We start from the raw sequence: 57671 nt of genomic DNA on the forward strand, positions 1-57671 counted from the left end.
ATCGCCGACAGGCTGGCGGCGATCCCCGACATCCGCTCGTTCTACGTCAACGACCGCGGCGAGCGGGAATTGTCGGTCGGCATCCTCGGCGCCGACGGCGCGAAGGTGGCGGCGGTGGCGGCGGAACTCGAAAGCCAGATGCGGCGCGAGCCGATCTTCGCCAACCCCTCGGCCATGGCCTCCTTCGCCCGGCCGGAAATCCGCATCCGCCCCCGCCTCGACGAGGCGGCGGACCTTGCCATCGCGCCGGAGACCATCTCGGAGACGGTCCGCGTCGCGACGATCGGCGACGTCGGGGCGAATCTTGCCAAGTTCAATGTCGGCACGCGGCAGGTGCCGATCCGGGTGCAACTGCGCGAGGATGCGCGTGAGGATCTGTCGACCATCCGCAGCCTGCGTGTGACCACCGGCAGCGGCGCCTCGGTGCCGCTCGAGAGCGTCGCCGACATCAGCTTCGGCCAGGGCCCGTCGACGATCGACCGCTACGACCGCGACCGTCTGGTCAAGGTCGGCACCTCGATGATGCCGGGCTACGAGATCGGCCAGGGCAGCGAGGTCATCATGGCCCTGCCGGCGGTCACGGACATGCCGCCGGGCGTGCGGATCCAGGAAGTCGGCGACGCGGAAATCCAGGCCGAGGTCTTCGCCGGCTTCGCCTCGGCGATGGGCGCCGGCATCATGATGGTGCTGGTCGTGCTGATCCTGCTGTTCGGCAGCTTCTTCCTGCCGATCACCATCCTTGCCTCGCTGCCGCTGTCGGTGGGCGGCGTCGTCGGCGCGCTGCTGCTGACCCATACGGCGATCTCGATGCCGGTGGTGATCGGCATCCTGATGCTGATGGGCATCGTCACCAAGAACTCGATCATGCTGGTGGACTTCGCCGTCGAGCAGGAAAAGCACGGCGTGAGCCAGACGGAGGCGATCATCGATGCCGGCCGCAAGCGGGCGCGGCCGATCATCATGACCACGCTGGCCATGGCGGCCGGCATGGTGCCGGCGGCGATGGCGACCGGCGAAGGCGGCGAATTCCGCGCGCCGATGGCGATCGCCGTGATCGGCGGTCTCCTGGTGTCAACCGTGCTTTCGCTGGTCTTCATCCCCTCGGTCTACACACTGATGGACGACCTCAGCCATCTGGTCGGGCGGCTGTTCTCGCGGCTCCTGAAGCCCAACAGGGCCGACGAGGACGCGGCCCACGGCAACGAGGCAGTGGCCAATCCGGCGCGCCCCGCGGAACCGGATCTCTTCGGGCCCAGCTGGCAGCGCGTCACCGAGTTTCCGCAGCGCGCCAAGCCAGACCGCGACGACCGGCTCCAGCCGGCGGCCGAATAGCGCGGGCGCCGGCCAGAACCGGGAGCTCGCTACCGGAACGTCAAGAACGACTAAGCGGGGCGACAAGTTTATTTGACAGCGGCCGTGTCTCGCCTCCGCCGCCGCTGTCGGTTACCGTCGCCCTGCCGGCAATGGCACGCGACGCGGCAGCTTCTGCCCGGGGCAACGAAGGGCAGAGATGACACGCACGACAGAGGCCGAGGGCCTCCGCGCCATCGCCGACGACTACGACGCGTTCTTTCTCGACCAGTTCGGCGTCGTCCACGACGGCATGCGCGCCTACGATGGCGCCGCCGAGGCGGTGTCGGCCTTTGCGGCGATGGGCAAGCCCGTCGTCTTCGTCACCAATTCGGGTCGGCCGGCGGCGTTCAACGAGGCGCGGCTGGCGCGGCTCGGCGTTTCGCGCGAGACCTATCTCGCCTGCGTCACCTCGGGGGACGTCGCGATCCAGCTGTGCGAGGATGGCGTGTTTCCGCTGCCGAAGGATCGGCGCATACGATGCCTGACGATCTCCAGCCTCGACGACTACAACCTCTCCGACCGGCTCGGCTGCGTGCGGACGAATAGCGGAGCGGACGCCGACCTCGTGGTCATCGCCGGCAGCCAGGCCGACACGATCCCGATGTCAGATTACGAGGCGATGATGCGTCCCGCCGCCGAACGGGGCGTCGCCTGCATCTGCACCAATCCGGACCGGCACATGCTGACGCCATCGGGCCTGGTGCCGTCTGCCGGGGCGATCGCAGACCTTTATGCCGAGCTCGGCGGGCCGGTCACCTTCGTCGGCAAGCCGCATCCGGAGATCTACGAAGCCGCCCTTGCGCTGATACCGGGCGTCGAGAAGCGGCGGATCCTCTGCATCGGTGACAGTATCGACCACGACATTGCCGGCGCCGCCGGCTTCGGCGCGGCCCGGGCGCTGGTGCGCACCGGTATCCTCGCCGATGTCGAGGAAGCTGCGATCGACGGACGGCTCGCGGCGGCCGGCGTGACCGTCGACCACATCCTGCCGGCCCTGCGCTGGTGACGGTCTCCGGCTAGGCCACCGCCCGGGGGCGCGGTACGGCGCGCAGATGGCCGCCGGTCTTGCCGCCGGGCAGCGCCGCGATCCGGTCCGCGACGGCGAGCAGCTTCGCCCGGTCGATGCCGGTGCGGATACCGCCTTCGGCAAAGGCGAAGTCGAGATCCTCGGTGGCGGTGTTGCCGGTGGCACCCGGCGCAAAGGGACAGCCGCCGAGCCCGGCGGCGGCTCCCTCGATGACCCGCACGCCTGCCTCGTAAGCATAGAGCGCGTTGGCGACGCCCATGCCGAACGTGTCGTGGCCGTGGAACGCCCATGACGTTTCGGGCGAGTCGGCCATCACGGCAGCAAAGCGCTTGCGCACCGTGAGCGGATCGGCCCGACCGGTCGTGTCGCACAGCGCGAACTCCGCGGACGGTGCGATGGCGAGCGCCGCGCGGAAGACGCGCGCGACATCGTCCATCGGCACCGTGCCGATGAATGGACAGTCGAAGCTGGTGCCGAGATCCACCCTGAGGCGAAGCCCCTCGGTACCGGCGGTCGCCGCGACGATCGCCCGCAACTGATCGAGCGATTGCGCCACGGTCTGGCGGACATTGTTGAGATTGTGCGCCTCGGAGACCGAAACGACGAAGACGATCTCGGGGTAGCCATGCTGGAGCGCGAGTTCCGCGCCTTTGGCATTGGGCACCAGAACCGAGAGCCTTGCCCCGGCGTGGCCGCGGAAATGTGCCGCGATCTCGGCCATGTCGGCCATTTGGGGAATCGCCTTCGGGCTGACGAAGGAGCCGAGTTCCATCCGGGTGATGCCGGCGTCGAGCAACCCCTCGATGACGGCGATCTTCTCCGCCGTCGGCAAGGGCTCGGCGATCGACTGGAAGCCGTCGCGCGGCGCGACCTCGACGATCTCGACGGACGGCGGCGCCACGGCCTCAGACATGATCGGCACCGCCGACGCCGACCGGCTTCTCCCGGAACATGTTGAAGATGAACTGGAGGCCTAGCGCCCCGAAACCGATGGGCAGCATGGCGTAGGGGATCCACATCGGCGTGCCGAACGCGCTCGACACGCGCTCGCCATAGCTCCAGGCGTCGTGCGCCATCAGGTAGCCGCGCCAGGTGAGAATCCCGCAGAAGGCGGCGCCCGTCAGGCCGACGACAACCGCCAGAACCCTTCGGGCGCCATCGCCCACCCCCTCGGTGAGGAAGGTGATGCCGATATGCTCGCCGCGCCGCTCCACGTCGGCAGCGGTCATGATCGCCACGTAGACGAGCAGGAAGCCGTTGACCTCGAGGCTCCATGACGTCGGCGCGGCGAAGGCGTAGCGCATCGTCGCGTCATAGGTGATCGTCAGGACCATCGAGGCGAGGATGACCTGCCCGATGATCTGCAGGAACCGCGAGAACTGGTCGACGATCCGGATCGGTACGGCGAGCATAGTGTTGCCTCCTAGGCGTCCTGGCCCATCGCGAGGGCGATCGCCCGCTCGCCGACCTCGGTGCCGACCTCGTTGATCCAGCTGGTGCGGACATTGGCGCTGACCTCGGCGAAGCGCGCCAGTTCTTCCTCGGTCGGGTCGATCACCTCGATGCCCTGCTCGACGAAGGCCGGCCAATACTGCTTCTCGAAATAGTCGACATTGGCGGCACGCGCGCTGTTCTCGTCGAACCACTCGGCGCCGGCGAGGAAGGCGTTGCGGACAGGCTCGTCGAGTGCTTCCCAGCGATCGGTCTGGACGAAGATGCCGATCGAGAACGCCGTGACCGGCAGGCGGTAGACGTGCTTGGCCTGTTCCTGGATGCTGCGGCCGTTGATCGTCGAGATGTTCGCGACGGCCGCGTCGATCGTGCCGCGCTGCAGCGCGAGATAGAGCTCCGAGGACGGGATCCGCACAGCGCCGCCGCCGAAATCCTCGACCGCCTTGGTGGCCTCGAAGGACACGACGCGGATCCGCTTGCCGCGAATGTCATCGAGGTTGCGCACCGGCGAGGCATCGGTGCTCCAGATGTACTCGGGCTCCAGCAGGCCGCCGCCGAGCGACAGCACCGTCAGGCCGTTCTTCTTCAGCTCCTCCTCGACCAGCTGGAACAGCGGCGTGCCGCGCTTCATCCGGTCGGGGTTCTCGAACAGCGGGCCGACGACACCCGGCAGGCCGGTGATGCCGAGGATCGGCAGCGACCGGGTGATGTAGGACGTGGTGTGGAACATGAAGTCGATATTGCCGGAGCGCAGCGCCGGCAACTGTTCGTCGGCCGACAGGAGCCGACCGGAATCGTAGAAGTCGATCGCGACGGCGTCGGCATGGTTCTCGTTGACGAAGTCGACGAAGCCCTGCGAGCCATAAGCGAGGTCGGCGTAGGACGGCGGCAGGTAGGTGACGCCGGTCAGCGTCTCCTGCGCCGCGGCCGAGCGCATGGAAAGGCCAAGGGCCGAGCCGGCCGCGAGGGCGCCGGTGGCGGTCAGAAAGGTGCGTCTGTCGATGGTCATGGTGGTTTCCTCCTCTTGATTGTTACCTGAGCAGATTGGGCAGCCAGAGCGTCAGGGCCGGGAACAGCACGAAGATCATCAGCATCACGAACTGCACCCCGACAAAGGGCACGACGCTGCGGATGATCTCCTCGATCTTCAGCACCGGCGCGACCGCCCGCAGCGTGTAGAGATTGAGACCGACCGGCGGGGTGATCACCGCGATCTCGAGGTTCATCACCAGGATGATGCCGAACCAGAGCGGGTCGTAGCCGAGCGCGGTGATCAGCGGCAGAAGGATCGGCGTCGTCACCACGATGAGCGATACCGCGTCGACCAGCATGCCGAGCCCGACCAGCACCAGCATGATCAGCAAGAGGATCAGTTCGGGCGGCAGGTCGGTGCCGACCAGGAGGCCCGAGATCGCGTCGGGCACCCGGACCAGGTTGAGATAGTCGCCGAAGATCCGCGCGCAGCCCATGATCAGCAGGATGGCGCCGGAGATCCGGACACTCGACCCGAGCACCTTGAGCAGGCCCTTGCCGTCGAGGCTGCGGAAGATCACGGCGGCGATGACGAAGGCACCGAGCGCTCCGAAGGCCGCCGCCTCGCTTGGCGTGGCGAAGCCGGAATAGATCGTGCCGAGCACCACGGCGATCAGGATCAGGGCGTGCCAGATGCCGCCGATGGCGCGAAAGCGGTCGCCCCAGCTGTAGTCGACGACGGCCTGCAACGGCGCCTCCTCCGGATGGAGCAGGGCGCGGATGTAGATGTAGACGCAGAGGGCGAAGGCGAGCGCCAGGCCCGGCACGATGCCGCCGATGAAGAGGTCGGCGACGGAGACGTTGGAGACGGCGCCGTAGATGATCAGCGGGACGCTCGGCGGGATCAGCATGGCCAGGGCGCCAGAGCTGACGACGCTGCCGGCCGCCAGACTGCGGCTGTAGCCGCGCTGCAGCATCTCCGGAATGGCAATCGAGCCGACCGCGGCGACACCGGCAATCGAGACACCGCTGACCGCGCCGAAGACCGTCGAGGCGCCGACCGTCGCGATGGCGAGGCCGCCGCGGAGCCATTGCAGCCAGACCACGGCCGCATGGAACAGGTTCTTGCCGACCGGCGTGGCCGCCAGGAGATTTCCCATCAGCACGAAGAGCGGCAGGGCCAGCAATTCGAAGCTGTTGAGCTGGCCGAACAGCGAGGTCGGGCCGAAGAAGAACGCCATCGAGCCGCGGGCCATGTAGAGCCCAGTGAGTCCCGCGGCCCCGAGCGCCAGGAAGATCGGGGCGCCGATCGCGATTAGCGCGAGCAGGATGACGACGACGATGACCGGTTCGATCATCGCAGGGTCTCCTGCCCGACCGTCGCGCAGCCAGCCATGTCGGGCAGGTCACGGGGGGCCGATGCCGGCCTGCTGCGCCGCTTGTGCTTCTGCCTGCTCACGTCGATCCTCCCGAACCCGTTTCGTGCCGCGCGCTGCCGCCCGTCATATGATGCCGTCGCCGTGAAGTCCGGCGATCCGGTTGTCATCATAGTCGAGCCATTCACGCAGGACGGCATCGGTATGCTCGCCCAGCAGCGGCCCCGTGTGACGGACCTCGCCCGGGGAAGCGGAGAGGCGCGGAAAGACGTTCTGCATGGCCGTCGGGCCGAGCCGCTCGTCGTCGACGCGCACGATCGACTCGCGCGCCTGGAAATGCGGGTCGTTCAGCATGTCGCGGGCGCGGTAGGTCAGTCCCGCCGGCACGCCGGCCGCAGCGAGCGCCTCAACCAGCCACGCCGCGGTCTTGGTCGCCGTCCACGCACCGACGAGCCGGTCGATCTCGGCCTGGTTGCGGCCGCGCGCCTGGTGGTTGGCGAAGCGCTCGTCGTCGGCGAGCTCGGGCTGGCCCATCAGCGCCGCCAGTCGCCGGAACAGGCTGTCCTGATTGGCGCCGATGATGATCATGTCGCCGTCGGCGGTCGGATAGGCATTGGACGGCGCGATCCCCGGCAGGAAGCTGCCGGAGCGCTCGCGCACATGGCCGCCGCGGTCATATTCGGTGACAACGCTTTCCATGACCGACAGCACCGCCTCGTAGATCGAGGCGTCGACCATCTGCCCTTCGCCGGTACTGTGGCGGTGCTGGAGCGCCAGCAGCGCTCCCTGGAAACCGCTCTGGCCGGCCAGCGTGTCGCCAATCGACAGGCCGACGCGGACCGGCGGCCGGTCGGGATAACCGCCGAGATAGCGCAGCCCGCCCATCGCCTCGCAGACGGCGGCAAAGCCTGCCCGTTCCGCATAGGGTCCGGTCTGGCCGAAGCCGGTGACCCGGACCATGATCAGGCGGGGATTGATCGCCCGCAGGTCCTCGTAGCCAAGGCCCCATTCCTCCATCCGACCGACGCGAAAATTCTCGACGATGATGTCGGTGCTAGAGGCAAGTTCCCGGACGATCGACTGGGCGGCGGGCTTGCGCAGGTCGAGGGTGAGCGATTTCTTGTTACGGGCGATGACCGGCCACCAGAGCGGGTTGCCGTCAGCGTCGGTGCGGCCCCACTGGCGCATCGAATCGCCGCCCTGCGGCGGCTCGATCTTGACGACTTCGGCCCCGAAATCGGCAAGCAGCTGGCCGCAGAACGGACCGGCGATCAGCTGGCCCATTTCAAGCACGCGTATGCCCTCGAGTGGCCTCATGCCGGCTCATCCTCCCCCGACGGCGCCGACGCGCCCTCGCCTTGCAGTCGCGCCCTCCCGGCGCGGACGACACCGAACTGGCATCGTCACATCGAGGCTAGACGCATTGTATCCAATTTGTCAAACTGACGTCGGATATCGGCATTTGAGGGGGACATATTGCAGTGCAATGTATCCAATAACTAATGTCGGGCCTATGGGGACGTGCATGACGGAACGGCGTCGGAACGCGAAGGAACGGACGGTCGACCGCGTCTACGACAGCGTTCGGGAAGCCATTCTCGCCGGCGGTCACTCGGGCGAGGCACGGCTGACCGAGGAGATGCTGGCGGAGCGCTACGGCGTCAGCCGGACACCGGTCCGCGCGGCGCTGCAGAAGCTGGAGAGCGACGGCTTCGTCGACATGATCCCGCGGGTCGGCGCCGTGGTGAAACGCCGGACGCTGGCGGAAGTGGCCGAGATCTACGAGGTGCGCTCGCTGCTGGAGAGCCACGCGGCCGGGCTGGCCGCGACACGCCGGCGCGACGAGGATGTCGACACGCTGAAGCGGCTGCAGGACGAGATGGACCGGATCGCCGGCAATGGCGACGTCGAGGGGCTGTCGACATTAAACCGCGATTTCCACACCGTCATCCTGGAAGCCAGCGGCAATCGCACGCTGACGGGGTCGACGACACGGCTGATGGAGATCGGCTTTTTGGTCCACACCTACGGCAATCTGGGCCGGCAGGACGTGGCGCGCAGCTTCACCGAACACCGCAACCTGATCGAGGCGATCGGCTCACGCGACGTCGAGTGGGCGGCGACGATCATGCGTGGCCACCTTCTCGGCACCCGCAACGCGCTCACGCAGATCATGAGCGAGAAGCGGGCCGCGGCAGCGGGTCCGTAACGAAGCCTCTATCTGCGCCGACCGGTAGCCGGACGGCGCAGGGACGCGTCAGTTCTGCCGCTTGAAGGTCGTGGCAGCGACGACGGTCGAATCGCCGGTATGGGAATAGATCAGTTCCATCGTGTCGTCGTCGGCCAGAGCGCCGTCGATATGGCCGTCCGTATCCCGTGCGACGATCGATTTGCCGTCGAACCCGATGACGCCCATGAAGGTCTCGCTGCTCTTCGCCGAGGAGAAGGTGCCCCAGAAACGGCGTCCGTCCTGGCCTTCGACCGCCATCGTGAACTCCATTTCGCTGAGACGCGGCGCCGCCTCGCCGTCTTCATGATGCGCCGCGCTGCCGAGAAGGATCGTCTCGCTGGTGCCGACCCAGTTGCCCTTGAGATCCGGCAACGCAGTCGCGTCCTGCGCGGTGGCCGTGCCGAAGGGGGCTGCGACGGCGAACGTCACGAGCATGGCGGCTAGCAGATTTTTCATGTGGGTCTCCTCTGGCGAATGACTGGCAGTCGCCCGTTCGCCGTCGCCCGGCGGAGAAGTGCGGCACCAGCCTAATCACCTGCCGCGAGGGGAGTCCAGCGACCGACCCGTCAAGGCCCGTCATCCCCGGGAGTCTTCGCGACAAAGCATCGGAGCGCGATCGCTTGCACAAGCGCGAACCAGGCGTCCCCCAGCGGCGAAAGGTCGTTGCCGGACAGGCCGCTTCCCTACCAGCCGATCTGCACGCTCCACGCGAAATCGCGGTTTTCGCCTGGCGCCAGGATCAGGATGCCCGGCTTGTCCCGGAACTCGCCGTCCCAGCCGACCGGGCTGGCCATGGAAAACCATGGCTCGATGCACAGGAACGGCGCGCCGCCCGGCTTCGACCAGATGCCGAGATCAGTGTAGCCGTCCCAGGCAATCGTCAGCGCCCGGACGACGCTGCCGTCTTCGGCCTGCGCCACGAAGCGGACGCTGCGGCTGGCGACGCCGGGCATCACCAGCGCGTCCCGCTCGAACAGCGCTTCCGTCAGGGGTAGCGTCCGACCATCGAAGGGGAGCGGCTTCGCCTCCCCCAGAAGGCCGCCCTCGACGGCAAGCGCGCCCCCTGTTTCCGGGGCCTCGAACACGATCACATGGTCGGTCCTGGCGACGCCGTCGGCCAGCGGCCAGCGAAACCCCGGATGGGCACCGACGCCGCACGGGAGCGCGTCTTCGCCGGGATTGTTGACGGTGCTGGTGACCGTCAGCGTGTCGGCAGTGATGGCGAACGTAACATCCAGCACGAACGGAAAGGGAAACATCTGCCGCGTCTCGGCATCGGCCTCGAGCCGGAGTACCGCGCGCGCCGCCGAGCGTTCGATCCAGGCGAAGCGGCGATCGCGGGCAAAGCCGTGCTGGCCGATCGGGTACGCGCGTCCGTCATGGCGTAGCGTGTCGCCGGCGAGCCTGCCGACGATCGGAAACAGCACCGGCGCATGGCGCGGCCATTCGGGACCTGCCTGCCACAGCAATTCTTCGCCGGCAGCGTCCCGGAGGCTGACGAGTTCGGCGCCATGGTCGCTGATCACGGCGCTGATGCCGCCCGCCGTCATCTCGTGCGTCTCGCTCACTGTCTGCTCCCTCTTGCGTTCCGTTGCCGGTCGAGATCGGAGCGAGCGTCCAGGCAAAGCCCGACCGACCGGTCCGCGCGGCCTTCTCTACTCGGCGGCGCCGACCAATGGCAGCTCTTCCGTCGACGCGACGGCGGGGTCGCCGACAAGGCCGAAGACCTCCATCTCCTCGCCGAAGCCGCGCAGCGGATACGCGCCGATGCTTTCGAAGGCCGTGGGGTTGTTGGCGATCTCGGCGAAAGCCTTCGACAGGAGGACGGGTCGCTTGACCGTCTTGGTCAGGTTCTCGAGGCGCGCCGCGGCGTTGACGGCCGGTCCGATGACGGTGAAGTCCAGCCGCCCGCGCGAGCCGATATTGCCGTACATCACTTCTCCCGCATGGATGCCGACGCCGTAACGCAGCACCGCGCGACCGTGGCGGTGGTGCTCGGCGTTGAGGATCCGCATCGATTCCCGCGCCTCGCCGACGGCCTGGATCAGGTCGTCGCAGGCGGTCGGCCGGTCCAGCGGAAAGATCGCCAGCAGGCCATCACCGACGAATTTCAGGATCTCGCCACCGCGGCGTTCGACCGGCTCGCAGATCGCGTCGAAATACTCGTTGAGGAGGTCGATGACGTCGTCGCGCGGCCAGAGTTCGGAAATGCCGGTGAAGTCGCGCAGGTCGCAGACCATGATCGCCGCCGATACGCTGCGGCCGGCGCCCCGGGTGATCGCGCCGGCGAGGATCTCGTCGCTCGCGTGCGGTCCGACATAGGTTTCCAGCAGCGTGCGCGCGAGGCGGTTCTTCAGCCGGATTTCGCTGACCAAAGAAAAGGCCGGCAGCAGATCCTGAAGGAAGGCAACGTCCTCGGCCGTCAGCCCTCCCGGCACGTCGGTGGCGAAGGTGATGACGTGGCGGCGGCCGAGCGTGTGCTCCAGCGGCCAGGCGACGTAGTCGGTCAGGCCCTCCGCCCGCAACTGCGCGAACAGCGAATACTCGCCGGCCTCGGGCGGCAGGGTCAACTGGCGGCGAACCTCCGGCGCCCCGCGATGGACCTCGGCGACGGGGCTGTCGAGATATTCCGGGCTTTCCATTGCGCCGTGCTCATAGGTCAGGATCTCGGCTTCCGCCATGCCGTTGCGCCAGAGGATCCGTGCGCCCAGCCATTGCGGATGCTGGATGCGGAACTGCAGGGTGGCGCGCACGATCGGGATCCCGGCGGCCCGCAACCGGTCGCACAACTGCAGGAAAATCCTGTCCGCGAAACGCTCGTCGCGGGTGCCGAGCATCAGCCAGTCGAGAATTCGCGTCCGGTGCAGCGGCCACTGGCCGGGTTCGCGCAATGAAGGTGCCATGCGTTCCGTGTCCATTACGGCTTCCCATCGTCATCCGGCATGATTGCGCCTGCCCCGACACGCCCTCGCCGCCGCGACAGCTCTTTTGGCTGGCGGGTGCGAGAACGGCTTGCGAGCAATATGGTGCAGTAGCGAGTCGAGCGATAACATGAACGTTTGATGACGGGAATCCGCCCGCCCGAGCCTGGGCCCGTCATCCAGTAGCGATGACGTGAGCCACCGGCGTTCTTGCCCTGGAGGCCGATCGGCGTATCTCCGGCCCACCCGCAAGCCAGGAGTCTTTCGATGCGTGCCATCGGCTACCAGCAATCCCTTCCGATCACCGACGAGCGCGCGCTGCTCGATCTCGACCTGCCGCGTCCCGATCCCGGCCCGCACGACCTGCTCGTCGCGGTGCGGGCGGTCTCGGTCAATCCGGTCGACACCAAGGTGCGCATGCGGGCGCAGCCGGAAACGGGCCAGTCGAAGGTGCTCGGATGGGACGCCGCAGGTATCGTCGAGGCCGTCGGGTCGGCGGTGACGCTGTTCCAGCCGGGCGATGCGGTCTACTACGCCGGCGCCCTGCAGCGGCCCGGCACCAACGCCGAGTATCACCTCGTCGACGAGCGGATCGTCGGCATGAAGCCCGCTTCGCTCAACGACGCGGAAGTCGCGGCGCTGCCACTGACGGCGCTGACTGCCTGGGAGGCGCTGTTCGACCGGGCTGGACGTCGCCCGCCCGGTGAACGGTGCGGTCCCGGCGATCCTGATCGTCGGCGGCGCCGGCGGTGTCGGCTCGATCGCCATCCAGCTGGCACGGACGCAGACCGACCTCACCGTCATCGCCACCGCCTCCCGTCCGGAGACACGCGAATGGTGCCTCGCGCTCGGCGCACATCACGTCATCGACCACAGCAAGCCACTGGCGGCCGAGATCGAAGCGCTCGGCATCGGCAGTCCGGCCTTCGTCTTCTCGACCACCCAGACCGACCGGCATCTCGCCGAGATCGCCCGGCTGATCGCACCGCAGGGCCGGTTCGCCTTGATCGACGATCCGGCGACGCTCGACGTGTCGCTGCTCAAGCAGAAGAGCGTGTCCCTGCACTGGGAGTTCATGTTCACCCGCTCGATGTACGAGACGGCGGACATGGCGCGCCAGGGCACCATCCTCAACGAGACCGCCCGTCTGATCGACGCCAAGGTGCTGCGCACGACACTCGCCGAGCGGCTCTCTCCCATCGACGCCGCCAATCTGCGCGCGGCGCACCGGCTGATCGAGAGCGGCCGCGCCAAGGGCAAGATCGTCCTGGAAGGCGGGGAATAGCCAGCCCGGGCACAAGGCTCGAAACCATCTCCCTGCGGTCCCGGTCCGAGCCCGCGGGGAGAGCAAAGGACCCGCCGGGCGGACGTCGCTTCAATCAGGCCGTGTTGGCGGCCGGTTCGGTGGCGGCGTTACGCCGGCGAACCAAGTCGCTTGCTGCCGCCGCGTTCTCGTCGTCATTGCCGCCCGATACCTGCACGGTGGAAACGGCGATCTTGATGCCGTTCTCGGCGAAGGCCTTCTTGATCATCAGGAGCGCCTTGCGCTTGATGACGAACTGCTCGCCCGGCTTGGTCATCATCTTCATCCGCAGCACCACCGCGTAGTCGCCGAAACTGTCGACCCCCTGCATCTTCAGCGGCTCGATGATGCTCGGCGCAAACTCCGGATCGTCGGCGAGTTCCAGCCCGATCTTCTTGATGATCCTGCGGGCGAGGTCGATGTCTGAATCGTAGGTGACGTTAATCACCATCTTGTCGATCACCCAGTCGCGGCTCATGTTCTGGATCGCGCCGAGGTCGCCGAAGGGCACGGTGTAGACCGGGCCGCGATGGTGCCGGAGCCGCACCGAGCGCAGGCTGAACGACTCCACCTTGCCCTTGTAGCCGCCGCTCTGGATGTACTCGCCGACGCGGAACGCATCGTCGAGCATGTAGAAGATGCCGGCGAGGAAATCCTTGACGACGGTCTGCGAACCAAGGCCGATCGCCACGCCGAAGATACCGGCGCCAGCGATCAGCGGTCCGATTGCGATGCCCATTCCCGACAGGATCGTCAGGATGGCGACGACCAGGATGAAGGTCGCCAGCGTGTTGCGGAAGATCGGCAGCAGGGTGCGCACCCGCGCCCGGTGCACGGCTGCTTCGGGATCGTCGTCGTCCTCGCTGGCAGCGGCATCGAGCTTGCGGGCGATGAACACCTTGGCGAGGTTCCAGAGAAGGTCGGCGACGAGCAGGATGATGATGCCGTGTAGAATGCCGATCGCCAGGCGCTGCAGCACGTCGTTCGGAGCCGACATGATCGGGCTGAAGCGCCAGACCGAGGCAAGCCAGCCGACCGCCAGGGCAATGACCAGCGCCCTGATGCCGCGCACGATCAGGACGTTGGTCAGCGCCTGGGTCAGCGTCGCCTCGCCCCTGCGCGCGGCCACCGTCTGGGCGGCATGGCCGGCATTGGCGATGAGCCGCGGCAGGACCAGCGCGTAGAGGCCGATCCACAAGGCGCCGAACATGCCGACGGCCCACAGCAGCCAGAGGCCGACCAGGTAGAGGGTCAGCAGCCAGTTCCGGCTGGTGCCATGAAGGGGATCGGCATCCGGCCGACGCCAGACGGTCTCGACGGCGATGCCCAGCAGGCCGAGGCCCCACGCAAGGGCCGCCAGTCTGACAACATCGGTGGTGAAGCCCAGCGCCGGCATGACGCTGAGGGTCCCCCAGACCAGCAGCCCGTAACCGGCACCAAGCGTCAGACGGCGTTTCCAGAAGCCCGCCGAAGCAGCACTGACCGGCAGGATGCGCGGCACGCGACGGACCTCCGTGCTCAAGCCGGGCCCGGCTACTGGATCGGGCGCCAGCAGGACTCGCAGGGAAACGATCACGAGGCGAATCAGGATGACCGCGACGAGATAGGTCAGCACCATCTTCCGCAACAGCGGTGGCCAGTCCAACGCGAGGAAAAGACCGGTGCTGGCCACGCCGAAGACGACGAGCGGGACAAATTGCGACACGAACCCGACGGTCAGTCGGGTTTGATCGAGGACCGCTCCGCCGGTCGGCGTTGCACGGCGACGAACAAGGCGCCCGACGAGCCGTTCCGCCGCGTATCCGAAGCCGATCAGGAGCGCGAGAATGGCAAGGCCCCTGCCGGGGTTGCCGGCATTGACGTCGCGCGCAACGACGGCGGCGGCGCGCTCGAATTCAGCCGGGATCCGCGGGATCGCGGCGATCAGATCGGCAAGGCGGGCGCGATACAGCGCCTCCCACTCGCCGATGACGGTGGCGATCGAGTCATCCTCCGGCTCAGCTGCCGGCAGATTCCTCGCCTCCAGCCAGCCGCGTACGTCCGGATCGTCGAGAAGCTGCAGCAGCTGCTCGACCTTCTGCGGCGCGACGCTCGTGGTCTGCGCGGCGGGTGCCGGGGCCTGCTGTGAGGAGGGGGAGGACGTTCCGACAAGGACCCAAAGCAAGACCAGAAAGGCCCGGCAGAACCCGCCTTGCATGATCGGCGTCAGGACCGTCACTGCCGTGGCCTCCGCGACGAGGGAAGTGATCCAGATTACGGCTGGCTTCGGCGCTCGGCAAGGGATGCCTTCGGTCAGGTCTGATCAAGCACGACGCGGACCCTGCGCGCCGAGGGCAGAGCAAGCGATCCCCCGGCAGGGTCTATGACGATAAAAAGTGCATGACGATCATTTAGGCAATTGACAGCTCCCGAACGCTCCGCTTCACTTACTTCCATGTTAGTAAGTGCCTGCCAGACGCCTCCGAAGCGGCCGGAACCATGGGTTGGACCTCGGTCACCAATCCACCGCGCACGCCCGGATGCCTTGCCAGCGTCACCTGCTTGCAGCGCCGGACGCGCGCTCGTCGTCAGCCTCTTCACCGCGACAAGGAAGTTTCCATGCAGTCTTTGAGAACCACCACCGGCGCAGCGCTCGTCTCTCTTGCGATCGGCCTTTCGCCGCTCGCCGCGGCCGCCCAGGAGACCGTCGAGCTCAACATGGCAACCCCGTGGGCCGGTGGGCACTGGCTGGAAATCGGGGCGAAGAAATACGCCGAGATCGTCGATCAGATGACCGACGGACGCGTCAAGATCAACGTCTTCCCGGCCGGCGCGCTCGGACCCGCACTCAAGGTCACCGAGTCGGTGCAGATGGGCATCGCCGACATGGGCCACGCCTGGGGCGGCTACGACTGGTCGGTCGATCGTACCAGCGCGATGTTCGCGGGCTGGCCCGGCGGCCCGAACCCGGAAGAGTACATGATGTGGCTCTATAACGGGAACGGCCTGACGCTCTGGAAGGAATGGCGCGACGACGTCTTCGACGTGGTGGCGATCCCTTGCGGCGTGACGGAGACCGAGATCTTCATGCATGCGCACAAGGCCGTCCGCACGGTCGAGGACCTGCAGGGTCTGAAACTGCGCACCTCGTCGGCATGGGCCGAAATCGCGCCGAAGCTCGGCGTTTCGACCGTCATCCTGCCGGGCTCGGAAGTCTTCTCCGCGCTCGAGCGGCAGGTCGTCGACGCCATCGAATGGGGTGGCCCGGGCGGCAACATGCAGGAAGGCTTCGACAAGATCGCGCCGTACATGATGATGCCGGGGGTCCATTCCCGCGCCGCAGTCCACGACTGCATCTACAACAAGGCCGCCTGGGAGCGCATTCCGGAGAAGGACCAGGGGCTCCTGGAAATGGCCGGAAAGCTCGCCATGCTCGAATCCTATCTGGGCTACGCCAAGATGGACATCGCCGCCTACGAGGCGATGAAGAAGGACTCGCCCGCCGAAATGGTGCAGGTCGACGACAGCCTGGTGAAGGCGGTCGGCGAAGCCTCCCGCGAATGGGCCGTGGAGCAGTCCGGCGACAATGAGTGGTTCAAGCGGGTCTACGAAGACCAGGCCGCATTCCTCGACTCGATTTCCGGTCTGGCGGAGTTCCGCTTCGCACCGGGCGCCCGGTAGTCTCGCAGCGATGGTCCGGACGGGTGTCTTGCGGCACCCGTCCGGCATTCGCGTCACTCCCGCACGACAGACGAGTGTTCGGTCCCCGTTTTCTCAAGCGCCTCGCGCTTGACCGCGTGCCCGTCGCGTCAGGCTCCTTTGATCCCCATCGTCGAGTAACCCCCTTGCACGCAGCCACGACCAGCGGCCGGCTCCGCTCAGCCCGCCTGCCTCTTGCCCCAAAGAGGCACCCATGACCGCCCTCATCCGCGGCATCCAGGCCGTCTCGCTCTGGTCCGGCAGGATCGCCGCCCTGCTCCTCCTGCCGCTCGTCTTCGCCATGGTCTACGAGGTCGTCAGCCGCTACGTCTTCGACGCCCCGACCCAGTGGGCGTTCGAAGTCAGCTACATGATGATGGGCACGATCTTCCTGTTCGGCCTGTCCTATGCGCTGCGCAACAACGCTCACGTCAATGTCGACTTCATCCACGCCCATCTGCCGCGACGGCTCGTCGGGATGATCGACTGCATCGCCTTCGTGGCGATGACGGGACTCCTCGTGTGGCTGACCATGACGCTCGCCGATGGCGTCATCCGCACATACCGGACCGGCGAAGGCTCGGGCCTTTCGGCCTGGAACCCGCTCGTCTGGCCCTTCCGGCTCATCTATGCGCTGGGCTTCGGGCTGTTCGCCCTGCAGATGGGTGGCAAGGTCCTCGAGGCGCTGCTGGTCATCCTCGGCCGGCCCCTTCCCCCTCTTTCCGGCGACATAACGGTCGACGAGAAGGCGGGCGCGGCATGACCAGCGAAACCGTCCTGTGGATGTTTCCGGCGCTGCTGGCGCTGATCATCCTCGGCATCCCGATCGCCTTTTCGATGATGCTGGTCGCCCTCGGATTCGGCTTCATGCGCTTCGGCGACATCGTGATCCTGCAATTTGCCCAGCGGGTGGACGAGGTCGCGACGAACTACGTGCTCGGCGCCATCCCGCTCTTCATCTTCATGGGGGCAATCCTGGAGCGCGCTGGCATTGCCGAACGGCTTTTCGACGCGCTCTACATGTGGACACGCCGACTGCCGGGCGGTCTGGCGATCGCGGCCTTGCTGATGTGCACGATCTTCGCCGCGGCATCGGGAGTGGTCGGCGCCACCGAGACGCTGGTCGGCATGCTCGCCATCCCGGCGATGCTCAAGCGCAAGTACAATCATTCGCTGATCTCGGGGACCGTCTGCGGCGGCGGATCGCTCGGCACGGTGATTCCGCCGTCGATCCCGGTCATCGTGCTGGCGCCGATCGCTGCCTTGCCGGTCGGTGATCTGCTCGCGGGCATCCTCGTCCCCGGGATGCTGATGTCGACGATGTTCATGCTCTACATCCTCATCGCCTGCGCGCTGAAACCGTCGCTTGCGCCGGGCGAGACGGAACCCGACCCTCGCAGTTTCGCCGAGAAGATGTCGTTCACCCTGTCGGCGCTGGTTCCGCCCATGGTCCTGATCGCAACGGTGCTCGGAACTCTGTTCACAGGCCTTGCGACACCGACGGAAGCGGCAGCGTGCGGCTCGTTCGGGGTGCTTATCCTGGCGTTGTTCTATCGCCGGTTGACGTTTCGGATGCTTCTCGCCGCCTCGCTGCAGACGGTGTCGCTGACCGCGATGATCCTTGCCATCGTCCTCGCCGGCTCGCTGTTCTCCGGCGTTTTCTTCGCCTCCGGCGGCATGATGGCCGTGCGGGGCATCCTTGATTCGTTTGGGCTGGAAGCCTGGTCGGTGGTGGCGCTGCTGCTGGGGATCACCTTCGTCCTCGGCTTCGCGCTCGACCTGATCTCGATCGTGCTGATCATGATGTCGATCGCGGTGCCGATCCTCGCCCTTTACGGCGTCGACCCGCTGTGGTTCGCGATCATCTTCCTGGTGACGCTGCAGACGAGCTATCTCACTCCGCCGATGGCACCGTCGATCTTCTATCTTCGTGCCATCGCGCCGTCCGAGATCACGCTGACCCAGATGTATTGGGGCGTGATCCCCTTCATCTGCTGCCAGGTCATCGTCCTGGCGCTCGTCATCCTGTTCCCCGCCCTGGCCACCTGGATGCCGCGCTTCATCTACGGCTAACCGGCCGACCCAACAGCATGGACATGCAATGATCTACGAAGAACGCGACTACCACATCAGACCCGGCAAGCTTGCCGCCTTCGTCGCCTGCTACCGCGACCACGGCGTCGCGCTGCAGAAGAAGTATCTCGGCACCTTCGTGAGCTACTTCACGACCGAGATCGGCGAACTCAACCATGTCGTCGCCCTTTGGGGCTTCAACAGCCTCGACGAGCGGGCCGCGATGCGCAAGGCGATGCTCGCCGACCCGGCGTGGCAGGACTATCTCGCGCGCGTCGACGGCATGATCGAGCGGCAGACGACCCGCATCCTGACGCCCACCGACTTCTCGCCGCTGCAATGACCGCCTTCGACGTCTCGACCGCCGACGGCGCGACACTTGCTGCCTCGCGCGACGGCGCTGGTCCGGCGGTCGTGCTGGTCAGCGGTCTCGGCGGCACCGGCGGTTTCTGGAAACCCGTCGTGACCGGCCTCGCCGGGGCCCATGAGGTGTTCAGCTTCGACCAGCGCGGCATCGGCGGCTCGGCGCGCGGCACGGCCGAGACCACAATCGACCGGCTTGCCGATGACGTGCTCTCCCTGCTCGATGCGGCAGGCATCGACAGCGCCGTGATCGTCGGGCATTCCACCGGCGGCTGCATTGCCCAGACCCTCGCTGCGAAGGCGCCGGACCGGGTTCGAAAGCTGTGCCTGAGCGCCACCTGGCTGCGTCCGAGCCGATACATGACGGCGCTGTTCGAGACGCGACTGCGGCTGCTCGAAGGAGACCCCGTTGCCTATGCGGCAACCGCCACGCTGATCTCCTTCGCGCCGGCCTGGCTGGAGGAGAACTGGTCGGCCTACGAGCGGGCGGTCGCAAATGCGCCGCAGGGCGAGACCCAGCGCAAGGTGGTCGCCGAGCGGATTGCGGCCCTGCTCGCCTTCGATGGCAGCGCCAGCCTCCCGGCAATCACCATGCCCGTCTCCATCATCGGCGCCGAGGACGACATGATCGTCCCGGCTTTCCTGCAGCGGGCGCTCGCCGAAGCACTGCCCGCCGCGACGACCACCATGCTGCCGGACGGCGGACACTTCTTCCCCGTCTCGCGCACGCGCGCCTTCGTGGCGCATCTCGCCGACTGGGCAGGGCAGCAGCCATAACGCCGGCCATGGGCGATGACGCGCTGCGCCGAAACTGAAAGGGAAGCCAGAATGAAGCTCGCCGGCAAGGTCGCCATCATCACCGGAAGCGGTTCGGGCATCGGCCAGGAGACCGCCAGGCTCTTCATGGCAGAAGGAGCCGTCGTGGTCGTCGCCGATCGTGACGAGGCGGCAGCCGAGCGTGTCGCCGCCGAGCTGACCGCCGCTGGCGGAACCGCAAGCGCGATCCCCGTGGACGTGTCGGTCGAGGCCGAGGTCGCGGCGATGGTCGCGACCTGCGTCGAGCGTTACGGCCGCCTCGACATCCTGGTCAACAATGCCGGCTACGGAATCGCCGGGACGGTGGTCGATACCGCGGTCGCGGACTGGGACGCGCTGTTTTCAGTCAACGTCCGGGGCGTGTTCCTCGGCTGCAAGCACGCGATCCCGGTGATGGAGCGGCAGGGCGGCGGCGCGATCGTCAACACCGCCTCCGGCGGCGCGATCGTCGGCATCTACGACCGGGCGGCCTACACTGCGTCGAAAGGGGCGGTCGCGGCGCTGACCCGTGCCATGGCGATGGATCACGCGGAATCGAAGATCCGCGTCAATTGCGTCGCGCCCGGCACGATCGAGACCCCCTATTTCACCAAGATCTTCGCGAACTCGCCCGATGCCGCCGGCCTGCGCAAGTTGCTGGAGGACCGGCAGGTGATGCAGCGGCTGGGCCAGCCGGTGGAGATCGCCCGGGCCATCCTGTTCCTGGCCTGCGACGATTCCTCTTTCAGTACCGGCTCGACGCTGGTCGCCGACGGTGGCTGGACCATCCGGTAATCGACCCGACGCCCTATATGCAGCCGTGGAGGCGGCTGCCTCAGACGGTTCGAGACCGGCCGGAGCGCGACGAGTCCATGTCGGCGGACACTCGTCGTCACCAAAGACGTCGGCGCGAAGCATCGGGAGGGATACGATCGGCGACCTGAAGGAACGTATCGAAGACCTATCGGTCGAATTGCTGGTACGCCATGGCTACCAGGGCTTCCGGTTCCGCGACATCGCGGACCGGCTCGGGACGACTCGTGCCGCCGTTCACTACCATTACGGCAACAAGCAGAAACTCTGCGAGGCCGTGGTGGTGCAGTACATCACCACGCTGCTCGGCCGATGGGAGCATAACTGGGCCAGCGAGAAAATCTTCAGCGACAAGATCATCGGCATGATGGAGGCAAACCGCGAGCGCTACCTCGTCTTCAATCCCACGGGGAGGACGACCAATCCCTGGAGCCTGATCTCCCGGATGCGCGTCGATCGCGACCTGATCGGACCGAAGGCGCAGGACGCCATCAACGGCTTCGGCATCACGCTGGAGCGGCTGATCATCGCGGCGATCGGCCAGGCCGTCATGCGCGGGGAGCTCGTCGCCGACATTCCCCGGCGGGACGTCGCCCTGCAGCTTGTCGCGATCGCCGACAGCGCTGGCGCGATCACGCAGGATGGTGGTGGTTTCGAGCGGCTTGACCAGCTCTATCGATCCTTCGCCCGGATCGTCGAACATGCCTATGGGCGCGCGCGTGGCGACGCCGCCCCGCCGGGTATCGCATCGATCGCCGGTGGCCGGCCCGGCGCGTAGCCCCATGACGGTCGCGCAGGCTGCCCGCCTCACGCCAGCGACATTTCCCTTGTGCGGCGCTGGCCCATGAAGTGGATGAAGCGGCTGTGCACCTCCTCGGCGTGCTCGCGCGCGAGCTGCTCGGCCCATCCGGCGTCCTGCCGTTCGATCGCCTCGATGATCCGGTCGTGCGAGGCCGGCAGCTCGGTCGGCAGGTCGTCATCATAGGACCGATAGTACAGCCGCAGCATGCGCCGGCCACCGACGAGGAGCCGCCGGTAGGCGTCGTGGAGATACGGATTGCGCGCCGCCTCGCTCACCGCCAGGTGGAAATCCATGTTGGTCTGGATCATCCCGAGCGCATCCTTGGCCGGCACCGTGGCGCGGAAGCGTTCCTGTTCGTGCCGGATCTTCTCCAGCGCGATATCGGTGCGCAGCTCCGCGGCAAGGCGGGTGACCGCCCGCTGCACCAGGTCGAGCGCATCGATGTATTGCGGGAACTCCTCGACATTCATGCCCGCGACGACCGTGCCCTTGTTGGGCAGCGTGTCGACCAGCCCTTCGGCCTCCAGATGCACCAGCGCCTCGCGGATCGGCGAGCGCGAGGCGGAAAAGCGCTCGGCGAGGCGCATTTCGTCGAGCAACTGACCCGGCCGCAATTCCAGCGACAGGATCTCGTCGCGCAGCCGGTCGCGGATCATCAGCGCGCCGAAGCCCCGCTTGCGCGGCGGCTCCTCATCGATCCTCGGGCGCTTGGTCACGAGCGTGTCCTGCTGTCGATCCTGACGGCCGTCATCCGGCGCATCGATCAGAAGTTCGGAACCCAGCGGCGCGACTGTTCGCGGGCGTCGTCGTAACTGCCCTCGAAGATCGGCGAGGCGACCGTGGCGCGGACATGCAGGATGTCCTCGCCGACATTGCGGAAGCCATGTCTGGCGCCGGCGGGGATGAGCACCGACTGGTTGGGCTCCACCATCTGGCGATCCTCGCCGACCCAGATCTCGGCGCGGCCTGCCATGACTTCCAGCACTTCCTCCACGGCATGGTGATGGGTCGGGGCGCCGAGCCCAGGCTCGCACCATTGCTCGAAGATGCAGATCTGGTGGGCGCCGGCGACAGCCGAAATCCGCATCTGGGTCATGACGCCGTCGCGCCACTTCTCCACCGCTCCGTCTCTGTGATCGCAGATCTGCATGCTCGTCGCCTCTTCCATTCTTGTGGTCGCCGGCTCAGGCGCCCTGCCAGAGACGCTAAGGCGCCAAGCGCATCTTGTCGACAGAAAACATACACGGTTTACATGCTGCCTCTCGTCTGCGACAGGATAGGCATCCGGAGTGCCTCGCGGCGGGATGATTGCATGCGCTGGAAGAAGACTGCCTCGATGATCGAGGTCCATGCCGAGGGTGAAGTCGGGCGGGTCGTGACCGCCGGCGTGCTCGACGTTCCGGGCGAGACGATGCTCGACAAGATGCTGCACATCAACGAGGTCGACGGCAGCCTGCGGCGGTTCTTCTGCTTCGAGCCCCGCGGCTACGCGCAGATGAGCACGAACCTCCTGTTCGCGCCGACCACCCCCGACGCGGACGCCGCCTTCCTCATCCTGCAGCCCGACCGGGCGCATGCGATGTCCGGCTCCAACAGCATCTGCGTCGTCACCGCCCTGCTGGAGACCGGCATCCTGCCGATGCACGAGCCGGAGACGGTGGTGCGGCTGGAGACCCCGGCCGGCATCGTGAAGGCCGTGGCGCAATGCGCCGAGGGAAAATGCGTTTCCGTCTCGCTCGACATGTCGCCGAGCTTCGTCGACCGTCTCGACGCGGTCGTCGAGGTCGAGGGGCTGGGACCGGTGACGGTCGACATCGCCTTCGGCGGGGTGTTCTACGCGCTGATCGACCCGGCGCAGTTCGGCATGGCGATCGACCCGGCAGCGGCCCGCTCGCTGGCCGACATAGCCAGCCGGGTGCATCGGGCCGTCGATGCGCAGCTCGACGTGCAGCATCCGACGACCAAAGGCCTCGGCGGCATTTCCTACACGATGTTCGTCGACCGCGACGCGCGCGGCGACCTACGCGGTGCCACCGTGCTGCCGCCCGGCCGTTTCGACCGCTCGCCCTGCGGCACCGGCAACTCCGCCCGCCTCGCCTGCATGGTCGCGCGGGGCGAAGCGAACGTCGGCGATCGCTTCGAGGCGCGCTCGATCATCGGCAGCAAGTTCGACGTCGGCATCCTTGGCGAGACCACCGTCGGCGACCGGCCGGCGATCCTGCCGCGCATCACCGGTCGCGGCTGGATCCACGGCTTCCACCAGATCGGGCTGGATCCGTCGGATCCGTTTCCCGAAGGCTACGCCGTCGCCGATTGCTGGGGCGACGGCATGGACCTCCTGAAGTGAGCCCAGGCAACGGGGTCGCGATCATCGGCGCCGGCGTGGTCGGCACCGCCCTCGCCTTCCGTCTTGCCGAGCGCGGCGAGGCGGTGACGCTGTTCGATACCGGGACGCCCGGCGAGCTCGGTCCGTCGCGCGGCAATGCCGGCCATATCGCGGCATCCGACATCTTTCCCTTGAGCCATCCCGGCATCGCCGTCGAGGCGCTCGGCATGCTGGCCAAGCGCGACGGGCCACTGAAGATCGACTCGCGATACCTGCCGACGCTGGCGCCATGGCTTGCGATTTTCGTGAGGACGGGATCGGGGAAACGCTTCGAGGCCGCCACGCGGGCGATCAGCATCCTCTGCGACGGCACGGTCGAGGCGACCGAGAGGCTGTTCGCGGACGCGGGGATCGCCGATCGCTTCCGCCGCGTCCCGGCGCTGTATATCTACGATACGCAACGCTCGCTGGATGCCTCGCGGGCCGGATGGCAGCGCAAGGCCGCGGCCGGGCACGCCTCGACCGTCATCGGGCGCGACGAACTCCGCGACCGCGAGCCGGCGCTGGCGGACCGTTTTGCCGGGGCCGTGCTGTCGCACGATTGGGGACAGGTGAGCGATCCCAAAGCGGTGGTCGACGGGCTGTTCGAGGCCGCCCGCGGCCATGGCGCGGTGTTCTGCCAGACGAGAGTCGAGGCGATCGCGCCGTCGGAAGCCGGGATCGCGGTGCGCACGGAAGGCAGCGACCGGGCCTTCTCACGCGTACTCGTTGCGGCCGGCATCAGGTCCCGCGACTTCGCCGCCCAGCTCGGCGAAAACCTGCCGGTCACGGCCGAGCGCGGCTACAACCTCACCTACCCCTCGCCCGCCATCGCGGTGAACCATCCGGTCGTCTTCGCCGATCACGGGATCGTCTCGACCACGCTCGGCCCAGGCCTGCGCATCGGCGGCTGGGCGGACTATGCCGGCCCGGACGCGCCGTTCCGGCCGGCCTATCACGACCGCATCGCGCGCATCGCCCAGCGCTTCTTTCCGCGGCTCGATCCGCGCGATGCCATCCGCTGGGCCGGCAAGCGGCCGTCCATGCCGGATTCGACGCCGGTGCTCTCGCGCTCGACGGCCGACCCGCGGCTCTTCTACGCGACCGGCCACGGTCATTACGGCCTGACCTGGTCGGCGCGGACGGCCGAGATCATGATGGCGCTGATGGACGGCGACGAGGCCGCGGCGGCGCCGTTCTCCATCCGACGCTTCAACCGGTAACGGTCATGGCCCCGTTATCCTGCCACTCCCGGGACGCTGTTCATGCCATTGTTGACGCCGCCACCGACGCCAATTCGCGCCTGCAGCGCGCCTTCCTGATCCTCTACCGAAAAGATCGCCTGGAAACATGACCATCTCCAAAACCGCCATCGCCGGTTCCGGCATCATCGGCAGCTCCTGGGCGATCGTCTACGCCCGCTCGGGGCTCGACGTCGCGATCTACGATCGCAACCCGGATAATCGGGCGAGCCTGATGGCCAGGATCGGCAAAGCGCTCGACGAGTCCAGCGCCCTCTTCGCACCTGGCGAGACCACGGCGGACGTGCTCGCCCGCATCGTCGTGCACGACAATCTGGAAGCGGCGCTCGTCGGCGCCGATTTCGTCCATGAATGCATCGAGGAAAAGCTCGAGAGCAAGAAGACGATCTTCGCCGAGTTCGACCGGCTGACTGGCCCGGAGACGATCCTCGCCACGACCACGTCGAGCTTCCCGGTGTCGCAATTCGCCAGCGATCTTGGCTGCCGGGATCGCTGCATCGTCGTCCACCCGGCGACGCCGCCGCATCTCCTGCCGGTCACCGAGATCTGCGCCGCGCCCTTCACCAGCCCCGGGGTCTTCGACGCGACCTTCCGCTTCATGGAACGCTGCGGCCAGACGCCGGTCCATATCAAGAAAGAGATTCCGAGCTTCGTCCTGAACCGCATGCAGGCGGCGCTCGTCGTCGAGATGTTCCGCTGCCTCAACGAGGACCTGATCTCGCCGGCCGACATCGACAAGATCATCAGCCAGGGCTTTGGGCTGCGCTGGGCGTTCCTCGGGCCATTCGAGGGCGTCGACCTCAACGCCACCGGCGGCATAAGGCAGTATCTCGAAAACTTCGGCTTCCTGTTCAACAACATGGCCAACGAGCTGGGCTTCGCCGACGTGGTGACGCCGCACTCGATCGACCTTCTGGAAGACTACACCCGCACCAAGATCCCGCTGGATTCGCTCGGTGAAAAGGTTTCCTGGCGCGACCAGTCGATCATTGCGCTGCGGCTCCTGAAGGACGAGCGGGGCACGGTGGACCGGGCATGACGGCGGAAGGCGCGACGGCGGCCAGCGAGACTGCCGCTGACGGGGCCGAGCGGCATATCGGCCTGATCGGCTACGGTGCCGCCGGGCGGGCCTGCGCGGTGCTGCTGCTTGCCGACGCGCGTTATCGCCTGACGGTGCTGACAAGGTCGCCGCTGGAGGAAGACCTGCCGGAGCGGCTGACCGCCGTGACCTCGCTCGAAGCGCTGCTCGCCGCCGGGCCGCAAATCATCGTCGAGGCGGCCTCCGCCGAGGCTTTCTCGTCGATGGTGCCGGAGTGCCTGCGTGCCGGCATCGACGTGGTCGCCGCCTCGATCGGCGCGCTGCAGTCGCCGGAGACGGGGGATGCGGTCGTCGCGGCCTGCCGGGAGGGACATTCGCATCTCGTGCTGCCGTCCGGCGCGGTGGGCGGCCTCGACTATCTGGCGGCTGCGGCGCTCTCGGGCGACATCGCCGTGACTTACACCTCGCGCAAGCCGCCGGCCGCCTGGACGGCGGAACTGGCGGAAGCGGGCCTTGCGGAGGAGGCGCGAGCGCGGGAGGTGACGCTGTTCGAGGGCAGCGCGCCGGAAGCCGCAAGGCTCTATCCGCGCAACCTCAATGCCGGGCTGACCGTGGCGCTGGCCGCCGGCATCGAGCGGACAAGGGTCAGGGTCGTCGCGGACCCGTCCGTCACCACGAACACGCACGAGATCGCGGTCACCGGCGCCGCCGGTGACGCCTTCCTGCGTTTCGCCAACAAGCCTTCGCCGGACAATCCCAAGACCTCGATGATCACCGCACTCAGCCTTGCCTCGGCGGTGCAGCGGCGGTTCGACCCGATGCAATAAGCTTCACACAGCTGCTTTGCAGGGCAAGCGGCTTCGGCCCCTGTTTATGTGGAGAATGCTATTCAAGCGCTGCTCACCCCCTCTGGACTGCCGCCCATCTCCCCCACAAGGGGGGGATCGAAGCGACGAGGCGGTGCAATCTCCAAGAAACGCAGTGCTCAAGCCAGTCGATCTCCCCCCTTGTGGGGGAGATGCCGGGAGGCAGAGGGGGGTATGTCCTGCCCACGGCGTATCCGCGTTATCGTGTCGACGGGCGCAGGCGTCTGCTCCGCCCGCCGGACCTCGTGCTTCCCGCCCCGTCTCCCGGCACCATATGGCGAGTCTCGATCCAACCGCCATCACGCCAGCCGAAGCAACCGTGGAGTCCGCATGCCGATCCGCCGATACCTCCTGCCCGTGGTCGGGCGCAGCGCGGTCGGGTGGGATCGCTTTCGCCGGCGCACGCGACTGCGGCTGGGGCTGACGACGACGCCGATCCTGCTCCCCTATCGCGGCCTCGCGACCAATGGCCGGGTCGGGTTCGAAGGGCGGGTCATCGAGGACGAGGGGGTGGTCGGCGCACCGCCGACGACGTCGCGATGGAGGACCCTCTGGCGCACCTATCGGCGCTACCAGACCGAGAAGGTGCACGAGGCCCACGTGCAATGGACGCTGGGGCCTCAGGCCGGGACCGAGCGCACCGATCGCGAGGGCTTCTTCCGCGTCGACACCTTGATCGACGAGAGCCATCTCGCCAGCCCCTGGACGACCGCCACGCTGCGTCTGGAGCACGCGCCGGGCTATCGCTTCGAGCAGCGCGAGGCGCAGGTGAAGATCCGGGTCGTGTCGGCCAGGGCGAATTTCGGCATCATCTCCGACATCGACGACACGATCGTCGAGACCGGGGCGCGCCGGCTCATCCAGCACTGGCGGACGGTGGCGCTGAACTCGGCGGAAGGCCGCATCGCCTTTCCCGGCATCGCCTGCCTCTACCAGGCCTTCGCCCACGGCGAGGACGGGCCGGAGACCAACCCGGTCTTCTACATTTCCTCCAGCCCGTGGAACCTCCACGACCTGTTCGAGGATTTCATGCGGCTCTGCGACATCCCGCACGGGCCGATGTTCCTGAAGGATTTCGGCCTGAACAAGACGCAGTGGCTGACCGGCAGCCACGCGACCCACAAGCTTGGCGCCGCGGACCGCATCCTCGCGGCGTATCCGCATCTCACCTTCGTCCTGTTCGGCGACACCGGCCAGAGCGACGCGACGATCTATGCCGAGCTGGTCGAACGCTATCCGGGGCGGATCCATTCGGTGCATCTGCGGGACGTCACGCCCAAGGGTTTCAAGCCGCGCGTCAAGCGCGCGATCGCGGCGATGGAAGAAGCCGGCATCCCGGTGACATCCAGCCCGACGCTAAGGGAGGCGGCGGAGATCGCCGAGCGCGATGGACTTGTTGCCAGCGGCACCGTCGACAGGCTGAAGCAGGCGGTCGATGACGACTGCCGCAATCTCGAATCATGGTCCGGCCCGATGCCGTTCCGCGATACCGCCACGCACGGCGTGCGCAAGGACGGAAACAGCGCCGGGTAAGGCCGCGCAAACGCTCGTGCTGACAGTCCGCCGCCGCGGTGCCCCGCGGTATCAGCGCTCACGCTCGGCCAGGAGCCGCATGTAGAGCGCGTGATAGCGCTGGCCCATCGTCGCCGCCGTGAACAGATGGAGGTAGCGCTGCCGGCCGGCTTCCCCCCATCGCCGCGCGCGGTCCGGGTCCGTGAGCATCTCGTTCATCGCCGCTGCCAGCGCGGGCGCGTCGTTCGGCGGCACGACAAGCCCCGTCTCGCCGTGCGCGTTGACGTAGCTCGTGCCGGTATCGAGTTCGGTCGCGATCATCGGCCGGCCGAACATGGCCGCCTCGACCAGCGCCAGTCCGAACGCCTCGGACCGCTCGGTGGATGGAAACACGAAGGCCCGGCAGCGGCGCATCAGCGCCACCTTCTCCCGGTCCGGCAGGGCGCCGACGAACCGCACATTGGCCAGGCCCTCGGCACTGGCACGTCGCCGGAGGTGATCTTCCGTCGGTCCGGCGCCGAGGATGACAATGTCGCAGGGCACCAGCCGCGCGGCATCGAGAAGCACGTCGAGGCCCTTGTAGTAGCGCAGCACCCCCGCGAACAGGAAGAACGGCCGCCCCGTCTCCATGCCCTCCGGCAGCGTCTCGTCGGCGTCGGCGGCATCCTCCAGCCCGATCGGGATGATCTCCAGCCTGTCGCGATGGCGCGCCAGGACCGGGCTCGACGCCGCGTAGTTGGGCGACGTGGCGACCAGCGCGTCGACGCTCCCCAGGAAGCGCTGCATCAGCGGCGCGTAGACATGCTTCAGGGCCCGCTGCTTGATGATGTCCGAATGATAGGTGACGACGCTCGGCTTGCCGTGCCGCACGAGAAAATGCGCCGCGTCCATGTACGGCCAAGGAAAATGGTAGTGGACGATGTCGGCTTTGGCAGCCTCCCGCGCGAACTGGCCCAGCGCCCCCAGGGACAGGCCGGTCGAGGCGACATCGAGGTCGAGCCGCGCCTTCACGGCGCGATGGCCGTGAAACTCCACGCTGCGCTCCCGCGGCTTGCGGCTGAGCGACAGCACTGTGGTCTCCACGCCCAAGGGCGACGTCGACCGGGCGATCGCGTCGATCGTGCGCTCGATCCCGCCAAACGTGTCGGGCCAGTAGGTCTTGAAGAAATGCAGGACGCGCATCAGGCGTTATCGGGACAGTTCAAGAGCCGTTCTCTGTTGGTGCGGCGGCGTCAGCGGCAGTTTGGTCGAACCCTTATCGTAGCCGGCGGGCAATGGGAACGTGCCGGAGCCATGGCCTCCCGTGGCGGTTTCCCGTCACCGTGGCTTTTCAGCAGTTGCGGCATTGCGGCGATAGGTCTAGCCCTGCGGCTGGGGCTGCTGGCTGAACAACATGGGGGCGGCGGCCCGGTCACGCGGTCTCGCCCTCGATCTCATTGGCATCGAAGGCGACGAAGGCCATGTGGCGTCCGCCCGCCGCATTCTCGCGGCCAACGGCTTTGCGTAGTCGGATTACCGCGTCGTCCACGGGATCGCAGCCCCAAGCGGGGCAAGGCGCTGTTCCCGGTCGTTGCCAACCCTGGCGCGACCTGGGGCTCGGCGCCACGCTTCGATGCCAGCGAGGCGGAGATCGCCGAGGCCACGGCGTCCGGCGACTACGCCCTGCTGCTCGATGACCTGGCCCGCGGCCAGCCGGTCGACCTCCTGCATGTAGACATACAGGGCGGCGAAACCTCCTTCCTTGCCGACAATTTCGAGGACATCGAGCGGCTGGTGAAGCGGGTCCTCATCGGCACGCACTCGCGTTCGATCGAGGGCGACATCATGCGGATGATGCTCGATGCCGGCTGGCTGCTCGAAATGGAGCGACCGGCTATCCTCGGCATCGCGGGCGGCGTGCCCCACGTCGTGGTGGACGGGGTTCAGGCATATTTCAATCCGCGGCTGGGCTGATCCGCTTGTGGCGCGTTATAGGAAAACCAGCCGCCTGGAGGCGACGAAGTTGAAGCCCATCCCCGCCGCAGCGCCCACGGCCAGCGCGAACAGCGGTCGATCGTAGAAATAGCTCATGCTAAGGATCAGGATCAGGTAAGCGAGATTTGTCGCGAGCCAGCCCAGGATGTTGGCACCGACATACTGCGCCCACTCCGCGAGCCATCCCTTGTGGCTCCGGTCGAACGTATAGCGCCGGTTCAGAAACCAGGTCGCCGTGACGGCGACGGGGAAGGCGATGGCTTGGGCCCAGATGGGGCCGATCGTGGGGACGACCAGATGAACGATAAGGGCGTTGATCGCGAAGCCGGCGACGCCGACCAGGGCAAAGCGCCCAATCTGCACCAGCAGCGCGCGCCTCGTCTCTGCTTGATCGACAGATGAACGACTGGAATTCATGCGAAGGACTTCCCTGTCGTCAACGCGAAGGCGCGAGACGTAGCAATCAAGCGACACAAGCGCAACGTCCTGCGGTGAGCCGCGAAATAACCGCGCGTGACGGATGCGGATAATTGACCTGGGCGCTTCCGGCACGGTACGGCAACGCGCAGGCCGACGTGCCTCCGCCCCCGATCGAGGTCCTGCTTTTGCCCATCAGAACGTGCATCGTCATTCCTGCCTACAATGAGGAGCATGCGATCGAGCACACGATCGATGACTACAGGAACGAATTTCCCGACGCCACGATCGTCGTCATCGACAATAATTCGTCCGATCGGACCGGCGCGCTCGCCGCAGCCAAGCTCGAGAGCGGGGGCGGCTGCCTTCTGGTCGAGACGCGACAGGGAAAGGGCGCCGCCATCAAGGCCGGTCTCAGCCGAATCGACGCCGAGATCTACGTGATGGCTGACGGCGACGGCACCTACCCGGCGTCCGATGCCAGGCGCCTGGTCGACAAGATGCTGCGGGAACGGTGCGACATGGTGGTCGGCGACCGGATCTCCGGCGGCACCTACATGGCGCAGAACACCCGTGCAGGACACAGCGCGGGCAACAAGTTCCTGACACGCTACATCTCCTCCCTTGCCGGGCAGCGCTACGCGGATGTCCTTTCCGGCCTGCGCGTCATGTCGCGCCCGTTCGTCAGCGCGCTCGACATCCGCAGTTCCGGCTTCCAGCTGGAGACGGAGCTGAATATCGTCGCCGCCTACATGCGGGCAAAGGTCGTCGAGATGCCGATCGCCTATCTGCCTCGTCCGGAAGGGTCGCAATCCAAGCTGAACACGTTCAGGGACGGATTTCGGATCATCTGGTTCGCCGCCCTCAACTGGATCGCCTTCTATCCCCTCTCCGCCTTCGGCCTCCTGGCCGGCGCGGCGCTTTTTGTGTCGGCGCTGCTCGGCAGCTGGGTGATCTACGTGTTCGTCTCGACTGGATTGCTGCCGTACCCCTCCACCGCGCTGGCCGCGGCCGTTGCCGGTCTTGTCGGATTGCAGTCGCTATTTACGGGGATGAGCCTCCGCGTGACGGGCCGAACCGCCAGGCGGCGCGACGTCGCCCGCATGGTCGAGATGCGCCGAAAATGGAACGCCAGCCTTGATGGGCTCGAGTAGGTGACGAAAATGGCCGAGCCGATCGACAAGGAATACTACGAGGTCATCGCAAACCGCAGCATTGCGGAGAAGCTCCTCGTCCGCGCCCGCAACAAGATGCACGCCGACTTCCTTCGCCTCGTGAGGCCGTCCGCGGAAACGACCATACTCGACGTCGGGGTATCGGACGTCCAGGTGAAAGGCGCCAACTGGCTCGAGAGTGTCTACGCCTATCCGGCTAAGATCAGCGCCTGCGGCCTCGGCAAAGGCGGCGCGTTCAAGGCTGCCTTCCCCGAGATCAACTATACGACCATCGTTCCGAACGAGCGTCTTCCTTATCCCGACAGCGCTTTCGACGTGGTGACGGCGAACGCGGTGCTGGAGCATGTCGGCAGCGTCGCCAACCAGCGGGCCTTCGTCGCCGAGCTATCCAGAGTGGGACGCCTCGTGTTCCTGACGGTGCCGCACCGCTATTTTCCGATCGAGCACCACACGAGCATTCCCTTCCTGCATTTCTTCGACCGCAGCTTTGCGCTCGCTTGCACCATCGCGGGCAAGGAGCGCTGGTTGAAGCCGGAGAACCTCATCATGATGTCGCGCGCCCATTTGCGTTCGCTGGCGCCGGCCAACAGCACGATTGGCTATACCGGGATCGGCCTCGGGCCGTTTTCATCGAACCTGTTTCTTTATTCACAGAATGCGTAACATTCCGGGAGCAATTCGGTCCCTGTCGGAGCGTGGCTGGCTTTCACGCGTTCATCTTGGCGCATGGCGCGGCAGGTGTTGGGCTATTGGCTTCGGCTGCGCCAGCAGCTTCCTAGTCTACAACATTGTCTATTTATTCTATTCGTCAGTTCCAGGTAATAACAGCGAATATCCGCTAGGTTGGTGGGGCTGGTTCGATCAAGGCCAGTATCTGACAGCCGCCACCGCTTTCCTGAACGGGGATTTCTCCCCTTCGCAACATTTCTACCCACCGCTCTACCCCTTTCTCGGCTCGTTATTCCTGCGCCTGAGCGAAAGTCACGCTTTTTATCTGCCGAACCTGGCACTAGCGGTGGGCTATTTTGCCGTGCTGGTCATGCTGTTTGGGCGCTATATCGGCTGGTGGGGCGCTGCGGCCTGTGGCTTGTCGGGAATGTTTCTCTACGAGCCTTTCCGGCTCCAATGGGTCATCCCTTGGACGACGACGCTGGGCGCGTTCCTCATTATCTGTGCGCTCTTCCTGCTCGACCGCTATGTGAGGCGGCACAACCAGGACTCCTGGACAGCAGGCGTAGCAATGACGAACGCTGTGCTTTTCGGCCTCGTCGTCGGCCTGCAGGCACCACTTCGCCCCGCCGATCTCGCTCTCGTCGCCCCCATCGCAGCGATCTACGCCGTCCTTTTGGTGTACGCCTTGCTGTCGGCTGACAGAAATGGGCGTCGAGGCGCGCTGGCCGCCATTGTCGGCGGCGCCGCAGGGTTCTTGGTTCCCGTCGGTTTGATGCTGCTGTTCAACTCAGTGACCTATGGGTCTATCGCAGGTGGTTATTTCAGCACGGTCACCTCGATCGGGTTCGACCCGCACATACTGCCCGACAGGCTGTTCTCCCATTTGCTCGCATCTCAGATCTTCTTCGGTGAACAGGATGCCGACTGGCTCAGCGTGGTTCCGCTGGTGTTTGCTGCAACCGTCTTCCTGCCGATTGCTCTGTTCACCGGGCCGATCGTCATGCGCGCGGCGGCGGCGGCGGCCTGTGTGCAGTTCGTCATCTATTTCAGTTACTCGGACCTCCTGCCCACGGGGACGTTCCGATACTTCAATATTCACTATTTCAAGTGGCTCGCGCCGGTCGCGCTCTGTATTGCGTTGTATTTCGTGCGACAGTCGTTCTCTCGGGATGCCTCGGAAAAGGGACGAGGACGGACAGCTGTGGCGGCAGGCCTCTTGCTCGTTCTCGTGGTCAGTAGCGTCGATGCCGGGCAACAGTTGAGGCCCGCCTCGCTCATTGAGCGAGAGGGGCAGCAGATCACCCTCGATCTTGGTGACGAGAAAATAGATTTCGTTGATTTCGTGGGAGTGGAAGGCGGTTGGACCGATGTCTATTTTCCAGGGTCATCACGTGTATTTGGGGATGGCAACCAAGAACTCACGGTTGTCGCCGATTACCGATTCTTGCCCATTAAGAGCGGGACGCGCCTACTATTTTTCAAGCCACTTAACGGAGGAGGCCTGAAAATTGAGTTTAGCGAAACGATTCCGGTCCCTGACAGGTTCACTTCGGCGAATGTTCGCCCGGTTGATGTTGTATATCGAATGGGCTTCCCTCTTGGCCAACAGGCGTCACCCGCTCAGATATCTGACGGGTCGCCTGGACAAGACTTGATACTGAGCGGAGAGACGGTTGTCTTCGAGGACTGGTCCGTCTTCGAAGGGTCGCATCGCTGGAGCGAGGGCGCCGCCAGCCGGGTGATTCTTTACCTGCTATCATCCGAGCCCAATCAATGCCTAAGCATGGACGGCTTTACTCTAGGGGCGCAGACGATTTCGGCTTCAGTGGGTGGCGAAGCGGTGTCCGAGACACGCCTTGATGGGCAAGGGACGGTGACCGTTCCCCTCGGGCGGGCTGCGGGAAAGACGGAGATAGATCTCGCCTTCTCGAATCCGCATGCGCCAAACGAGGCAGATACCCGCAGTCTGGCATTTGCTGTCGAGGCAATGTCGGTGGCGCCCTGTCCATGACAGTCATTGACCCTGGATGCGTACTCCCAAGCGTAAACATCCCCTAATTACCGGGCTTCTCGATAATTGGCAGAAGATCAAGCGCCAGATGAGGAGGTTTTCATGGACGATACCGCTCCACCAGCCGAACAGCTCATTTCGGTCGACGCGTTCTTTGCCGGCATCGACATGGAAATACCCGACACGGCGGAGTATCGGCGGCTCTCGGGGGTGATCCTCGACCATCCGCTCGTGAGCCAGATGCAGGCGCTCGATCCGTTTTCCGACGCTTATCGCGACCTGGCGATGCGGATCTATTTTGACATTCGCGGCGGCGAGCATGCCGACTTCCGGCCGGAGCGAGACGAGAAAAGCGGCGGTGGAGATATCGCCAACGTCTTCTCCGAGGTCTCGCCCTGGTCGTTCCGGGACACCGGTTTCATCGCCGAGATGCTGTTCAGCTGGGGCCATATCCTCCGGCTCCTGGACATGAACGGCGCGACCGGGAACCGGGTCCTCGAATATGGGCCCGGCAGCGGGCAGATCCTGCTCACCCTCGCGCGTTCCGGCTGCGAGGCCTATGCGGTCGACATCGACGCGGCGTCACTGGAAAGCGTCGCGACGCAAGCCCGGCTGATGGACCTGACTGTCCATACCGAGCGGGCGGTTTTCGGCGAAGGCTTCGAGGGCCAGCGCTTCGACGCCATCATCTTCTTCGAGGCCTTCCATCACGCGGCCGACTTCCAGGCGCTCTCCCAGCGGCTGCAGGAGCGGCTGGAGCCGGGCGGCAGGGTGATCTTCTGCGGCGAGCCGATCGTGCCGCAGGCGGCTGGCTCCGTCCCCTATCCGTGGGGACCCCGGCTCGACGGCCTCTCGTCCTTCTGCATCCGCCGCTTCGGCTGGATGGAGCTTGGTTTCACGCGCGCATTCTTCATGGAGATGCTGCGGGCGAACGGCTGGCGGGCGGAACATCACCCATTCCCCGCCTGCCCCCGTGCCGAAGCCTTCGTCGCGCGGATCATGACCAGCGAAGAGCAGCGGGGGCAATTCGAGATCGACCTGCGCCGCGAGGCACCCGGCGTCTATCTTGCGCCGGAGGAATGGAACCACTCGGAGGGCACCCACCGCTGGACCATCGCCCACGGTGCGACGGTTCCGCTCCTGAAACCGCGCGATGCCGTGGTGGACCTCACCTTGACGGTCGCGAACTACCTGCCGGTCGACAAGCAGGTGCGGATCGCCTGCGGGGATGTGTCTGCCGACACCGTCCTGCATCCCGGCGAGACCCGCGACATCGAGCTTGCCGGCTGCACCGCCGATCGTCTGGTCGTCGAGGCGGACCTGCACCTCGTGAGCGAAGTGATCCCCGGCTCGGGCGACATGCGACGCCTGGGGATCTCCGTCCAGCAGCTGGTCTCGGTGCCATCTGACGCCAAGTAGAATGATCGCGGACATCCGTCCCAGCAGCCGCAACTAAAGGGATGGCGCTCAGAGCGTAACGCGCAACCCGCCATCCCACCAGCCGCAGCCCTCCTGCACCACGGTGATGTCGAGGCTCATTCCCTGCCCGAAGCGCGCCTCGGGGGGGATCTGGACGGCGAGGACGGCCGTATCCCCGGAGATCAGCACGTACGGGATCAGCGAACGCGAGACGCTGTCGGCGAGGGCCGCACCGTCGCTGGTGCGCAGGCGTGCGGCCACCCTGATGCCGAACCGGCCGGTATCATCGCCGGCGCTCGACCATACATGACCGGAGAGGTTCGTCACCGCGACGACGATCCGCAGGCCGTCGCCACCCGGGCCGGGCGCCGCTTCCTCGACGATCTCGAGAGCGAACCGGCGGTCGTCCTCGCCGATCTCCCGCGACATCGCGGTCACGCCGAGATCGGTGAAGGGCCGATAGGCGGCGCCCTCCGGCGGCTCGTAGGTCAGATACCAGTTGCCATCGAGGACGACCGCCTCCAGCTCGGCAGCGCTCTCGGCCCAGCCGGGCCATTTCGCCCGGGATGCGCCCGCCGAGACGTCCCCCACAGCACGGCGCTCGAGAAACCGCCGGAGCGCCTGGTGCAGCGCCGTGGGCGATCCGACCTCGAAGAAGTCCGCTTGACCGAAACCGCCGGCGACCTCGCGGAAGACTGGGATGTCGCTGGCGATCACCGGCTTGCCGAAATGCGCCGCCTCGACGATCGGCAGGCCGAAGCCTTCGGCGTGGGATGCCGCAACCAAGGCATCGGCCTCGCCATAAAGCCGAACTAGCGCGGCATCGTCGACGCCCTTGTGCCAGACCAGGCGCCGACCGAGTTCCGGGCTTTCGCGGATGCGGCGCAGCAGCGGCTCGACGCCCCAGCCGGCCTTGCCGACGATGACCAGGCGGGCATCGGAGCCCTCGGCCCAAAGTTGCTCGAAGGCGTCGAGGGCCACCCGGTATCCCTTGCGCGGCTCGAGCGTGCCGACCATCAGGAACACGGGCGGTCCGTAGGCCCTCGCGCCTGCCGGGGCCGGGGTGGCCGCGGCATCGGCGGCGAAGTCGGCGCCCAGCCGCCAGTAGCCGATCTTCATCGGATGCGGGTAGTCGATGGCGCGCAGCAGCGCGTGGAACTCGTCCGCGACGGCGCGGGAGATGCAGACGAAGCCGGTGGAAAAGCGGAGGGCCAACCGAATCCAGCTGGCGAAAGCCGGCGGCATGCCGCTGTCGCAGAAGGCCGGAGTCCTCAGCGGCACCAGATCGTAGAGGCAGGTGATGATTTCGGCGCCGCGAAGTCTGGCGGAGAGGAAGAAGGGGGCCTGCCCCTTCTCGAATGTCCAGGAGCTGTCGAGCATCAGGATCGTGTCCCCCGGACGAGGACGCAGACGCTCGGCTACGGCCTTGTCGGGCGGAAAATCGATGATGCCACGGGCGTCGTACCAGCCGTCCGGCCCGTCACAATAGGACAGGACGCGTTGAGGCTCGGTCGCGGTCGACTCAGCGAACATCCGGTGGCAGATCTTGTTGACCACCCGCTGGATGCCGGTCTTCCGGTCGGACTGCATGGTCGAAGTGGCATCGACGATCAGGCGGCCCGGCTCGGCGACCGGCTCGGCGAGGGCGAAAATCATCGCCGCGAGATCGATGTCCGCTGCAGTCTCTCCCAAGCGTTCCGCACGAGGCTCCCGTGTTTGCTCCACCGCCTTGGCGGACAAGGCCTCGAGACGCTCGCGCAGGGCAGCGATGGCAATGTCGGCCGAACGCGCCCAGGTGAAACGCTGCGCGCGACGGGATGCCGTCCCGATGATTTCCGCCCGGAACGGAGCGTCGGTCAGGATCCGCGTCATCACGGCCGCGAGCTCATCGGCCGACGAGGGGTCGAACAGGAGACGCTCGTCGCCGATGACTTCGAGCAACGCCCCGGCCCGGGACGCGGCGACCGGCGTGCCGCAGACCATGGCTTCCAGCGCCGTCAGGCCAAAGCCTTCCATGAAGGACGGCTGCACCAGCAGGCTGGCGCCGCGATAGAGCCGGACGAGCTCGGCCTCAGAGACATGCCGATGGCAGATGATCTGGGACAGGCTGAGCCCCCTCGCCTGCCAGCGCTGCTTGATCTCATCCAGCGCGGCATCGGGATAGTCGCCGGCGAGAACCATGCGGAAACCGTCGCGCAGCGAAGCGTCGAGCCGGGCAAATGCCTCCGGCAGCAGGCCGACATTCTTCCGCCAGTCCAAGCCGCCAACATAGAGTATGTACGCTACACGCGGGGCGTCGCCAGCGACCAATTCGTCTTCCGCAAGGGCCTGGCTGAAGACGTCAGAGATACCCGCCGAGATGTTCACTGCCGGAACGTTGCCAAGTAGCTCCAGGAGTTCCGAGCGCGAGAACTCGGATATGCACAAATTCAGATCATAGGGCCGATGCGCTTCGAGACGCCGGGCGTAGGCCGCGGCGTGTGCAGGGGCAGACAAATAGCGGTCGGGAAAGCGACGGGGGATCGCGTCGTAAAAGATCGACGCGACAGCCATCGCGCTACCCGGCTGTTTCAGCAGCGGGACTGCGGGATCGAACATCCCCTCGAACGGACTGGTCGAGATGGCGAAATCCGGGGCCAGCGCCTCGACATGGCGGGCAAGCGCTGCCTCGCTGAGGCGCCGCCGCCCGGTGTAGCCATCGAGGACCTCGCCATTGTCGCGAGCGCTGTGCCAGACGTGGATGTTCTCCGGCCGGAACCAGGCCCGCACCGCCTCGCGCGCCGAGATCGCCGCGACCGGCATCCCGGCGTTGAAGGAGATCCGCATCTCGACGTCGCGATGATTCTCGGCGATCGCCTTGATCAGCTCGATGGCGTAGCGGCCGATGCCACGGCGATTGCTGGCAGTCTGTAGGCACTGCCCGTCGAACCAGAGACGCATGTCAGCCATCCGCCTTGTTCGTGGCGGGCCTGTCGCCCAGCAGTGCCGCCCATTTCGCCTGCACAGCAGGCTCAGGGTCGAGGTACCACTCCCGGCCCGTCAGAACGTCGAGTTCCGGCATGGCGGCCCGCTGTTCGGCAGCAAGGCGGAAAAGCCGCGCCTGGAGCGAAGGCACCAGAGCCGTCAGCCGTATCGCGGCGCTCTTGGCACGGGGCTTGTCGCGGAGATACCCGGCTCCGGCTCGCGCCAACCGCCCCGCGACGCGCCTCGGTCGCGAGCCCGGCTTGAGCAGTAGCCAAGCCGAGGAGCCTTGTCGCAATTTACGCAGCAACCGCCCCATAGCGTCCGACCGGCCGGATTGCCTCCCTAACAGCTCGCGCAGCCCGGCAACCTCAGATTCAAGATGGTTGATCCTTGCGGACATCTCATTACTGACTTGCCACAATAGCTGCCTTTCATAGAGCTTGAATGCCGTACCAATTTCCTCGCGCGCCCGCTTGAGTTGACTGGAAACACATTGATCTACTTGAGCAGAAATTTCTGACTGAAAAACGTCGATTTTTTCCGATAATCCTCTACTGATCTCCAAATCAATGTCCCTTCTTACTTTATCGACTCTGGAGATGATGTTTTCATCAAATTTCGATACAGCACGGCCGTAACTGATGCCGACCTCACGGGAGAAGCTCTCCTTGAAAAAATTTTCTACCGATTCGTCAGCCGGCTTTTGAGCGACGAGCGCATAATCTGGACTGATCCCTTCCAGTACGATGGACAGTCCAACATCTTCCCGAGCCTTGAAACTATCCAAATCCATCTCAGCTTGAAGTCTTAAAATAATATGTCGACTATACCCATTGTATACTGCAAGAAACTCCATTAGATCTGGAGGTATCGGACGATTATGGGTGGGATCTAGATGAAACGTTAGCGTCGATACTCGTAAGTTTTCTGGATTCGGCGTCTCCAAGATCAGCAGTCCGCCAGGCGTAAGGACACGGAATGTCTCTTCCACGACTTTCCTAAGGTCGTCGAAACTGAGGTGCTCTGCGATGTGGAACCCTGATACGACGCTTTGGCTGACATCAGGCAGAGTGCTCAGGAATTCCAGTGCGTTACCGTACACAGCTGGAAGGTCACGCTCATAGCATGCCGCGAGCATGCCCTCGTCTAAATCAACGCCCTGGGCCTGGAAGCCCGCATCCTGCAATACTTCAAGCCATTCGCCGCGACCACATCCGAGATCGACTGCCTTGCCAGCTAGTCCAGCCTCATGAAGGGCGCCGAGGAAAGGTCTGTATACCTGAAGTCGGCCCTTAATTAGCTGGCGCGAACCTCGGAACCTTTCTTCAAAGGACCTATAAAATATATCATCGTTTTTCGGATCGGAAGTTGTAATATCACTCATGATATTCGATATTTATCCCAGCCTTAATGGCAGTTGTACCTATAAAATAATGTTCGCTTACATTAACCACGTCAAACACTACAAGGTTATCTTGCCATTCGTAATTCTGATCAAGGTGGCTGCTATTTTTCGTCAAAGCCGGGGTAATTGAGTAGGAGCCAGGTCCAAGACTACAAACAAACCGTGTCTCAATATTTGCCGTGGCTCCGGGCTTCAAAGCTGCGATTGTTTGTCCTGTGTGCCAAGTATTTGTTCCCCAGATCACATGTCCCGTACGATCTCGGATCATGCAGCCGAAGATAAGCTGTGGCACCTCCTGATGAACCCTTGCCTTCAGCTTCAAAACAAGCGCTTGCCCCACGATCGCGGTTGATACCGGCTCATCGGTTTCAGCATCGAAAAGACCCACATTCTCTGCCGTGACCTCACCCGTTCCGCTTTTGGTGTACAGCCAGCCAGCCTGATCGCGGCGCTGCTCGATTGTCAGCTTGCTGTTTTCCTTGGCTGCAACCAGTGCGTTGTAGAAATCCACCACTTCGTCGGGCGCGCCGTCCTTCAGTACCTTGCCCTTATCGAGGAGGATGACGCGGTCGGCCAGCGCCCGCACGTCGCCCATCGCGTGCGACACGATGACGATCGAGGTGCCCTGGTCCCGGAACTTGCGGATGCGGTCGAAGCTCTTGTGCTGGAAGTAGCTGTCGCCCACCGACAGCACCTCGTCGACGATCAGGAGATCGGGCCGCCGGGCCGTGGCGAGGGCGAAGGCGAGGCGCGCCTGCATGCCGCTCGAATACACCCGGAACGGCTGGTCGAAGAATTCCCCGATCTCGGTGAAGCTCTCGATCTGCGGCATCAGAGCCGCCAGCTCGGCCTGGGAAATGCCCATCAGGCCGCCGGCATGAAAGGCATTCCCGCGGCCGGTGAACTCCGGATTGAAGCCGAGGCCGAGCTCGAGGATCGCGCTGATCGATCCGGCGACGGCCACGGAACCGGTACTGGGCCGCACCGTGCCGGTGATCAGCTTCAGCAGCGACGACTTGCCGGCGCCGTTCTGGCCGATCAGTGCGACAGACTCGCCCCGCCGCACCTGGAAGCTGATGTCGCTGACGGCCCAGAACTCCGCAGACGGCTTGATCCCAGCGCCGAACCAGTTGGCGAAACGCTGCAGATTGGAGGCGTAGGTCGTGTAGCGCTTGCCGACATGCACGACGTCCAGAAGAATGTCGCTCATAGCGCGTCCACCAGTTCGGGGCTGGCGCGGCGAAACACCACGAAGGACAGGAGCACCGCAACGGCGGCGGCCACCGCCGGATAGACCAGGCTGGCCGGATCCGGCCAGAGATCGTGCAGCAAGGCGTTCTGATAGATCTGCACCAACGGCACCATCGGATTGAGTTCGGCCACCCAGCGCAGATTCTCGGGGATGACGTTGGCAGGGTAGACGACCGGGGTCATCCAGAACCACAGCTGGAGAACGACGGACATCACCTGCGCGACGTCACGCGAAAAGACGTTGAGCGTGCCGCACAGGACGCCGATGCCGAAGGCGAAGGCCGAGATCAGCATGATCCCAAGCGGCAGGACCAGCACCGCCGGACCCGGGAAATGCCCGAGAAAGGCGAAAACCACCAGGATGGCGGCGATCAGCAGCACGTGATTGACCAGGGCGCTGCCCCACACGATGACCGGCAGGCAGAGACGCGGGAAGGCGATCTTCTTCATCGCGCCAGCCTGTTCCAGGAAGATCGTGATCGAGCGGTTGAGGATCTCGGCGAACAGGCTCCAGGCCGCCATGCCCGAGAGCAGATAGATCGCGTAGGCCGACTCGTTGTCGGTGTTCGGGAGACGCGCGCCGAGGACTTCGGACAGGACGACGGCGAAGATCAGGGCCTGCGCCAACGGATGCAGCACGAACCACAGCGCGCCGAGCTTGGAGCGCGCGAACCGACCCTTCAGGTCGCTGCGGATCGATGACGCCACGAAGTAGCGGTAACGCCAGAGACTGGTGAGCATGCGGCGTCCTTAGATGAATCGCGAGGGGAGCCGAACGCGATTGGCATGAGCGATCCGGCACCCCGGCGCCGGTGTCTTGCGATGGGAACATGGTCTGCGCATGGCAGGATCAGCCGTGCTCGCGCCAGAAATCGAGGACGTCGCGCAGCGTGTCCTCGAAGGCGATCTCCGGCCGCCAGCCCAGGTCGACGGCGACCTTCTGCGCGTTGCCGACCGCCCGGGGGACCAGATTGGGTCGCAGGCGTTCCGGGTCGACGCGGATTTCGACCTCCATCCCCGACAGTGCGATCAGCGTCGCGAGGATGTCGCCGATCCGCCACGCCTTGCCGGAGGCGAGATTGTAGACGCTGGACGGGCCCGTCGGGGCGGCCGGGTCGAGGGCCGCGGCGGCGTAGGCCCGCACCACGTCCCGGGCGTCGAGAAAGTCCCGATCAACGTCGAGATTGCCCACCGAGATGACCGGTGCCTGGTCGCCTGCCGTGATCGCGGCGATCTGGCGCGCGAAGGCCGACACGACATAGGTATCAGCCTGCCCCGGCGCGGTGTGGTTGAACGGCCGGAACCGGATGGCCTTGAGGCCGTCATGCGCCATCTGCCCGACCATCATGTCGGCTGCCGCCTTGGTCGCGCCGTAGACGCTCGTCGGCTGCAACGGTGCGCCCTCGCTGATCGGCCCCTCCACCGACAGAAACGCGTCGCCGTAGGCTTCCGAGCTGCCGACATTGATGAAGCGTGCCTCTGGCGCGTGCTGCATCACCGCCTCGGCGAGGTTCATCGCGCCATAGAGGTTGACCTCCCAGGCCCGGCGCGGCGAACGATGCGCTTCCGCCGGTGCGGCGATCGCCGCCAGATGCACGACCGCGGTCGGCCGGGCCGCCTGCACCGCCCGATCGGCAGCCTCGCGGTCGCTGATATCGAAACCTTCGCCCTCGGCGGCGCCAAGGATCGCCACCGACGATGCGCCGCCGCCGTGGATTGCCTCGAGATGGCGCACGAGCAGCGTTCCGACGAACCCGCCGGCGCCGGTGACCAGGACTCGATGCTGGGGATCCATCACGTTTTTGCTCATTTTCGGCAATTGCTGGTAGCGGCGACGCCCGGCGCTGCTCTCAGCGGCTCAGGCGCTTCAGGTCGGCCTCGACCATCTCGACGATCATCTCTTCCAGCGAGATTTCGGCCTCCCAGCCGAAGGCAGCCTTTGCCTTGGCGGGGTTGCCGAGCAACACGTCGACCTCGGCGGGGCGGAACAATGCCGGATCGATGACCAGATGGTCGTCAATGGACAGGCCGGCGTGCTCGAACGCGATGCGGCACATGTCCCGAACCGTGGTCGTCCGACCGGTCGCGATGACATAGTCGTCCGCCACGTCCTGCTGCAGCATCAGCCACATGGCCCGGACATAGTCCTTGGAGTGACCCCAGTCGCGCTTGGCGTCGATATTGCCGAGGCGCAGTTCGCTGGCCATGCCGAGCTTGATGCGGGCAACGGCGTCGGTGACCTTGCGGGTCACGAACTCGATGCCGCGCAGCGGCGATTCGTGGTTGAACAGGATGCCGCTCGAGGCGTGCATGCCATAGCTCTCACGATAGTTCACGGTAAGCCAGTGGCCGTAGAGCTTCGCCACGGCGTAAGGCGAGCGCGGATAGAAGGGCGTCGTCTCGGACTGCATCGGCTCCTGGATCAGGCCGTACATCTCCGACGAGGAGGCCTGGTAGAACCGCGCTTCCGGACGCTCGAGCCGCACCGCCTCGAGCATGTTGGTGACGCCGAGTCCGGTCACCTGACCGGTGAGGATCGGCTGCTGCCAGGAAGATTTGACGAAAGACTGCGCGCCAAGATTGTAAACCTCGTCCGGCACGACATCGCGCATCACCCGGATGATGCCGGACAGATCGAGGAGATTGCCGTCATGAATGCGCACGTCCTTGTCGACGCCCAGCCATTTCAGGCGCACGTCGTTGACGTCGGCGGTGCTCGAACGGCGAACCAGTCCATAGACCTCGTAGCCCTTCTCGAGCAGCAGCTGCGAGAGGTATGCCCCGTCCTGGCCGGTGATGCCGGTAATGAGCGCGCGTCTAGTCATGCCTTGAACTGCCCCGTTGTTCGTTCGCGCCACTAATTCTGATCAATGGCGACAGCACCCTTTAACCATCCCGCTGCCTCAAGGCAAGAAATCGAAAAGCTGGAGACCTCGAAAAACCTCCCCCTTCGGCTCGTTTTGTGATTCCATCCTTATGAGCGAGAGCGGGAGGATGGCGTGCGGGGACAGCCAGGGTTCTGGGACGTAGACGAGCGGTATGTCCGGCTGAGCGAGGCCGGCGATCCGCTGGAGAAGCTGAACGCGATCGTGCCCTGGGAGATCTTCCGCAAGCCGCTATCGAAGGCTCTGAAGCGGTCGGATGGGGCCAAGGGCGGCAGACCGCCCTACGACGCGGTGCTGATGTTCAAGATCCTTGTCCTGCAAGCGCTCTACAACCTCTCCGACGACCAGGCCGAGTTCCAGATCCAGGACCGGCTTTCCTTCACGCGCTTTCTCGGTCTCGGCATTGCCGAGAAGGTGCCGGACGCCAAGACGATCTGGCTGTTCCGCGAGCATCTGGCCGACGCCGGCGCGATCGGGAACCTCTTCGCCCGTTTCGACAGGCATCTGAACAAGGCCGGTTACCTGGCCATGGGTGGGCAGATCGTGGATGCCACGATCGTCGCCGCGCCAAAGCAGCGCAACACCGAAGAGGAAAAGACCGCCATCAAGGCCGGCGAGGTGCCCGAGGCCTGGAAGGACAAGCCGGCCAAGCTTCGCCAGAAGGATTGCGATGCCCGCTGGACGGTAAAGTTCTCCAAGGCCAAGCCGGCGGCCGAGGGAAAGCCGCAGCACATCGACATTGCGGTGCCAGCCTTCGGCTACAAGAACCATGCAGCGATCGACCGCCCTCATGGCTTCATCCGCGGATGGTCGGCGACGAGCGCGTCAGCCTATGACGGCGCACAACTCTCCACCGTCGTCGACCGCTTCAACACCGGATCGAAGGTGTGGGCCGACACCGCCTACCGGTCCGCGAAGAACGAGGAGTGGCTGGAGAAGAACGGCTACGTCTCGGACATCCACCGCAGGAAGCCGAAGGGGCGGCCGATGAGCGAACGGACATCCCGCGCCAATGGCCGTCGGTCGGCAATCCGCTCGATGGTCGAGCACGTCTTCGCCCGCCAGAAGGGGCCGATGAGGCTGTTCATCCGCACCATCGGCATCGTGCGCGCCGAGGTGAAGATCGGCATGGCGAATCTTGCCTACAATCTCACGCGCTTCGTCTGGCACGAGGGGAGAGGTGTGCCCGCATGACAGCGAAAGCGCTATCAGGGCAGCGTGCCGGCCTTCGGTAGAAACCCAGACGCACAGACTTCCGAGCGTCGGTGCCGTGCGGGCCGCGGCACATGATCAAAGCCGATCTCACGCGCCTGAAACGGCCGTTCTTCGAGGTGTCCAGCTGCCGTACCCCGCCGCTAGCGAGACGGTGATGGACGCTAGGTTTCCCGCTGATAGAAAAGAATAATTGCAACCATAGATTACATGATAGGCCCTGCACAACCGGGTCGGCCTGCAATGTATGTCACCTCCTGCCGTTCCTTGTTCGGCAGGTCGTTTCACCGGTTTCCGTGCCGATCCGGCAATAAATAAAGCGTCCTCCATCGGTTTTGGCGTCCGAATCGGTCCCGCCCTCTGCACGCCCATGCATTCCCGCCAACGGGATCGCACCTCGAATTCGCAACATTTCAGGCGTCGGCGCCCAGGACGACGGCGCGCATTCCGGCGACGAAGCGCTCTTCGGAGAACAGTTCCGCCCGTGCCTCGCAGGCCGCGCGCATCGCGGCTGCCCGGGACGCCGGCAGCCGGCCGACAGCGTCGGCGATATCGGCTGGCTGGAAATCCGGCGGCAGCAGGATGCCGGTCTCGCCGTCGACGATCGTCTCGCGCAGCCCGCCTTCCGCGACACCGATCACCGGCTTGCCGGCGGCCATCGACTCCACCGGCGACATGCCGAAATCCTCCTCGACCGGCACGTAGATCGTGGCGATGGCTTCGCCGATCAGCCGGCGCAGCCGGTCCTCCTCGACCCAGCCGAGAAAGGTGATGTTCGGCGCATCCTCGGCGCGGCGGCGCAGCGCCGCCAGTTCGTCGCCGCCGGAGGCCACCACGAGTTGCCGGTCCGGCATCATGCGGAAGGCATCGACGATCCGGTCGACGCGCTTCAGTCCGGCCAGCCGTGCGGTGGACAGGTAATAGTCCTGCTGGCCGCCCCAGACGAAGCTCTTCGTGTCGCAGGGCGGGTAGACGACGGTGCTGTCGCGGCCGAGGAACGAGCGGATGCGCGCCTGGACGGTTTCGGAATTGGCGACAATCGCCTCCATCCGGCCGACCGCCGCTTCGTAGCCCCGGCGGAACTGGGCCAGGCCGGCCTTCTTCAGGGCGCCGGCCGGACCGCCCAGCATCGACGCGAAGTGCGCCCGCTGGTCGTACAGGAACCGTGGCGGGGTGTGGCAATAGAAGATGTTGCGGCCGGGACCGCCGGCATCGGGCGCCGCGAAGGGCGCCGCAACGCCCGAGAAGACCCGCAAATCGTGGCGCGCCACGCGCCGGCGCTCCATCGCGAAGCGGGCGGCCAGCGCCGCCGCCCGCAGGCCCGGGCGCCGCAACGCCATCGGCAGGTTCAGATCGCGCGTCCCCGCCGGGAACATCGCGTCGTCGTAGCTGTCGGGGCTGCGATAGCCGAACAGGAGATCCGCGCCGACGGCGTCCGCCAGCGTCAGGACCAGTCGCTCCCCGCCTCCCCTGATGGCAAAGTAATCATGGACGACCAAGGGCCGACCGGCATTCCCGGAAAGTTCCAAAACGCGACCGATCCTGTTCGCGACCTGCGGAGGCACATTGTGCAGGCCGGGCGTCCGCCTTTCGTGGGATGATCAAGCAAGGCCGCAAGGCCTCGGCCCGACCGGACGAGATCCGTGCCCCGCCCGCCGATCCGCTCGACCGATTGTCAGGCTGCTTGCACCTCAGCTCCGGGCGTAAATGTCCTCGATGCGGACGATGTCGTCCTCGCCCGTATAGGAGCCGACCTGCACCTCGATGATCTTGAGGTCGATCTTGCCGGGGTTGTGCATGCGATGCGTGCAGCCGATCGGCAGATAGGCCGCCTCGTTCTCGTGATAATGCTTCACGACGCCGTCGATCGTGACCTGGGCCGTGCCGTGCACGACGACCCAATGCTCGGCGCGATGATGATGCCGCTGGAGCGAGAGCGTGCCACCCGGATGGACGCAGATGTGCTTCACCTGAAAGCGATCGCCGATATCGATGCGCTGGTACCACCCCCAGGGGCGATGGATGCGCAGATGGTCGGTCGCTTCACCATAGCCCTGGGCCTGGAGCTGCGCGACGAGTTCCTTCACCCGCGGCGCTTCCGACTTGGCCGCAACGAGCACGGCATCGGTCAGCGCGACGACGACCACGTCCTTCAGCCCGATCACGGTCGTCAGCGGACCCTCGGAGCGAACGAGGCTGCCGTTGGTCCCCAAGACCGAGACAGGCCCCTCCAGGACATTGCCGTCGGCGTCGGCGGTCTTGATGTCGTAGATCGAATCCCACGAGCCGATGTCCGACCAGCCGAAGGTCGCGCGCATCACGCCGGCGCGGCGCGTCTTCTCCATCACCGCATAGTCGATGGAGATCTTCGGCGCGAGCGCGAAGGCGGCGGCGTCGAGGCGCAGGAAGTCGAGGTCCCGCGTACCCCCGGCCAGCGCCGCGCGGGACGCGGCCAGAACCTCGGGCGCGTAGGCCTCGAGTTCCTCGAGCATCGTGTCGGCACGAAACAGGAAGTTGCCGCCGTTCCAGAGGAAGCCCTGCGCGACATATTCCTGCGCATGCGCCGCATCCGGCTTCTCCACGAAGCGGTCGATATCGAACGCGCCCTCGACGCCGAGCGGCGTCCCGCACTCGATGTAACCGTAGGCGGTGGAAGGCTGTGTCGGCACGATGCCGAGCGTCATGATCCGGCCCTCGCGCGCGACCTTCGCCGCCGCGGTGCAATTGGCCACGAACTGCTCGGTGCCCGTCACGACATGATCGGCGGCGAGAACGAGGCAGACCGATTCCGGATCACGCTCGAAGCCCATCAGCGCGCCGATCGCAACGGCGGCCGCCGAGTCGCGGCGCTGGGGCTCGAGCACGATCTCGCCTTCCACGCCCGCCGCCTTCATCTGCTCGGCCACGACGAAGCGGAAATCATTCCCGGTCACCACGATCGGGCGGGTGAAGCCCGGACCGGTCACGCGGCGGAGCGTCTCCTGGAACGTCGAGCGCCCATCTTCCATCAGGGTGATGAACTGCTTCGGCATCGTCTCGCGGGAAACCGGCCAGAGCCGCGTACCCGATCCACCCGCCATGATGATGGGCGTGATGCTGGCGTGTCGGTCGAAATCACTCATGAAATGAGGAAACTCCATAGTCTGGCACGTGCCGACTTGCTCCGGTGACCTGCCGTAAATTCACGCCCAATATACGTCAAGCCTTACAGGGCATACTCCGGACGCTCCAGCGAAGCCAGTCGCCCGCGCCATGCGCCTGTCCCGGCCGCGCCGGTTGATTCATGACTCGCACGGAGATTTTCGCGGACCTGCCGCCCGTTGGTTCGACGCGACGCGCTGGGGCTCGGCCTGGAATTAGACCCTTGGCAGCACCGACTTGCGCGATACCAATTGCGCAGCAATGTGGCATCCGGCCGAGTCAGCGGGATACTCTCCCGCCCCGCGCGAGTGGCAAAATTGACGCGTGTCCTAAGCCTGCCCACAAACTGCACAAAACCGGATGAAAACTGCTAACATTATGATCTTGATAAGTAATTTTCATTCAGCAAGACTGTGGTGCATCGCCAATCTGGGGTAACGCCATGAAGAAACTGTCGAGACGGTCATTTCTCAGGACCAGCGGTCTGGTCGCTGCCGGTGTCACCGGTTCGCTTGCAATGCCCGGACTGATCCGGCCGTCTCTAGCCCAGAACGGCTCGGTCAAGCTCGGTTGCCTGTTCTCTTCCTCCGGCACCATGGCGAATATCGAGGGGCGGCTGAACGACGTGGTGAGGATGGCCGCTGCCGAGCTCAACGCGGCCGGCGGCGTCCTTGGCCAGCAGATCGAGGTTCTGGTTTCCGACCCGGCCTCGGACTGGCCGCTCTACGCCCAGACCGCGCGCCAGATGCTGCAGCAGGAGAACGTCGCGGCGCTATACGGCTGCTGGACGTCGGTGTCGCGCAAGTCGGTGCTGCCGGTCGTCGAGCAGGAAGACGGGCTGCTGTACTACCCGCTGCATTTCGAGGGCGACGAGAACTCCAAGAACGTCGTCTACGTCAATTCCCCGCCAGCGAGTTCGGTCCTGCCAGCGGTCGACTATCTGATGGGCGAGGACGGCGTCGAGGCCAAGCGCTTCTTCCTGCTTGGATCCGACTATGTCTGGCCGCGCACCATCAACAAGCAGCTCAAGGGCTATTTCGAGAGCAAGGGGATCGAGGCCTCGGCGATCCGCGAGGAATACGTGCCCTTCGGCTTCTCGAACTTCCAGACGCTGGTCAACCAGATCCGCTCCTTCGCCGACGAGCCGGGCGGCCAGCCCGTGGTGATCCTCACCGTCGTCGGCAGCTCGATCCCGGACTTCTTCCGCGAATTCGCCAACCAGGGCATTCTCGCGACCGACGTCCCGGTCCTCGGCCTCGACGCGCTGGAAGCCGATTTCGAGGGTCTCGATACCGCGGCGCTGGTGGGTCACCTCAATTGCTGGGCCTATCTGCAGGCCGCCGAAGCGCCCGAGAACGACAAGTTCAAGGCCGACTGGGCGTCCTATGTCGCCGCCAACAACGTGCCCTACAGCCCCGACGTGGTCATCGACCCGATGGTCTCGGCCTACGACTCGGTGAGGCTCTGGGCGCTCGCCGCGGAGAAGGCCGGCTCCTTCGACGTGCCGGAAGTGCGCAGCGCCTTCGCCGGCATCGGCTTCACCGATCCCTCCGGCTACGACATCGCGATGAACGGCGAGAACAACTACGTCAGCCGCGGCGTCTTCATTGGCTCGCTGAATGCCGAACAGAGCTTCGACATTCTCTGGCAGTCCGACGGCACGCCGAAGCCCGAGCCTTTCAGCTCCTACGGCTGAGCGCGCCGTGCCTGAGGGCGCAAGCAGTCGGCGGGGACAGGCAGCCGACGCAGGCTGACCCCGCCGAGGATCCCCCCAAGACGGATCGTCGACAGCCTTCCTTGGCCGGCCGCCGATCCGAAGAGGCTTCATTGGTCAATTCATCCCGCGGTCGGCTGGGCATGTTCCACCTGATCGTCCTGTGGTTCCTCCTGGGTCTGGGCGCGCCGGTGGCCGCGCAGGTCGTTGCGAACGATCGCGCCGGGATCGTCGCCGGTCTCTGCGGAGGCGGCAGCGCGATGGTCGGTGCGGTCGACGCCGTCATCGAGGGTCTTGCCGAGACACCGGCGACCGAGCTCGAGTGGCTTGCGGGCGTCGTCACGGCCCTGCATACGCGTAGCCTTCGCTGCAGCGACGCCGGCGCGACCCTTACCTCCGACGCCGGCACGGTCGATGCCGTCACCGGAGAGCCGGTCGCCGCGGCAACCGGCCGGCCCTTGATCCTCAATCTGCGCAGCCGCGGGTCGGTCGAGAACCTTTCGGCCGCCCTCACGCTGCTCACCGATCCCGCGGCATCCGCCCGCGCCGAGGCGATCTCGCTCCTGTCGCGGCGCCCCAGCGTCATCCCGCCGACGGTCTATGCAAGGGCGGCGGAGCGCGTCGACACCGACGAACAGCGCGCGGCCATCATGGAACTCGCGCAGGTCTCGGCGCTGACCGCCGAGGACATGGACGAGCGGCTGGCGGCGATCGCCGGCATCGTCGAGCATCCCAACCGGCGCAGCCTGTTGCTGCTGGAGGGACTGCGCGAAGATCCCGCCTATGCGAGCGACGAGCGCTTCCGCGTCGCCGTCGATGCCGCCGTCGCCGACACGGCGCGCTGGGTGAAAATCGGGAACACGCTGTCGACGCTCTATAATGGCCTCAGCTACGCCAGTATCCTGTTCATCGCCGCCGTCGGTCTCGCCATCATCTTCGGGCTGATGGGGGTGATCAACCTGGCGCAGGGTGAGTTCATCATGCTCGGCGCCTACAGCGCCTTCGTCGTGCAGGAGACGTTGCGGAGCCTCGCACCCGGGCTGGTCGACTGGTACCTCCTGATCGCCATCCCCTTCGTCTTTCTCATCACCGCAGCGCTCGGCGTTCTGGTCGAGATCGCCATCGTCCGGCACCTCTATCGCCGGCCGCTGATGACCCTCCTGGCGACCTGGGCGGTAAGCCTCTTCCTGATCAACCTGGTGCGGGTGACCTTCGGCACCCAGAACCTGCAGATCCTGACGCCGTCCTACGTCTCAGGCGGCTTCACGCTGGTCGGCGATTTCATCGTCACCTACAACCGGCTGTTCGCCATCGTCTTCGCCGGCGCGGTGCTGGCCATCACGGCCCTCGTCCTGAAAGGCACGGCGCTCGGACTGAACATCCGCACCGTCAGCCAGAACCGCGACATGGCCGGCTGCATCGGGATACCGACGCGGCGGGTCGACATGCTGGCCTTCGGCTTCGGCTCGGGACTGGCGGGCCTTGCCGGCCTCGCGCTGGCGCCGATCTACAACGTCAATCCGCTGATGGGCACGAACTTCATCATCGAGAGCTTCATGGTCGTGGTGCTCGGCGGCGTCGGCACACTGATGGGCACGGTCATCGCGGCGCTCGGCATCGGGCAGATCAACGTCCTCATCGAGCCGATCTACGGTGCAGTGGCGGCGAAGGTCATCGTCCTGCTGCTCATCATCGCCTTCATCCAGTGGCGGCCCGAGGGGCTGTTCCCGGCGCCGGGGCGCCGCAAATGAGCGCCGTGCTTCCCGCAGCGCGCCGCCCGATCGCCGCACGTCTTGGCGGCAGCGGCTTCCTCGCCGTCCTGTCGGCCGTCGCCGCAGCCCTCGTCGGCGTCCTGGTGTTCGGCGGCATGCTCGGCGGGCTGTCGCCCTTCCTGGTCAACGTCGTCGGCCAGTTGGCGGCCTTTGCGCTGCTGGCGCTGTCGCTCGACCTGATCTGGGGCTATGCCGGCATTCTCAGCCTCGGCCACGGGCTCTATTTCGCCGTCGGCGGCTATATCGCCGCGATGCATCTCCTGAAGAGCAGCTACGCCGCCACCGGAATCCTGCCGGACTTCCTGCAGTTCATGGGCTGGAGCGAGTTCCCGTCCTTCTGGTGGGGCCTCGAGAGCTTCCCCTACGCGCTGATCATGCTGTGCCTCGTCTCGGGCGTGGTCGCCTTCGTGTTCGGCTACGTCTCGTTCCGCTCGCGCGTCGGCGGCGTCTATTTCGCCATCATCACCCAGGCGCTGGTCTATGTGGCGATGCTCCTGATGTTCCGGAACGACACCGGCTTCGGCGGCAACAACGGCATGACCGGCTTTGCCGTCATCCTCGGTTTTCCGGCCGGCTCGCGAGCGGTGACGGTGGGGCTCGCCGCCGCGTCGCTCGCGGTACTGCTCGCCGTGCTGGTCGGTCTTCGGCTGCTGCTCGCGGGCCGCTTCGGCCGCCTCGTGCTGGCCTGCCGCGACGACGAAGTGCGGCTGAGAACGCTCGGCTACCGCACCCTGTCGATCAAGCTGGGCGTCTGGTGCCTGTCGGCGGTGATCGCAGCGCTCGCCGGCATGCTCTACGTGCCGCAGGTCGGGATCATCAACCCGCGCCTGTTGTCGCCGGAACTGTCGATCGAGATCGCCGTCTGGGTGGCGATCGGCGGCCGCGGCTACCTGACCGGCGCCGTCGTCGGCGCGGTCTGCGTCAACGCGCTGAAGTTCTGGCTGACGACCAGAGCGCCGGAACTGTGGCCGTTCATCCTCTCCGGCTTCGTGGTGATCGTCGTCCTGCTGCTGCCGAACGGTTTTGCCGATATCGGCGAGCGGCTCCGGACGGTGCGCTCAGGCGCCTTGCGGCTTCCCCGCCGGCTTCGCCCGGTTCGGGACAGCCGGCCATGACCCCCGCCATCGTCGTCGACTCCCTCGTCGTGCAGTTCGGCAGCTTCCGCGCCATCGACGGTTTCTCCGTGGTCATCAACTACGGCGAGGTCCAGTCGGTGATCGGACCGAACGGTGCCGGCAAGTCGACATTGCTTGACGTCATCTCCGGCGTCACCCGGGCCCGCACCGGCAGCGTCGTCCTCGACGGTCAGGTCGACCTCTCGCGCAGCTCGCAGGAGGCCATCGCCGCTGGCGGCGTGCGACGGAAATTTCAGAAGCCCAGCGTCTTCGAGGCCCTGACGGTGGAGGAGAATGTCTGGCTCGGCCGCGGCGGCGGGCTTTGGCGCCGGCAGGACGACCGCCTGGCTGACAGGGAGCACGTCGCGGCAAGCCTGCGGACCGTGGGTCTCGCCGAGCGCGCGCAGGAGCCGGCCGGCCGGCTTTCCCATGGGGAGAAGCAATGGCTGGAGATCGCCATGGTACTCAGCTCCGACCCCAAGGTGCTGCTGCTCGACGAGCCGGTCGCCGGCCTCAGCGACGAGGAGCGCGAGCGCACCGCGGCGCTGGTCAAATCGCTGCGCTCGCCCGATCGGGCGATCGTGGTGGTGGAGCATGACATGGGCTTCGTCGAGAAGATCGCCGACCGCATCACCGTGATGCACGAGGGCCGCTCGCTGTTCGAGGGGCCGATGGCAGCGGTGCGCAACGATGCGCGCGTCGTCGAAGTCTATCTGGGGCGCTGAGCATGAAGCTCGAGATCATCGGCCTCGACCAGCATTACGGCAGCGCCCAGACGCTGCGCGGTGTCGACCTCGTCGCCGAAAGCGGCGAATGCGTCGCGCTGCTGGGGCGCAATGGCGCCGGCAAGACGACCATCCTCAAGTGCCTCGTCGGCCTCCTGCCGCCGAGCGCGGGGGAGATCCGTATCGACGGCGAAACCATCACCGATTGGCCGAATTATCGCCGCTCGCGTGCCGGCATCGGCTACGTTCCGCAGGGCCGCGAGATCTTCCGCGAGCTCAGCGTGCGCGACAACGTCCTCGCCGCGGCGCGGGCGCACGGCCACGACCGGGACGGCTCGATCGAGGAGATGGTGTCGCTGTTCCCGGTCCTCGGCGAGATGTGGAAGCGCACCGGCGGCCAGCTCTCGGGCGGCCAGCAGCAGCAGCTGGCGCTCGCCCGGGCGCTCGTCACGAGGCCGCGACTGCTCGTGCTCGACGAGCCGACGGAGGGAATCCAGCCCTCGATCGTCAAGGTGATCGAGCAGGTCATCCTCTCGCTGAAGCGGCAGATCACCGTTCTCCTGGTCGAGCAGTATGTCGACTTCGCGCTCGGCGTCGCCGATGCCGCCATCACCGTCGAACGCGGTCGCACCGGCATCAAGACCGCCCGCGCCGATTTCGACAAGAGCCAGCTGTCGCGCGCCGTCAGCATCTGAAATCACCCCTGAAGAGAGCAGAGCCATGTCCACCAGTTACGAAATCCCCGCGACGCACGAGAACATGGTCTGGGGCTATATCGATGGGACCACGAAGCCGGTGCTGGAGGTCGAGTCCGGCGACGTCGTGACGCTGCACTCCTTTCCCGCCGGCGGCGCCGACATCCTGCCGGACAATCGCGAGATGGTGCCGCAGGCCTATCTCGATGCGCTGGAAAAGATGACGCAGGGGCCCGGCCCGCATTTCATCACCGGCCCGGTCTACGTGAAGGGTGCCGCACCCGGCGACGTCCTGCAGGTCGACATCCTCGAGACCAGCGTCTTCATGGACTGGGGCTTCGTCGCCATCCTGCCGCTCCTGGGCACGCTGCCCGACGAGTTCACCGAGTACGAGACGATCCACCCGCGCGTCGACCGCGACCGGCAGGTCTGCATCATGCCCTGGGGCACGGAGATCCCGCTCGATCCCTTCTTCGGAATCATGTCGGTCGCCCCGCCGCCGGCATGGGGCCGTTGCGGCTCGCCGGTTCCGCGGGCCTTCGGCGGCAACATGGACAACAAGGAGCTGAAGCCCGGCGCAACGCTCTATCTGCCCGTGTTCAACGAGGGCGCGCTGTTCTACGCCGGCGACGGACACGGCGTGCAGGGCGACGGCGAGGTCTGCATCACCGCGCTGGAGACCGGCTGCACCGGCACGTTCCGGCTGACGGTTCGCAAGGATCTGTCCTACGACCGGCCCTTCGCCGAGACCAAGACCCATTTGATCTCGATCGGCCTCGACGAGGATCTCGACGACGCGGCCAAGCAGGCGGTGGCCGAAATGGTCAAGCATGTCTGCGCCAGGACCGACCTCACCCGCAATCAGGCCTACATGCTGATCTCGCTCGCCGGCGACCTCAGGGTCACCCAGCTCGTCGACGGCAACAAGGGCATCCACATGATGCTCGCCAAGAGCTTCCTCTAGGCCGGGGCACAAGCCGGCTGCCAAGGCAGATCCGGCACGGCGATTGCATGGCGTTTCGGGAGGACCGGCCTTGCGCCGGGCCTCCCGTATCGTTGCCTTGGAGGTTTCGCATGAGACGTTCCAATCATACCGACGCCGAGATCATGTCGCTGCTGAGAGAGGCGGAACAGGGCGTGCCCATCAAGCACATCTGCGCCACCGCCTATGTCTCGGTCCGCACCTTCTACCGCTGGCGCAAGCAACTGGGCGGCCTGCAGCCCGATGCGATCCGCCGGCTGCGGACGCTTGAAATGGAGAACCAACATCTTCGCGTACTGGTCGGCCAGTTGAAGGGGAGCAATCCCGACGGCGTCTGGTCCGGCTGGAAACAGGGCGACGGCAGCGTCGCGCGAAGCGAATGCGGCCTGCCGGGCGCGGTGGCATGCGACGCGGCAATGGCACCCGCGGCCGGCTGCCATCGTGGCTCGGGCGCCTCGTCAGGACGGTTCGCCAGCCTGCGCGCAGGACGTTGCTGAGCGCCATCCTGCGGCCCTTGAAACGGCTCAACGGGGCAGTATCTGCTGCCCCGATCCCTGCCGCTGCGAGCGCCCGGACTGGATAGCCGCCGAACGCCGCGCCTTCGACAACCGCTTCCTGCTCAGGAAATGCGCTGGCGCTGCTCGCATCGAAAGCAACGCCAGCACCTCGTGGCGAACGGCGGTTCTGCCGCGTCGACAGATCATTCGTACGAAAAGGATACCGCATGACCGAGATCGTCGTCGAAATCGACGGGGAGAGCTTCCCTGCCCGCCTGGAAACGGATCGTGCGCCGAAAACGGTCCAGGCCTTTCTGAAGGTTTTGCCCTATGCGGAGCGCATCATCCACGTGCGCTGGAGCGGCGAAGCCTGCTGGATACCGCTCGGCGACACGGATTTCGGCCTTGGCTACGAGAACGCGACCAGTCACCCGGCCCCCGGCGAGGTCATTCTCTATCCGGGCGGCGTGTCGGAGACCGAAATCCTGCTCTCCTACGGACCGACGGCCTTTGCATCGAAGGCCGGGCCGCTCGCCGGCAACCACTTCCTGACGATCACCGACAAGCTCGATCGCCTGGCCGAACTGGGGCGCGACACCTTGTGGTCCGGCGCCAAGTCGATCCGGTTCCGGCTGGCCTGACGAGGCCGGGACGACGACCACCCGACCAGCGACGGATCGCGATTTCGCGGGCTGTCGCGGGCAGCTCGGCGCGGCAGCCGGCTCACCCCGTCGCCGTGACGGAAGCATCGATCGATGCCGACAATATCATGAGGCCGAGGGCGATCTCGTCCTCGGAGACGGTGAGCGGCGGCGCGATGCGGAAGACGCCGCCCATGCCGGGCAGCTTGACGATGTTCATGCTCATGCCCCGCGCCATAGCCTCGTCCATGATCCGCGCGCCGAGCTCGAAGCCGGGCGTCTTCCGATGCCGGTCCGCGACGATCTCCAGCCCGAGGAGCAGGCCGCGCCCGCGCACGTCGCCGATGCACTCGAAGCGCTGCTGGAGCGATTGCAGGCCCTGTTTCAAGAGAGCGCCGCGGGCCGCCGCCTGCTCGACGAGGCCATCGCGTTCGACGACGTCGAGAACCTTGAGCCCGACGGCGGCCGGCAGCGGGTCGGAAGCGTGGGTGGTGTAGAACAGATACCCCCGCTCGAACGCCTGCTGCTCGATCGCCGCGGTGGTCATCACCGCCGCCAGCGGCAAGCCGGCGCCCAGCGTCTTCGACAGGGTCAGGATGTCCGGTGTGACGCCGTCCTGCTGGAAAGCGAACATGTCGCCGGTCCGCCCGATGCCGGTCTGCGCCTCGTCGAGGATCAGCAGCATCCCGCGCTCCTCGCATTTGCGCTTCAGCGCGGCGAGATAGCCCGTGGGCAGTTCCAGGATGCCGCCGCTCGAAAGGATCGGCTCGGCGATGAAGGCGGCGAGATTGCCGGTCGACTG

The 57671-nt window shown here is 65.9% G+C and carries 51 protein-coding genes and 1 pseudogene (2 of these 52 only partly in view); 30 read left to right on the forward strand and 22 right to left on the reverse strand.

The window, feature by feature from the left end; genetic code table 11:
* Both GTW51_RS14385 and GTW51_RS14390 read left to right on the forward strand, forming a co-directional pair.
* On the forward strand, positions 1-1332 hold the end of the coding sequence (locus GTW51_RS14385) for an efflux RND transporter permease subunit (RefSeq protein WP_163044720.1). The gene continues 2139 nt to the left of window position 1, outside the view; the window shows 1332 of its 3471 coding nt (coding positions 2140-3471); the start codon falls outside the window, past its left edge; it ends in the stop codon at positions 1330-1332.
* 178 nt (positions 1333-1510) lie between these two features.
* Positions 1511-2359, forward strand: coding sequence for a TIGR01459 family HAD-type hydrolase (locus tag GTW51_RS14390; RefSeq protein WP_163044721.1), 849 nt, complete (start codon positions 1511-1513; stop codon positions 2357-2359).
* 10 nt (positions 2360-2369) lie between these two features.
* Here GTW51_RS14390 and GTW51_RS14395 read toward each other — a convergent pair whose 3' ends face one another.
* The 5 genes from GTW51_RS14395 to GTW51_RS14415 form a co-directional block, all read right to left on the reverse strand.
* Entirely contained in the window at positions 2370-3293 is a 924-nt protein-coding gene (locus GTW51_RS14395; protein WP_163044722.1) for a hydroxymethylglutaryl-CoA lyase, read from the reverse strand.
* Positions 3286-3792, reverse strand: a complete 507-nt coding sequence (locus GTW51_RS14400; protein ID WP_163044723.1) for a TRAP transporter small permease — start codon at positions 3790-3792, stop codon at positions 3286-3288. Before GTW51_RS14400 ends, GTW51_RS14395 begins: the two co-directional genes overlap by 8 nt.
* An 11-nt stretch (positions 3793-3803) precedes the next feature.
* Positions 3804-4841: a TRAP transporter substrate-binding protein gene (locus GTW51_RS14405; RefSeq protein WP_163044724.1), complete on the reverse strand. Its 1038-nt coding sequence runs from the start codon at positions 4839-4841 to the stop codon at positions 3804-3806.
* 22 nt (positions 4842-4863) lie between these two features.
* Positions 4864-6162, reverse strand: a complete 1299-nt coding sequence (locus GTW51_RS14410; RefSeq protein ID WP_163044725.1) for a TRAP transporter large permease — start codon at positions 6160-6162, stop codon at positions 4864-4866.
* A 144-nt stretch (positions 6163-6306) separates the two neighbouring features.
* Positions 6307-7497 carry a CaiB/BaiF CoA transferase family protein gene (locus GTW51_RS14415; protein ID WP_163044726.1) on the reverse strand — a complete coding sequence of 397 codons (1191 nt, stop codon included), beginning with the start codon at positions 7495-7497 and terminating at the stop codon, positions 6307-6309.
* A 208-nt stretch (positions 7498-7705) separates the two neighbouring features.
* Here GTW51_RS14415 and GTW51_RS14420 point away from each other — a divergent pair, with 208 nt between their 5' ends.
* Positions 7706-8389, forward strand: a complete 684-nt coding sequence (locus GTW51_RS14420; protein WP_163044727.1) for a GntR family transcriptional regulator — start codon at positions 7706-7708, stop codon at positions 8387-8389.
* Between the two features lie 48 nt (positions 8390-8437).
* On the opposite strand, the gene GTW51_RS14425 is transcribed toward GTW51_RS14420, so the two are convergent.
* From GTW51_RS14425 to GTW51_RS14435, 3 genes are all read right to left on the reverse strand, one after another.
* The gene (locus GTW51_RS14425; RefSeq protein ID WP_163044728.1) at positions 8438-8866 is read right to left on the reverse strand and encodes a hypothetical protein; all 429 of its coding nucleotides are present in this window, start codon (positions 8864-8866) and stop codon (positions 8438-8440) included.
* A 227-nt stretch (positions 8867-9093) separates the two neighbouring features.
* Complete coding sequence (locus tag GTW51_RS14430) at positions 9094-9978, reverse strand: aldose epimerase family protein (RefSeq protein WP_163044729.1); 885 nt, start codon at positions 9976-9978, stop codon at positions 9094-9096.
* An 87-nt stretch (positions 9979-10065) separates the two neighbouring features.
* Positions 10066-11328: an adenylate/guanylate cyclase domain-containing protein gene (locus tag GTW51_RS14435; RefSeq protein ID WP_163044730.1), complete on the reverse strand. Its 1263-nt coding sequence runs from the start codon at positions 11326-11328 to the stop codon at positions 10066-10068.
* 270 nt (positions 11329-11598) lie between these two features.
* Here GTW51_RS14435 and GTW51_RS14440 point away from each other — a divergent pair.
* A pseudogene (locus GTW51_RS14440) lies at positions 11599-12616 on the forward strand (zinc-binding alcohol dehydrogenase family protein).
* Between the two features lie 94 nt (positions 12617-12710).
* On the opposite strand, the gene GTW51_RS14445 reads toward GTW51_RS14440, so the two are convergent.
* Positions 12711-14852, reverse strand: coding sequence for a mechanosensitive ion channel family protein (locus GTW51_RS14445; protein ID WP_343034020.1), 2142 nt, complete (start codon positions 14850-14852; stop codon positions 12711-12713).
* Between the two features lie 380 nt (positions 14853-15232).
* On the opposite strand from GTW51_RS14445, the gene GTW51_RS14450 reads away from it, so the two are divergent.
* From GTW51_RS14450 to GTW51_RS14480, 7 genes are all read left to right on the forward strand, one after another.
* Positions 15233-16294: a type 2 periplasmic-binding domain-containing protein gene (locus GTW51_RS14450; protein WP_163044731.1), complete on the forward strand. Its 1062-nt coding sequence runs from the start codon at positions 15233-15235 to the stop codon at positions 16292-16294.
* Positions 16295-16526: 232 nt separating this feature from the next.
* Positions 16527-17075, forward strand: coding sequence for a TRAP transporter small permease subunit (locus tag GTW51_RS14455; protein WP_163044732.1), 549 nt, complete (start codon positions 16527-16529; stop codon positions 17073-17075).
* The gene (locus GTW51_RS14460; protein ID WP_163044733.1) at positions 17072-18385 is read left to right on the forward strand and encodes a TRAP transporter large permease; all 1314 of its coding nucleotides are present in this window, start codon (positions 17072-17074) and stop codon (positions 18383-18385) included. Before GTW51_RS14455 ends, GTW51_RS14460 begins: the two co-directional genes overlap by 4 nt.
* A gap of 28 nt (positions 18386-18413) precedes the next feature.
* Positions 18414-18728 (forward strand): NIPSNAP family protein, encoded by a 315-nt coding sequence (locus tag GTW51_RS14465; protein WP_163044734.1) that lies wholly within the window; start codon positions 18414-18416, stop codon positions 18726-18728.
* Positions 18725-19525 (forward strand): alpha/beta fold hydrolase, encoded by an 801-nt coding sequence (locus GTW51_RS14470; RefSeq protein ID WP_163044735.1) that lies wholly within the window; start codon positions 18725-18727, stop codon positions 19523-19525. The genes GTW51_RS14465 and GTW51_RS14470 overlap by 4 nt, the downstream gene beginning before the upstream one ends.
* Positions 19526-19576: 51 nt before the next feature.
* Complete coding sequence (locus GTW51_RS14475; protein ID WP_163044736.1) at positions 19577-20338, forward strand: SDR family oxidoreductase; 762 nt, start codon at positions 19577-19579, stop codon at positions 20336-20338.
* A gap of 178 nt (positions 20339-20516) precedes the next feature.
* The gene (locus tag GTW51_RS14480; protein WP_163044737.1) at positions 20517-21134 is read left to right on the forward strand and encodes a TetR/AcrR family transcriptional regulator; all 618 of its coding nucleotides are present in this window, start codon (positions 20517-20519) and stop codon (positions 21132-21134) included.
* A 29-nt stretch (positions 21135-21163) separates the two neighbouring features.
* Here the strand turns inward: GTW51_RS14480 and GTW51_RS14485 are convergent, their stop codons facing one another.
* The gene (locus GTW51_RS14485; RefSeq protein ID WP_425483257.1) at positions 21164-21874 is read right to left on the reverse strand and encodes a GntR family transcriptional regulator; all 711 of its coding nucleotides are present in this window, start codon (positions 21872-21874) and stop codon (positions 21164-21166) included.
* 47 nt (positions 21875-21921) lie between these two features.
* Positions 21922-22308 (reverse strand): cupin domain-containing protein, encoded by a 387-nt coding sequence (locus GTW51_RS14490; RefSeq protein WP_246233136.1) that lies wholly within the window; start codon positions 22306-22308, stop codon positions 21922-21924.
* 162 nt (positions 22309-22470) lie between these two features.
* Between GTW51_RS14490 and GTW51_RS14495 the strand changes: the two genes are divergently transcribed.
* From GTW51_RS14495 to GTW51_RS14515, 5 genes are all read left to right on the forward strand, one after another.
* The gene (locus GTW51_RS14495; RefSeq protein WP_163044738.1) at positions 22471-23505 is read left to right on the forward strand and encodes a proline racemase family protein; all 1035 of its coding nucleotides are present in this window, start codon (positions 22471-22473) and stop codon (positions 23503-23505) included.
* Positions 23502-24746, forward strand: a complete 1245-nt coding sequence (locus GTW51_RS14500) for an FAD-dependent oxidoreductase (protein WP_163044739.1) — start codon at positions 23502-23504, stop codon at positions 24744-24746. The genes GTW51_RS14495 and GTW51_RS14500 overlap by 4 nt, the downstream gene beginning before the upstream one ends.
* 127 nt (positions 24747-24873) lie before the next feature.
* Positions 24874-25824: a 3-hydroxyacyl-CoA dehydrogenase gene (locus GTW51_RS14505; RefSeq protein WP_163044740.1), complete on the forward strand. Its 951-nt coding sequence runs from the start codon at positions 24874-24876 to the stop codon at positions 25822-25824.
* Positions 25821-26651 carry an aspartate dehydrogenase gene (locus GTW51_RS14510; protein WP_163044741.1) on the forward strand — a complete coding sequence of 277 codons (831 nt, stop codon included), beginning with the start codon at positions 25821-25823 and terminating at the stop codon, positions 26649-26651. The genes GTW51_RS14505 and GTW51_RS14510 overlap by 4 nt, the downstream gene beginning before the upstream one ends.
* A gap of 369 nt (positions 26652-27020) precedes the next feature.
* On the forward strand, positions 27021-28223 hold the full coding sequence (locus GTW51_RS14515) for an App1 family protein phosphatidate phosphatase (protein ID WP_163044742.1): 1203 nt from the start codon (positions 27021-27023) through the stop codon (positions 28221-28223).
* Positions 28224-28274: 51 nt separating this feature from the next.
* On the opposite strand, the gene GTW51_RS14520 is transcribed toward GTW51_RS14515, so the two are convergent.
* Positions 28275-29384 (reverse strand): glycosyltransferase, encoded by a 1110-nt coding sequence (locus tag GTW51_RS14520; protein WP_163044743.1) that lies wholly within the window; start codon positions 29382-29384, stop codon positions 28275-28277.
* On the opposite strand from GTW51_RS14520, the gene GTW51_RS14525 reads away from it, so the two are divergent.
* A complete protein-coding gene (locus GTW51_RS14525) occupies positions 29370-30155 on the forward strand; it encodes a hypothetical protein (RefSeq protein WP_163044744.1) in 786 nt (261 codons plus the stop codon). The two genes, GTW51_RS14520 and GTW51_RS14525, sit on opposite strands and share 15 nt — an antisense overlap.
* A 15-nt stretch (positions 30156-30170) precedes the next feature.
* Here the strand turns inward: GTW51_RS14525 and GTW51_RS14530 are convergent, their stop codons facing one another.
* The gene (locus GTW51_RS14530) at positions 30171-30593 is read right to left on the reverse strand and encodes a GtrA family protein (RefSeq protein ID WP_163044745.1); all 423 of its coding nucleotides are present in this window, start codon (positions 30591-30593) and stop codon (positions 30171-30173) included.
* A 188-nt stretch (positions 30594-30781) separates the two neighbouring features.
* Here GTW51_RS14530 and GTW51_RS14535 point away from each other — a divergent pair, with 188 nt between their 5' ends.
* The 4 genes from GTW51_RS14535 to GTW51_RS14550 all read left to right on the forward strand — a co-directional run bounded on the left by GTW51_RS14535 (position 30782) and on the right by GTW51_RS14550 (position 35870).
* Complete coding sequence (locus tag GTW51_RS14535) at positions 30782-31747, forward strand: glycosyltransferase (RefSeq protein WP_203566089.1); 966 nt, start codon at positions 30782-30784, stop codon at positions 31745-31747.
* 9 nt (positions 31748-31756) lie between these two features.
* Positions 31757-32431, forward strand: coding sequence for a methyltransferase domain-containing protein (locus GTW51_RS14540; RefSeq protein ID WP_163044746.1), 675 nt, complete (start codon positions 31757-31759; stop codon positions 32429-32431).
* On the forward strand, positions 32424-34451 hold the full coding sequence (locus tag GTW51_RS14545; protein ID WP_163044747.1) for a hypothetical protein: 2028 nt from the start codon (positions 32424-32426) through the stop codon (positions 34449-34451). The genes GTW51_RS14540 and GTW51_RS14545 overlap by 8 nt, the downstream gene beginning before the upstream one ends.
* A 102-nt stretch (positions 34452-34553) precedes the next feature.
* The gene (locus GTW51_RS14550) at positions 34554-35870 is read left to right on the forward strand and encodes a class I SAM-dependent methyltransferase (protein ID WP_163044748.1); all 1317 of its coding nucleotides are present in this window, start codon (positions 34554-34556) and stop codon (positions 35868-35870) included.
* Positions 35871-35918: 48 nt separating this feature from the next.
* On the opposite strand, the gene GTW51_RS14555 is transcribed toward GTW51_RS14550, so the two are convergent.
* From GTW51_RS14555 to GTW51_RS14580, 6 genes are all read right to left on the reverse strand, one after another.
* Positions 35919-38819, reverse strand: coding sequence for a glycosyltransferase family 4 protein (locus GTW51_RS14555; RefSeq protein ID WP_163044749.1), 2901 nt, complete (start codon positions 38817-38819; stop codon positions 35919-35921).
* Positions 38812-40218, reverse strand: coding sequence for a class I SAM-dependent methyltransferase (locus GTW51_RS14560; protein WP_163044750.1), 1407 nt, complete (start codon positions 40216-40218; stop codon positions 38812-38814). Before GTW51_RS14560 ends, GTW51_RS14555 begins: the two co-directional genes overlap by 8 nt.
* A complete protein-coding gene (locus tag GTW51_RS14565; RefSeq protein WP_163044751.1) occupies positions 40211-41449 on the reverse strand; it encodes an ABC transporter ATP-binding protein in 1239 nt (412 codons plus the stop codon). Before GTW51_RS14565 ends, GTW51_RS14560 begins: the two co-directional genes overlap by 8 nt.
* Entirely contained in the window at positions 41446-42231 is a 786-nt protein-coding gene (locus tag GTW51_RS14570) for an ABC transporter permease (RefSeq protein WP_163044752.1), read from the reverse strand. The genes GTW51_RS14565 and GTW51_RS14570 overlap by 4 nt, the downstream gene beginning before the upstream one ends.
* Before the next feature lie 109 nt (positions 42232-42340).
* Positions 42341-43300, reverse strand: coding sequence for a GDP-mannose 4,6-dehydratase (locus tag GTW51_RS14575; protein ID WP_246233141.1), 960 nt, complete (start codon positions 43298-43300; stop codon positions 42341-42343).
* 40 nt (positions 43301-43340) lie between these two features.
* Positions 43341-44315, reverse strand: a complete 975-nt coding sequence (locus GTW51_RS14580) for a GDP-mannose 4,6-dehydratase (protein WP_163044754.1) — start codon at positions 44313-44315, stop codon at positions 43341-43343.
* A gap of 174 nt (positions 44316-44489) precedes the next feature.
* Between GTW51_RS14580 and GTW51_RS14585 the strand changes: the two genes are divergently transcribed.
* A complete protein-coding gene (locus GTW51_RS14585) occupies positions 44490-45569 on the forward strand; it encodes an IS5 family transposase (RefSeq protein ID WP_163044755.1) in 1080 nt (359 codons plus the stop codon).
* Positions 45570-46000: 431 nt separating this feature from the next.
* Here GTW51_RS14585 and GTW51_RS14590 read toward each other — a convergent pair whose 3' ends face one another.
* Positions 46001-47116: a glycosyltransferase gene (locus tag GTW51_RS14590; protein WP_163044756.1), complete on the reverse strand. Its 1116-nt coding sequence runs from the start codon at positions 47114-47116 to the stop codon at positions 46001-46003.
* Between the two features lie 162 nt (positions 47117-47278).
* A complete protein-coding gene (locus GTW51_RS14595; RefSeq protein ID WP_163044757.1) occupies positions 47279-48709 on the reverse strand; it encodes a mannose-1-phosphate guanylyltransferase/mannose-6-phosphate isomerase in 1431 nt (476 codons plus the stop codon).
* A 461-nt stretch (positions 48710-49170) separates the two neighbouring features.
* Between GTW51_RS14595 and GTW51_RS14600 the strand changes: the two genes are divergently transcribed.
* The 8 genes from GTW51_RS14600 to GTW51_RS14635 all read left to right on the forward strand — a co-directional run bounded on the left by GTW51_RS14600 (position 49171) and on the right by GTW51_RS14635 (position 56869).
* Positions 49171-50424 (forward strand): transporter substrate-binding protein, encoded by a 1254-nt coding sequence (locus GTW51_RS14600; protein ID WP_163044758.1) that lies wholly within the window; start codon positions 49171-49173, stop codon positions 50422-50424.
* 131 nt (positions 50425-50555) lie between these two features.
* A complete protein-coding gene (gene urtB / locus GTW51_RS14605; RefSeq protein WP_246233143.1) occupies positions 50556-52193 on the forward strand; it encodes an urea ABC transporter permease subunit UrtB in 1638 nt (545 codons plus the stop codon).
* A complete protein-coding gene (gene urtC / locus GTW51_RS14610) occupies positions 52190-53329 on the forward strand; it encodes an urea ABC transporter permease subunit UrtC (protein ID WP_246233145.1) in 1140 nt (379 codons plus the stop codon). Before urtB ends, urtC begins: the two co-directional genes overlap by 4 nt.
* Entirely contained in the window at positions 53326-54054 is a 729-nt protein-coding gene (locus GTW51_RS14615) for an ATP-binding cassette domain-containing protein (RefSeq protein WP_163044759.1), read from the forward strand. Before urtC ends, GTW51_RS14615 begins: the two co-directional genes overlap by 4 nt.
* A 2-nt stretch (positions 54055-54056) precedes the next feature.
* Positions 54057-54749: an ATP-binding cassette domain-containing protein gene (locus tag GTW51_RS14620; protein WP_203566090.1), complete on the forward strand. Its 693-nt coding sequence runs from the start codon at positions 54057-54059 to the stop codon at positions 54747-54749.
* A 25-nt stretch (positions 54750-54774) separates the two neighbouring features.
* Positions 54775-55713: an acetamidase/formamidase family protein gene (locus GTW51_RS14625; RefSeq protein WP_163044760.1), complete on the forward strand. Its 939-nt coding sequence runs from the start codon at positions 54775-54777 to the stop codon at positions 55711-55713.
* Positions 55714-55823: 110 nt separating this feature from the next.
* Positions 55824-56228, forward strand: a complete 405-nt coding sequence (locus tag GTW51_RS14630; protein ID WP_163044761.1) for a transposase — start codon at positions 55824-55826, stop codon at positions 56226-56228.
* A gap of 227 nt (positions 56229-56455) precedes the next feature.
* On the forward strand, positions 56456-56869 hold the full coding sequence (locus tag GTW51_RS14635; RefSeq protein WP_163044762.1) for a DUF3830 family protein: 414 nt from the start codon (positions 56456-56458) through the stop codon (positions 56867-56869).
* 82 nt (positions 56870-56951) lie between these two features.
* Here GTW51_RS14635 and GTW51_RS14640 read toward each other — a convergent pair whose 3' ends face one another.
* Positions 56952-57671 carry the 3' portion of an aspartate aminotransferase family protein gene (locus tag GTW51_RS14640; RefSeq protein WP_163044796.1) on the reverse strand. Its footprint extends 594 nt past the window's final position, so only the last 720 of its 1314 coding nucleotides appear in the window; the start codon falls outside the window, past its right edge; its stop codon occupies positions 56952-56954.

Origin of the sequence: Aurantimonas aggregata, assembly GCF_010500835.1 — a bacterium.
Lineage (GTDB): Bacteria > Pseudomonadota > Alphaproteobacteria > Rhizobiales > Rhizobiaceae > Aurantimonas > Aurantimonas aggregata.

Excerpts from the sequence above, each read along its gene's own strand:
- GTW51_RS14390 (WP_163044721.1), top strand. The coding sequence starts at position 1,511 with ATGACACGCACGACAGAGGCCGAGGGCCTCCGCGCCATCGCCGACGAC.
- GTW51_RS14395 (WP_163044722.1), bottom strand. The coding sequence starts at position 3,293 with ATGTCTGAGGCCGTGGCGCCGCCGTCCGTCGAGATCGTCGAGGTCGCG.
- GTW51_RS14400 (WP_163044723.1), bottom strand. The coding sequence starts at position 3,792 with ATGCTCGCCGTACCGATCCGGATCGTCGACCAGTTCTCGCGGTTCCTG.
- GTW51_RS14405 (WP_163044724.1), bottom strand. The coding sequence starts at position 4,841 with ATGACCATCGACAGACGCACCTTTCTGACCGCCACCGGCGCCCTCGCG.
- GTW51_RS14410 (WP_163044725.1), bottom strand. The coding sequence starts at position 6,162 with ATGATCGAACCGGTCATCGTCGTCGTCATCCTGCTCGCGCTAATCGCG.
- GTW51_RS14415 (WP_163044726.1), bottom strand. The coding sequence starts at position 7,497 with ATGAGGCCACTCGAGGGCATACGCGTGCTTGAAATGGGCCAGCTGATC.
- GTW51_RS14420 (WP_163044727.1), top strand. The coding sequence starts at position 7,706 with ATGACGGAACGGCGTCGGAACGCGAAGGAACGGACGGTCGACCGCGTC.
- GTW51_RS14425 (WP_163044728.1), bottom strand. The coding sequence starts at position 8,866 with ATGAAAAATCTGCTAGCCGCCATGCTCGTGACGTTCGCCGTCGCAGCC.
- GTW51_RS14435 (WP_163044730.1), bottom strand. The coding sequence starts at position 11,328 with ATGGACACGGAACGCATGGCACCTTCATTGCGCGAACCCGGCCAGTGG.
- GTW51_RS14450 (WP_163044731.1), top strand. The coding sequence starts at position 15,233 with ATGCAGTCTTTGAGAACCACCACCGGCGCAGCGCTCGTCTCTCTTGCG.
- GTW51_RS14455 (WP_163044732.1), top strand. The coding sequence starts at position 16,527 with ATGACCGCCCTCATCCGCGGCATCCAGGCCGTCTCGCTCTGGTCCGGC.
- GTW51_RS14460 (WP_163044733.1), top strand. The coding sequence starts at position 17,072 with ATGACCAGCGAAACCGTCCTGTGGATGTTTCCGGCGCTGCTGGCGCTG.
- GTW51_RS14465 (WP_163044734.1), top strand. The coding sequence starts at position 18,414 with ATGATCTACGAAGAACGCGACTACCACATCAGACCCGGCAAGCTTGCC.
- GTW51_RS14470 (WP_163044735.1), top strand. The coding sequence starts at position 18,725 with ATGACCGCCTTCGACGTCTCGACCGCCGACGGCGCGACACTTGCTGCC.
- GTW51_RS14475 (WP_163044736.1), top strand. The coding sequence starts at position 19,577 with ATGAAGCTCGCCGGCAAGGTCGCCATCATCACCGGAAGCGGTTCGGGC.
- GTW51_RS14490 (WP_246233136.1), bottom strand. The coding sequence starts at position 22,308 with ATGCAGATCTGCGATCACAGAGACGGAGCGGTGGAGAAGTGGCGCGAC.
- GTW51_RS14495 (WP_163044738.1), top strand. The coding sequence starts at position 22,471 with ATGCGCTGGAAGAAGACTGCCTCGATGATCGAGGTCCATGCCGAGGGT.
- GTW51_RS14505 (WP_163044740.1), top strand. The coding sequence starts at position 24,874 with ATGACCATCTCCAAAACCGCCATCGCCGGTTCCGGCATCATCGGCAGC.
- GTW51_RS14510 (WP_163044741.1), top strand. The coding sequence starts at position 25,821 with ATGACGGCGGAAGGCGCGACGGCGGCCAGCGAGACTGCCGCTGACGGG.
- GTW51_RS14515 (WP_163044742.1), top strand. The coding sequence starts at position 27,021 with ATGCCGATCCGCCGATACCTCCTGCCCGTGGTCGGGCGCAGCGCGGTC.
- GTW51_RS14525 (WP_163044744.1), top strand. The coding sequence starts at position 29,370 with ATGCAGGACGCGCATCAGGCGTTATCGGGACAGTTCAAGAGCCGTTCT.
- GTW51_RS14520 (WP_163044743.1), bottom strand. The coding sequence starts at position 29,384 with ATGCGCGTCCTGCATTTCTTCAAGACCTACTGGCCCGACACGTTTGGC.
- GTW51_RS14530 (WP_163044745.1), bottom strand. The coding sequence starts at position 30,593 with ATGAATTCCAGTCGTTCATCTGTCGATCAAGCAGAGACGAGGCGCGCG.
- GTW51_RS14540 (WP_163044746.1), top strand. The coding sequence starts at position 31,757 with ATGGCCGAGCCGATCGACAAGGAATACTACGAGGTCATCGCAAACCGC.
- GTW51_RS14545 (WP_163044747.1), top strand. The coding sequence starts at position 32,424 with ATGCGTAACATTCCGGGAGCAATTCGGTCCCTGTCGGAGCGTGGCTGG.
- GTW51_RS14550 (WP_163044748.1), top strand. The coding sequence starts at position 34,554 with ATGGACGATACCGCTCCACCAGCCGAACAGCTCATTTCGGTCGACGCG.
- GTW51_RS14555 (WP_163044749.1), bottom strand. The coding sequence starts at position 38,819 with ATGGCTGACATGCGTCTCTGGTTCGACGGGCAGTGCCTACAGACTGCC.
- GTW51_RS14560 (WP_163044750.1), bottom strand. The coding sequence starts at position 40,218 with ATGAGTGATATTACAACTTCCGATCCGAAAAACGATGATATATTTTAT.
- GTW51_RS14565 (WP_163044751.1), bottom strand. The coding sequence starts at position 41,449 with ATGAGCGACATTCTTCTGGACGTCGTGCATGTCGGCAAGCGCTACACG.
- GTW51_RS14570 (WP_163044752.1), bottom strand. The coding sequence starts at position 42,231 with ATGCTCACCAGTCTCTGGCGTTACCGCTACTTCGTGGCGTCATCGATC.
- GTW51_RS14575 (WP_246233141.1), bottom strand. The coding sequence starts at position 43,300 with ATGAGCAAAAACGTGATGGATCCCCAGCATCGAGTCCTGGTCACCGGC.
- GTW51_RS14580 (WP_163044754.1), bottom strand. The coding sequence starts at position 44,315 with ATGACTAGACGCGCGCTCATTACCGGCATCACCGGCCAGGACGGGGCA.
- GTW51_RS14595 (WP_163044757.1), bottom strand. The coding sequence starts at position 48,709 with ATGAGTGATTTCGACCGACACGCCAGCATCACGCCCATCATCATGGCG.
- GTW51_RS14600 (WP_163044758.1), top strand. The coding sequence starts at position 49,171 with ATGAAGAAACTGTCGAGACGGTCATTTCTCAGGACCAGCGGTCTGGTC.
- urtC (WP_246233145.1), top strand. The coding sequence starts at position 52,190 with ATGAGCGCCGTGCTTCCCGCAGCGCGCCGCCCGATCGCCGCACGTCTT.
- GTW51_RS14615 (WP_163044759.1), top strand. The coding sequence starts at position 53,326 with ATGACCCCCGCCATCGTCGTCGACTCCCTCGTCGTGCAGTTCGGCAGC.
- GTW51_RS14620 (WP_203566090.1), top strand. The coding sequence starts at position 54,057 with ATGAAGCTCGAGATCATCGGCCTCGACCAGCATTACGGCAGCGCCCAG.
- GTW51_RS14625 (WP_163044760.1), top strand. The coding sequence starts at position 54,775 with ATGTCCACCAGTTACGAAATCCCCGCGACGCACGAGAACATGGTCTGG.
- GTW51_RS14630 (WP_163044761.1), top strand. The coding sequence starts at position 55,824 with ATGAGACGTTCCAATCATACCGACGCCGAGATCATGTCGCTGCTGAGA.
- GTW51_RS14635 (WP_163044762.1), top strand. The coding sequence starts at position 56,456 with ATGACCGAGATCGTCGTCGAAATCGACGGGGAGAGCTTCCCTGCCCGC.